At 69.1% G+C, this 56,697-nt stretch carries 53 protein-coding genes (1 of these 53 only partly in view); 35 read left to right on the forward strand and 18 right to left on the reverse strand.

The window, feature by feature from the left end; genetic code table 11:
- Both ACQFZP_RS14600 and ACQFZP_RS14605 read left to right on the forward strand, forming a co-directional pair.
- Positions 1 to 1,894 (forward strand): DEAD/DEAH box helicase (locus ACQFZP_RS14600; RefSeq protein WP_249312586.1); only part of this gene is annotated, 1,894 nt, incomplete at its 5' end.
- Positions 1,895 to 2,014: 120 nt separating this feature from the next.
- Positions 2,015 to 2,350: a hypothetical protein gene (locus ACQFZP_RS14605; protein WP_211891824.1), complete on the forward strand. Its 336-nt coding sequence runs from the start codon at positions 2,015 to 2,017 to the stop codon at positions 2,348 to 2,350.
- Between the two features lie 113 nt (positions 2,351 to 2,463).
- On the opposite strand, the gene ACQFZP_RS14610 is transcribed toward ACQFZP_RS14605, so the two are convergent.
- From ACQFZP_RS14610 to ACQFZP_RS14620, 3 genes are read right to left on the reverse strand one after another with little or no spacing between them, the layout of a single operon-like run.
- Positions 2,464 to 3,330 carry an energy-coupling factor transporter transmembrane component T family protein gene (locus ACQFZP_RS14610; protein WP_211891825.1) on the reverse strand — a complete coding sequence of 289 codons (867 nt, stop codon included), beginning with the start codon at positions 3,328 to 3,330 and terminating at the stop codon, positions 2,464 to 2,466.
- On the reverse strand, positions 3,327 to 5,186 hold the full coding sequence (locus ACQFZP_RS14615) for an ABC transporter ATP-binding protein (RefSeq protein WP_211891826.1): 1,860 nt from the start codon (positions 5,184 to 5,186) through the stop codon (positions 3,327 to 3,329). Before ACQFZP_RS14615 ends, ACQFZP_RS14610 begins: the two co-directional genes overlap by 4 nt.
- The gene (locus ACQFZP_RS14620) at positions 5,183 to 5,746 is read right to left on the reverse strand and encodes an ECF transporter S component (protein WP_211891827.1); all 564 of its coding nucleotides are present in this window, start codon (positions 5,744 to 5,746) and stop codon (positions 5,183 to 5,185) included. Before ACQFZP_RS14620 ends, ACQFZP_RS14615 begins: the two co-directional genes overlap by 4 nt.
- A 177-nt stretch (positions 5,747 to 5,923) precedes the next feature.
- Between ACQFZP_RS14620 and ACQFZP_RS14625 the strand changes: the two genes are divergently transcribed.
- From ACQFZP_RS14625 to ACQFZP_RS14670, 10 genes are all read left to right on the forward strand, one after another.
- Entirely contained in the window at positions 5,924 to 6,322 is a 399-nt protein-coding gene (locus ACQFZP_RS14625; protein WP_104310426.1) for a BlaI/MecI/CopY family transcriptional regulator, read from the forward strand.
- Between the two features lie 74 nt (positions 6,323 to 6,396).
- Positions 6,397 to 7,221: a M48 family metalloprotease gene (locus tag ACQFZP_RS14630; RefSeq protein WP_104310427.1), complete on the forward strand. Its 825-nt coding sequence runs from the start codon at positions 6,397 to 6,399 to the stop codon at positions 7,219 to 7,221.
- 3 nt (positions 7,222 to 7,224) lie between these two features.
- Positions 7,225 to 7,707, forward strand: coding sequence for a hypothetical protein (locus tag ACQFZP_RS14635; protein ID WP_146080691.1), 483 nt, complete (start codon positions 7,225 to 7,227; stop codon positions 7,705 to 7,707).
- Between the two features lie 64 nt (positions 7,708 to 7,771).
- A complete protein-coding gene (locus tag ACQFZP_RS14640; RefSeq protein WP_181026853.1) occupies positions 7,772 to 9,214 on the forward strand; it encodes a sensor histidine kinase in 1,443 nt (480 codons plus the stop codon).
- 104 nt (positions 9,215 to 9,318) lie between these two features.
- Positions 9,319 to 10,050 (forward strand): response regulator, encoded by a 732-nt coding sequence (locus ACQFZP_RS14645; protein WP_179556004.1) that lies wholly within the window; start codon positions 9,319 to 9,321, stop codon positions 10,048 to 10,050.
- 160 nt (positions 10,051 to 10,210) lie between these two features.
- Positions 10,211 to 11,095, forward strand: coding sequence for an ABC transporter ATP-binding protein (locus ACQFZP_RS14650; protein ID WP_104310431.1), 885 nt, complete (start codon positions 10,211 to 10,213; stop codon positions 11,093 to 11,095).
- Entirely contained in the window at positions 11,092 to 12,291 is a 1,200-nt protein-coding gene (locus ACQFZP_RS14655; protein WP_104310432.1) for an ABC transporter permease, read from the forward strand. The genes ACQFZP_RS14650 and ACQFZP_RS14655 overlap by 4 nt, the downstream gene beginning before the upstream one ends.
- Before the next feature lie 193 nt (positions 12,292 to 12,484).
- Positions 12,485 to 14,578, forward strand: coding sequence for an acyl-CoA dehydrogenase (locus ACQFZP_RS14660; RefSeq protein WP_179556007.1), 2,094 nt, complete (start codon positions 12,485 to 12,487; stop codon positions 14,576 to 14,578).
- Between the two features lie 114 nt (positions 14,579 to 14,692).
- A complete protein-coding gene (locus ACQFZP_RS14665) occupies positions 14,693 to 16,048 on the forward strand; it encodes an FAD-dependent oxidoreductase (protein ID WP_104310434.1) in 1,356 nt (451 codons plus the stop codon).
- 9 nt (positions 16,049 to 16,057) lie between these two features.
- The gene (locus ACQFZP_RS14670; RefSeq protein WP_104310435.1) at positions 16,058 to 16,519 is read left to right on the forward strand and encodes a flavodoxin domain-containing protein; all 462 of its coding nucleotides are present in this window, start codon (positions 16,058 to 16,060) and stop codon (positions 16,517 to 16,519) included.
- A gap of 36 nt (positions 16,520 to 16,555) precedes the next feature.
- Here ACQFZP_RS14670 and ACQFZP_RS14675 read toward each other — a convergent pair whose 3' ends face one another.
- Positions 16,556 to 17,023: an Lrp/AsnC family transcriptional regulator gene (locus tag ACQFZP_RS14675; RefSeq protein WP_211891828.1), complete on the reverse strand. Its 468-nt coding sequence runs from the start codon at positions 17,021 to 17,023 to the stop codon at positions 16,556 to 16,558.
- A 576-nt stretch (positions 17,024 to 17,599) separates the two neighbouring features.
- On the opposite strand from ACQFZP_RS14675, the gene ACQFZP_RS14680 reads away from it, so the two are divergent.
- Entirely contained in the window at positions 17,600 to 18,316 is a 717-nt protein-coding gene (locus ACQFZP_RS14680; RefSeq protein WP_249312612.1) for a cyclase family protein, read from the forward strand.
- 20 nt (positions 18,317 to 18,336) lie between these two features.
- Entirely contained in the window at positions 18,337 to 19,101 is a 765-nt protein-coding gene (locus ACQFZP_RS14685) for an IclR family transcriptional regulator (protein WP_258065797.1), read from the forward strand.
- 3 nt (positions 19,102 to 19,104) lie between these two features.
- On the opposite strand, the gene ACQFZP_RS14690 is transcribed toward ACQFZP_RS14685, so the two are convergent.
- The 3 genes from ACQFZP_RS14690 to ACQFZP_RS14700 form a co-directional block, all read right to left on the reverse strand.
- A complete protein-coding gene (locus tag ACQFZP_RS14690; protein ID WP_104251647.1) occupies positions 19,105 to 19,863 on the reverse strand; it encodes an IclR family transcriptional regulator in 759 nt (252 codons plus the stop codon).
- Positions 19,864 to 19,927: 64 nt separating this feature from the next.
- Positions 19,928 to 21,082 carry an alanine racemase gene (gene alr, locus ACQFZP_RS14695; RefSeq protein WP_104310437.1) on the reverse strand — a complete coding sequence of 385 codons (1,155 nt, stop codon included), beginning with the start codon at positions 21,080 to 21,082 and terminating at the stop codon, positions 19,928 to 19,930.
- An 8-nt stretch (positions 21,083 to 21,090) separates the two neighbouring features.
- The gene (locus ACQFZP_RS14700; protein WP_104251649.1) at positions 21,091 to 22,632 is read right to left on the reverse strand and encodes an amino acid permease; all 1,542 of its coding nucleotides are present in this window, start codon (positions 22,630 to 22,632) and stop codon (positions 21,091 to 21,093) included.
- Between the two features lie 254 nt (positions 22,633 to 22,886).
- On the opposite strand from ACQFZP_RS14700, the gene ACQFZP_RS14705 reads away from it, so the two are divergent.
- The 3 genes from ACQFZP_RS14705 to ypfJ all read left to right on the forward strand — a co-directional run bounded on the left by ACQFZP_RS14705 (position 22,887) and on the right by ypfJ (position 26,447).
- Positions 22,887 to 23,975: a homoserine dehydrogenase gene (locus ACQFZP_RS14705; RefSeq protein WP_104310439.1), complete on the forward strand. Its 1,089-nt coding sequence runs from the start codon at positions 22,887 to 22,889 to the stop codon at positions 23,973 to 23,975.
- Positions 23,972 to 25,396 (forward strand): aldehyde dehydrogenase family protein, encoded by a 1,425-nt coding sequence (locus ACQFZP_RS14710; RefSeq protein ID WP_307852890.1) that lies wholly within the window; start codon positions 23,972 to 23,974, stop codon positions 25,394 to 25,396. The genes ACQFZP_RS14705 and ACQFZP_RS14710 overlap by 4 nt, the downstream gene beginning before the upstream one ends.
- A gap of 154 nt (positions 25,397 to 25,550) precedes the next feature.
- The gene (ypfJ, locus tag ACQFZP_RS14715) at positions 25,551 to 26,447 is read left to right on the forward strand and encodes a KPN_02809 family neutral zinc metallopeptidase (protein WP_211891830.1); all 897 of its coding nucleotides are present in this window, start codon (positions 25,551 to 25,553) and stop codon (positions 26,445 to 26,447) included.
- A 145-nt stretch (positions 26,448 to 26,592) separates the two neighbouring features.
- Here ypfJ and ACQFZP_RS14720 read toward each other — a convergent pair whose 3' ends face one another.
- Both ACQFZP_RS14720 and ACQFZP_RS14725 read right to left on the reverse strand, forming a co-directional pair.
- Positions 26,593 to 27,426: an aldo/keto reductase gene (locus ACQFZP_RS14720; protein ID WP_104310441.1), complete on the reverse strand. Its 834-nt coding sequence runs from the start codon at positions 27,424 to 27,426 to the stop codon at positions 26,593 to 26,595.
- Between the two features lie 103 nt (positions 27,427 to 27,529).
- Positions 27,530 to 28,459, reverse strand: coding sequence for a LysR family transcriptional regulator (locus tag ACQFZP_RS14725; RefSeq protein ID WP_211891831.1), 930 nt, complete (start codon positions 28,457 to 28,459; stop codon positions 27,530 to 27,532).
- Between the two features lie 75 nt (positions 28,460 to 28,534).
- On the opposite strand from ACQFZP_RS14725, the gene ACQFZP_RS14730 reads away from it, so the two are divergent.
- On the forward strand, positions 28,535 to 30,148 hold the full coding sequence (locus ACQFZP_RS14730) for an aminotransferase class I/II-fold pyridoxal phosphate-dependent enzyme (protein WP_249312587.1): 1,614 nt from the start codon (positions 28,535 to 28,537) through the stop codon (positions 30,146 to 30,148).
- Positions 30,149 to 30,281: 133 nt separating this feature from the next.
- Here the strand turns inward: ACQFZP_RS14730 and ACQFZP_RS14735 are convergent, their stop codons facing one another.
- The gene (locus ACQFZP_RS14735) at positions 30,282 to 30,812 is read right to left on the reverse strand and encodes a GNAT family N-acetyltransferase (protein WP_104310443.1); all 531 of its coding nucleotides are present in this window, start codon (positions 30,810 to 30,812) and stop codon (positions 30,282 to 30,284) included.
- Between the two features lie 76 nt (positions 30,813 to 30,888).
- Positions 30,889 to 31,920 (reverse strand): LacI family DNA-binding transcriptional regulator, encoded by a 1,032-nt coding sequence (locus ACQFZP_RS14740; protein WP_211891832.1) that lies wholly within the window; start codon positions 31,918 to 31,920, stop codon positions 30,889 to 30,891.
- A 157-nt stretch (positions 31,921 to 32,077) separates the two neighbouring features.
- Here ACQFZP_RS14740 and ACQFZP_RS14745 point away from each other — a divergent pair, with 157 nt between their 5' ends.
- The 5 genes from ACQFZP_RS14745 to ACQFZP_RS14765 all read left to right on the forward strand — a co-directional run bounded on the left by ACQFZP_RS14745 (position 32,078) and on the right by ACQFZP_RS14765 (position 37,617).
- Positions 32,078 to 33,304, forward strand: a complete 1,227-nt coding sequence (locus ACQFZP_RS14745) for a Gfo/Idh/MocA family protein (RefSeq protein WP_211891833.1) — start codon at positions 32,078 to 32,080, stop codon at positions 33,302 to 33,304.
- A 1-nt stretch (position 33,305) separates the two neighbouring features.
- Positions 33,306 to 34,301 carry a Gfo/Idh/MocA family protein gene (locus ACQFZP_RS14750; RefSeq protein WP_211891834.1) on the forward strand — a complete coding sequence of 332 codons (996 nt, stop codon included), beginning with the start codon at positions 33,306 to 33,308 and terminating at the stop codon, positions 34,299 to 34,301.
- Between the two features lie 290 nt (positions 34,302 to 34,591).
- A complete protein-coding gene (locus ACQFZP_RS14755; RefSeq protein WP_104310606.1) occupies positions 34,592 to 35,569 on the forward strand; it encodes a substrate-binding domain-containing protein in 978 nt (325 codons plus the stop codon).
- 66 nt (positions 35,570 to 35,635) lie between these two features.
- On the forward strand, positions 35,636 to 36,718 hold the full coding sequence (locus tag ACQFZP_RS14760; RefSeq protein WP_104310446.1) for an ABC transporter permease: 1,083 nt from the start codon (positions 35,636 to 35,638) through the stop codon (positions 36,716 to 36,718).
- Positions 36,718 to 37,617, forward strand: a complete 900-nt coding sequence (locus tag ACQFZP_RS14765) for an ATP-binding cassette domain-containing protein (protein ID WP_179556016.1) — start codon at positions 36,718 to 36,720, stop codon at positions 37,615 to 37,617. Before ACQFZP_RS14760 ends, ACQFZP_RS14765 begins: the two co-directional genes overlap by 1 nt.
- Before the next feature lie 84 nt (positions 37,618 to 37,701).
- Here the strand turns inward: ACQFZP_RS14765 and ACQFZP_RS14770 are convergent, their stop codons facing one another.
- On the reverse strand, positions 37,702 to 38,103 hold the full coding sequence (locus tag ACQFZP_RS14770) for a YccF domain-containing protein (protein ID WP_104310448.1): 402 nt from the start codon (positions 38,101 to 38,103) through the stop codon (positions 37,702 to 37,704).
- Positions 38,104 to 38,278: 175 nt separating this feature from the next.
- On the opposite strand from ACQFZP_RS14770, the gene ACQFZP_RS14775 reads away from it, so the two are divergent.
- Positions 38,279 to 38,779, forward strand: coding sequence for a heme-degrading domain-containing protein (locus tag ACQFZP_RS14775; protein ID WP_104310449.1), 501 nt, complete (start codon positions 38,279 to 38,281; stop codon positions 38,777 to 38,779).
- A 25-nt stretch (positions 38,780 to 38,804) separates the two neighbouring features.
- On the opposite strand, the gene recQ is transcribed toward ACQFZP_RS14775, so the two are convergent.
- From recQ to ACQFZP_RS14790, 3 genes are all read right to left on the reverse strand, one after another.
- Complete coding sequence (gene recQ / locus ACQFZP_RS14780; protein ID WP_249312589.1) at positions 38,805 to 40,688, reverse strand: DNA helicase RecQ; 1,884 nt, start codon at positions 40,686 to 40,688, stop codon at positions 38,805 to 38,807.
- A 107-nt stretch (positions 40,689 to 40,795) separates the two neighbouring features.
- On the reverse strand, positions 40,796 to 40,957 hold the full coding sequence (locus ACQFZP_RS14785; RefSeq protein ID WP_181026855.1) for a hypothetical protein: 162 nt from the start codon (positions 40,955 to 40,957) through the stop codon (positions 40,796 to 40,798).
- A gap of 265 nt (positions 40,958 to 41,222) precedes the next feature.
- Positions 41,223 to 41,525, reverse strand: coding sequence for a rhodanese-like domain-containing protein (locus ACQFZP_RS14790; protein ID WP_104310452.1), 303 nt, complete (start codon positions 41,523 to 41,525; stop codon positions 41,223 to 41,225).
- 269 nt (positions 41,526 to 41,794) lie between these two features.
- On the opposite strand from ACQFZP_RS14790, the gene efeU reads away from it, so the two are divergent.
- The 5 genes from efeU (at position 41,795) to ACQFZP_RS14815 (ending at position 47,939) form a co-directional block, all read left to right on the forward strand.
- Positions 41,795 to 42,703 (forward strand): iron uptake transporter permease EfeU, encoded by a 909-nt coding sequence (efeU, locus tag ACQFZP_RS14795; protein WP_104310453.1) that lies wholly within the window; start codon positions 41,795 to 41,797, stop codon positions 42,701 to 42,703.
- Between the two features lie 26 nt (positions 42,704 to 42,729).
- Positions 42,730 to 43,947, forward strand: coding sequence for an iron uptake system protein EfeO (gene efeO / locus ACQFZP_RS14800; RefSeq protein ID WP_104310454.1), 1,218 nt, complete (start codon positions 42,730 to 42,732; stop codon positions 43,945 to 43,947).
- 278 nt (positions 43,948 to 44,225) lie between these two features.
- Entirely contained in the window at positions 44,226 to 45,527 is a 1,302-nt protein-coding gene (efeB, locus tag ACQFZP_RS14805; protein WP_211892090.1) for an iron uptake transporter deferrochelatase/peroxidase subunit, read from the forward strand.
- A 64-nt stretch (positions 45,528 to 45,591) separates the two neighbouring features.
- Positions 45,592 to 46,341 (forward strand): response regulator transcription factor, encoded by a 750-nt coding sequence (locus tag ACQFZP_RS14810; protein ID WP_104310456.1) that lies wholly within the window; start codon positions 45,592 to 45,594, stop codon positions 46,339 to 46,341.
- Positions 46,338 to 47,939 (forward strand): sensor histidine kinase, encoded by a 1,602-nt coding sequence (locus tag ACQFZP_RS14815; protein ID WP_211891835.1) that lies wholly within the window; start codon positions 46,338 to 46,340, stop codon positions 47,937 to 47,939. Before ACQFZP_RS14810 ends, ACQFZP_RS14815 begins: the two co-directional genes overlap by 4 nt.
- A 14-nt stretch (positions 47,940 to 47,953) precedes the next feature.
- Here ACQFZP_RS14815 and ACQFZP_RS14820 read toward each other — a convergent pair whose 3' ends face one another.
- The 3 genes from ACQFZP_RS14820 to ACQFZP_RS14830 form a co-directional block, all read right to left on the reverse strand.
- The gene (locus tag ACQFZP_RS14820; RefSeq protein ID WP_211891836.1) at positions 47,954 to 49,456 is read right to left on the reverse strand and encodes an MFS transporter; all 1,503 of its coding nucleotides are present in this window, start codon (positions 49,454 to 49,456) and stop codon (positions 47,954 to 47,956) included.
- Positions 49,457 to 49,667: 211 nt separating this feature from the next.
- The gene (locus tag ACQFZP_RS14825; protein ID WP_211891837.1) at positions 49,668 to 51,056 is read right to left on the reverse strand and encodes a M20/M25/M40 family metallo-hydrolase; all 1,389 of its coding nucleotides are present in this window, start codon (positions 51,054 to 51,056) and stop codon (positions 49,668 to 49,670) included.
- 4 nt (positions 51,057 to 51,060) lie between these two features.
- Positions 51,061 to 51,606, reverse strand: coding sequence for a MarR family winged helix-turn-helix transcriptional regulator (locus tag ACQFZP_RS14830; RefSeq protein ID WP_211891838.1), 546 nt, complete (start codon positions 51,604 to 51,606; stop codon positions 51,061 to 51,063).
- 39 nt (positions 51,607 to 51,645) lie between these two features.
- On the opposite strand from ACQFZP_RS14830, the gene ACQFZP_RS14835 reads away from it, so the two are divergent.
- The 6 genes from ACQFZP_RS14835 to ACQFZP_RS14860 form a co-directional block, all read left to right on the forward strand.
- A complete protein-coding gene (locus ACQFZP_RS14835; protein WP_211891839.1) occupies positions 51,646 to 52,506 on the forward strand; it encodes a DMT family transporter in 861 nt (286 codons plus the stop codon).
- Positions 52,507 to 52,620: 114 nt separating this feature from the next.
- Positions 52,621 to 53,985: an ABC transporter substrate-binding protein gene (locus ACQFZP_RS14840; RefSeq protein ID WP_211891840.1), complete on the forward strand. Its 1,365-nt coding sequence runs from the start codon at positions 52,621 to 52,623 to the stop codon at positions 53,983 to 53,985.
- Entirely contained in the window at positions 53,982 to 54,971 is a 990-nt protein-coding gene (locus ACQFZP_RS14845; RefSeq protein ID WP_104251674.1) for a carbohydrate ABC transporter permease, read from the forward strand. The genes ACQFZP_RS14840 and ACQFZP_RS14845 overlap by 4 nt, the downstream gene beginning before the upstream one ends.
- Positions 54,964 to 55,911, forward strand: a complete 948-nt coding sequence (locus ACQFZP_RS14850) for a carbohydrate ABC transporter permease (protein WP_244295816.1) — start codon at positions 54,964 to 54,966, stop codon at positions 55,909 to 55,911. The genes ACQFZP_RS14845 and ACQFZP_RS14850 overlap by 8 nt, the downstream gene beginning before the upstream one ends.
- On the forward strand, positions 55,908 to 56,252 hold the full coding sequence (locus tag ACQFZP_RS14855; RefSeq protein WP_211891841.1) for an L-rhamnose mutarotase: 345 nt from the start codon (positions 55,908 to 55,910) through the stop codon (positions 56,250 to 56,252). Before ACQFZP_RS14850 ends, ACQFZP_RS14855 begins: the two co-directional genes overlap by 4 nt.
- Positions 56,237 to 56,697, forward strand: the start of a protein-coding gene (locus ACQFZP_RS14860) for an amidohydrolase family protein (RefSeq protein ID WP_211891842.1). It continues 478 nt past the right edge of the window; 461 of the gene's 939 nt are visible here — the first part of the coding sequence; its start codon is at positions 56,237 to 56,239; its stop codon lies beyond the right edge, outside the window. The genes ACQFZP_RS14855 and ACQFZP_RS14860 overlap by 16 nt, the downstream gene beginning before the upstream one ends.

Consider the following 56,697-nt stretch of genomic DNA (forward strand, 5'->3'; position numbering starts at 1 on the left):
GGGCAGCGGCGAGCGCGGCGCCTTCCGCGGAGACGACCGCCGGTCCGGCGGAACTCGCGCGGGCGGCGACGACCGCCGCGGCAGCTATGCCGGACGCGGCGACGACCGCCGAGGCGGTTCTGCGGGCGGCGACGACCGACGCGGTGGCTATGCCGGCCGCGGCGACGACCGCCGAGGCGGCTACGGCAGCAACACCCGGCCAGGTGACGACCGGCGGAGCGCCGGCCGAGGCTCGGACGACCGTCGTGGCGGCTACAGCGACCGCAGCGACGACCGTCGTGGCGGCTACGACGCGTCCGGCCGCAACGATTCCTTCGACCGCGGCGGCTCGCGCGGCTCCGACCAGAGCCGTCCCCGCGGCGACGACCGCTACAGCACCCGCCGAGGAGCACCCGCGCGCGGAGCAGCATCAGCGCGCGGCGGCGCTCGCGGACGCGACGGGCAGTTCTCCGATCGCAACGAGCGCATCGACCGCCACCACCACGACGCCCTCCGCCAGTCGCATGGGCGTCAGCCGGCGGCCGGCTCGCGCGGCGACCGCAGCGCCAAGCACTTCGACCCCACGGCTCGCGGCGCGAACCAGCCGCAGCGCGGGGCGATCCAGGACTACCGCAGCCACAGCCAGTCCGCCGCGGGCCGCGCCCCCTCTCACGACGAGGACCGCGTGCTCGAGCGTCTCGCCCCGACCGCGGTCGGCGCGAAGAACGCCGACGGCCTGAGCTTCGGCGACCTCGGCCTCGGCGCCAACATCGTCGACGCGCTCGCCGAACTCGGCGCACCGAGCCCGTTCCCCATCCAGGCATCGACGATCCCGGATGCGATCCAGGGGCGTGACGTGCTCGGCCGTGGCCGGACCGGCAGCGGCAAGACGATCGCGTTCGGCGCGGCCCTCGTGCAGCGGCTCAGCGTCGCGCGCGGCCGCGATGCCGACGCCAGCAAGCGCAAGATCGGGCGCGCGCCCCGCGCCCTCATCGTCGCGCCGACACGCGAGCTCGCATTGCAGATCGACCGGACCATCCAGCCGATCGCCCGCAGCGTCGGCCTCTTCACAACCCAGGTGTACGGGGGCGTGCCGCAGCAGCGTCAGGTCACGGCCCTCGGGCGCGGCGTCGACATCGTCATCGGAACCCCCGGCCGCATCGAGGACCTCGAGCGTCAGGGCTTCCTGCGGCTCGACCAGGTCGAGATCACGGTGCTCGACGAAGCCGACCAGATGTGCGACCTCGGGTTCCTCGAGCCCGTGCAGCGCATCCTGCGCATGACCATGCCCGGCGGACAGCGCCTGCTGTTCTCGGCGACGCTCGACGCGGCCGTGCAGCGACTTGTGACGGAGTTCCTCAAGAAGCCGTCCGTGCACGAGGTGGCGGGCGAGGAAGAGCAGCACACCGACATCGACCACAGCGTCCTCGTCGTCGAGCGCGACGACAAGCGCGCCGTCATCGAGCAGCTCGCCGGCTCCGGCGGCCGCGTGCTGATCTTCACGAAGACGCGTATCGCCGCCGAGGGGCTCGCCACCGAGCTGTCGATGGCCGGCGTGCCCGCGGCTGCGCTCCACGGCGACCTCACGCAGGGGCGACGCACGCACAACCTGCGCCTGCTCACGAGTGGCAAGGTCAACGTGCTCGTCGCGACTGACGTCGCCGCGCGCGGTATCCACGTCGATGACATCCGTCTCGTGATCCAGTCGGACATGCCGGAGGAGTACAAGTCGTACCTCCACCGCTCCGGCCGAACGGGTCGCGCGGGACAGCGTGGCACGGTGGTCACGGTCATCCCGAAGCAGCGTCGTCGCCGAATGTCCGAGCTGCTCGAGCGGGCCGAGATCGACGCGCCCATGATCCCGGCGCGCCCTGGCGGTGCCGAGCTCGACGCCTTCATGGCGTACGCAGACTAGGCGCCCCGCGCGAGCTGATCGACCGATGCCCCTCTGGACGAACACACCCTTCGTCCAGAGGGGCATCGTCGTTCGTGCCCGCACCCGAAACGTGGATGATCGCCGCGTAGCGTTGGACACATGAGCGAACAGCAGGCGAACGACCCGCAGGCGCGGGCAGACCAGGCAAGCGCGGGCGAGGACGTCGCGGCGAACGGCGAAGGGCCAGGTGGCGAGAGCGCCGGCCACGAGAGCGCGGCGCGCATCAGCACCGAGCAGCTCGCCAACGAGCGCGCGAACGGCGACGGCCACCTCTTCCCCGACGCGGGCTCGCTCTTCGAGCCGGAGCCCGTCGACACTCCGCAGGAGCTTGAGGCTGAGGTCGAGGAAGCGGAGAAGCACGACAAGCGCTTCGCGACCGGGCCAGATGAGGGGGGCGTGGCGGAGAGCAACTTCGGGCAGAACGCGAGCGAGTAGTCGCTCGGCGCGCCGGTCGCCCCGTTTCTTGATCTCGGGATGGGTTTCGCGCCTCGGGATGGGGTGCACCCCATCCCGAGGCGCGAAACCCATCCCGAGATTGGCGGGATCGTTCAGCCCAGGTGGCTCGACGCGAGCAATGCGGCCGCCGTCGCGGTCCACGCGACGGCCACGAGTGCCCAGTCGGCGGCGTCCGTGCGGAGGATGTGGCGCTCGGTGCGCGTCGGGGCGAAGCCGAACGCGCGCGCATCCATCGAGAGCGCGACCCGGTCAGCGTGCCGCAGCGCGCCCGCGAGCAGAGGGATCGTGACGTCGAGCTGCGAGCGAAGCCAGGCGAGCGGCCCCCGACCTCGATCGACGCCGCGCACGCGCCGGGCGGCTCGGATCACCTCGAGTTCAGACCGGAACCTCGGCACGAACCTGAAGGCGGCCATCGCGGCGTAGCCGAAGCGGTAGGGCACGTGCAGGTGCTGCACCAGGGAGCGCACGAAGTCGTCGCCCGCCGTGGCGATCCCGCCGACGAGCGACAGCAGCACGATCGCGACGAGGCGGAGCGCTGTGCCGAGTCCGGTGGCCCAGGCGGCCACCGTGAAGGGCCGGCCGGCGAGCTCGAAGATGGTCGCCGTACCGTCGAGCGCGAGCGCGGCGAGCAGGGGAGCGGCGCTTGTCGTCTCGCCGGACACCGTCGGGTCGACCCAGACGCCGAGGGTCACCGAGAGGACCACCAGCACGACGGGCACGCCGGCGATCAGCAGCAGGGCGCTTCGGGCAGACAAGCGCGCCCCGCTCAGAATCGCGATGCCGCAGAGAACGATCAGCAGCGCTGGGCTGAAAGCGTCGCGCACCACGAACATCGCGATGATCGCGGGCAACGTCGCGGCGATCTTCACGAGCGGGGTGCGCCGGTGCAGCCAGGGCAGGCGCTCGGCGCGCGAGCGCGCGACACTGGGCCGCGAGGCGAGTGCGTCGCCTGCGCTCACGACGCACCGCGCAGGTTCACCGAGGACTGGCGAGCGAGCTCAGCCTCGAGCCGAGAGATCGACGTGATGCCGCGCAGCCTTGGGTGACTGCGCACGTCCGCGAGTGCGCGCGCAAGCGGCGGCAGGCCAAGGCCCGCGGCCTCGAGCGCACCGGAGGACACGACGTCGCCGACTTCGCCGTGCACGGCGACCACGCCACCCTCGAGAACCAGGAGGTGCGTCGCGAGTTCCGTCACGAGCTGCAGGTCGTGCGTCGCGAGCACCAGCGTGGCCCCGTCTCGGTGGAGCTCACGCAGCAGCGAGACGAGCTCATCGGCGCGCGCCTTGTCCTGCCCGAAGGTCGGCTCGTCGAGCACCAGCACGTCGGCCCCGTCGAGGAGGGCGGCGGCCACCGTGAGCCTCCGCTTCTGACCGCCGGAGAGGAGGAACGGATGCCGGTCGGCGTGCTCGGCGAGCCCGAAGCGCTCGAGCATCTCGTCGACCCGGCTCCGCGCATCCGCCGCCCTTCGTCCGATCTCGAACGCGAGCTCGTCGCGCACGGTGTGCGTGAGGAACTGGTGCTCCGGGTTCTGGAACACGTAGCCGACGCGGGCGCGGAGTTCACCCGCCCGCATCCGGGAGATGTCCTGCCCGTCGAGCAGCACGGTGCCTCGCGGCGCGCGACGCACACCCGCGAGGGCTTGCAGCAGGGTCGATTTGCCTGCCCCGTTGTGCCCGACGACGGCCGTGATCGTGCCGGGCTGGATGCTCAGGGCAACTGGCCCGAGCACTTGTGTGCGGCCGCGGGTGACGGTGAGCTCGCGGACGTCGAGGCGAGGGGAGGCCGGTTGCGTTCCGGACTTCTCGGGGGACGCGACCGACTTCGGTGACAAGCGCTGGGTCGCAGGGGTGTCTGTGGTCGATTCGGCGCGAGCAGTCACCGAAGTTGGCCGCAGACCGATGCGCAGGTCGGTCGCCGTCGGTGAGGCCGCGTGCTCGAGGCGCCGCGCGAGCTCGGTGCCGAGCAGCGGCAGCGGTGCCGCGCCCAGATTCCAGCCGGCCTCGGTGAAGACCGCCGCAGCCTCGTGTGCGACGGGGAACCAGACGCCGAGCTCGCGGAGCCTGTCCGAGTGCTGCCCGAAGATCTCGCGGGGCGGGCCGTCGAGCACGAGACGCCCGTCGGAGTCGAGCACGATGACGCGGGTCGCTATCGTCAGGGCCTCGTCGAGGTCGTGCTCGATGAGCAGGAGGCCGTGCGTTCCCGCTCGCACGAGCTCGCCGAGCGCCAAATAGATGGCGTGCTTCGCCGCCTGGTCGAGGTTCGCCGTCGGCTCGTCGAGCACCAGGAGCCGCGAGCCCAAGGCGAGCGCGCTTGCGATGGCGAGCCGCTGCCTGCCCCCGCCGGAGAGCACGTCCGGAGAGTCCTCGCGCCGCGACCACAGACCGAGCTGGGCGAGCGACGCCTCGACCCTCGTCTCGATCTCCTGGACCGGAAGACGGAGGTTCTCTGGGCCGAAGGCGACCTCATCGAAGACCTGGCCGGTCACGATCTGCGCGTCCGCGTCCTGGAACACCATGGCGACGTACTGGCTTGCGGCGGCGACGCCGAGATCCGCGACATCACCCCAGACAGTGTCGGACTCCGACCCTCCTCTGCCGTCCGCGAGCAGCACCCTCCCGGTCACGTCTGCCCCGAGCGACTGCGGGATGAGCCCGTTCAGTGCGCGGGCGAGCGTCGATTTGCCGCACCCGGACGGGCCGAGGAGCAGCACCGCCTCGCCGCGGGAGATTGAGAACGAGACGCCGTCGGGGCGCGGAGCCGCAGCGTCGAAGTGGGTGACGGAGAGACGTTCGACCCGCAGGAGCGGGGACGTCACCTGGGTGCTCTGCGGTCTTTCGCGAGCCGCAGGTCACGGCCGATGCCTGCACGCTCGAGCTGCTTCGCGAGCCAGACCGCGAGCATCGTGCAGAGCGGAGGCGACACGAGGAAGCTGCCGATGAGGAGCGCCGTGCCGAGCGCGTCGTACCCGCCGCCGTCGAGGATGCGGAACGCGGCGGCGGTCATGACGAGGCCCGCGAACAGCGACCCGGCGAGGAACAGCCACGCCGACCAGCGTCGGTAGCGTGTGACCAGGAACGGCAGCTCCTGGAGCACCCCGATGCCGACGCCGATGAGGAACGCGCCGAATGCGATCGGCTGGAACGGGCTCGCGACGAGTCCGGCGAGGGCCGAGGTGATGAGGCCGACCCACGGGCGGCGGAACAGCGCCTGCGCGAGTGCCCCCGGAATGAAGTACAGGCCGATCGTGAGCCCGTACACGAGTGGGAGGAGATTCGAGACGGCGCCGCCGATGTAGGCGTTGACGGTGAACACGACTCCGCCCGCGACTCCGATCGCGGCACAGCTCATGAGCAGACGAGTGCTGACGTTTCTCATTGGGCTCCACGCCTTCCCTCAGCGGGACACGATCCCGCTGGGGTCACGGGCTGGTGCAAGTCTACAAACTGTAGAGCGACGCGCGCGACAGGCCGTGGAGCTTGATAGCCTGAAGGCTCGCGGAGATCTGGGTGACGTTCCCCACGGCAGATCCGCGTCAAGAATTGGAGCAGCACAATGCCAGGAACTCGCACTCGAGCACGGGGTGAGCTCGAACTCGTCGTGCTGCGGCTCCTGTGGACCGCCGACGAGCCGCTCACGGCCCGTGAGATCCAGGACCGGTTCCCGGGCCGGGTTCCCGCGTCCACGACCATCCTCACCGCCCTCGACCGCCTGCGGGCGAAGGGTGATGTGACGCGCGTCGGCCACGAGCAGCGCGGCATCCGCTTCGCTGCGACGCAGACCGAAGCCGAGCACGCCTCCAGGGCGATGCTGAATGCGCTCAAGACGATCGACGGCCGCGAGGCCGCGCTCCTGAAGTTCGCAGGCAACCTCGACGCCCGTGACGCAGACCTCCTTCGCGCGGCTCTGCAGCACTCGCCTGTCTCGGCTTCCGAGCCCGCATCGGCCAGCTAGCCGGAGCCGGACCGGGTTCCACCATGGCTCCAAGCGGGCGTCCGGGGTTCCTGCCCGGACGCGAGTGATCCGAAGTGTGGATCATCCCTGCGCTCGCGTGTCTCGCGTTCGCGGTCTTCACGATGCTCGCGGCACCGTCGCTCCTCACCCGGGGCACCTGGCAGGTGCAGCATCCGCAGCTGGCTCTCGGACTGTGGCACGGCGCCGTCGTCGGCGGCTCGCTCGCGCTGCTGGCGGCCGTCGCGCTGTCGGTCGTCGCTGTGCTCACCTGGGAGCATGACGAGGGCAGCTGGCTCAGCGGCTTCGAGATCGCGCTCGCCTCGGTCGTCGCGAGCGTCGGCCTGATCGCCATGTTCGGCTGGGGGTTCATCGTCACGCGTCGTTCCGGGCGGGCTCTGGCTGACGGCAGGCGCGCGAACGACGAGCTGCGGGATGCTGCGCGCGTGCTGTCCTACAGGGATGAGCGCATCGGCGGGGCCCTCGTGCGCTTCGTCGAGTCTCCGGCACCGCACGCGCTCGCGGCGGCCGGGCCCGCTCCGGTGGTCATCGTGTCGAGCGGACTCGAGCAGCTGCTGACGCGCGAGCAGCTGGAAGCGGTCGTCGCGCATGAGCGCTGTCACCTGGTCAGGTTCCACGCCCTCGCCCAGCGGCTCGCCGAGGTCAACGAGGCGTGCCTCCCGCGGTACACGGGCGCGAAGAACCTGTCGCGCGCGACGGCGCTGCTCATCGAGCTGATCGCGGATGACGCGGGTGCGAAGGCGGTGGGCGCGGATGCGCTTGCCGGCGCGCTCCAGGCGCTTGCGGGTGCGGGTGCCGGATCGGACGATGACGTGCTGCGCCAGCGGGCGAGAAGACTCCACGCTCGTCCGGGAGGCATCAGCTCGACGTGGCAGGCTTGAGGCATGCCTGATTCCCCTTCGTACGAAGAACCTCGCCCGGGCTACGACGTGCCACGTGCAGCAGAGCCTGAGCGGTCGCTCACCCCGGCGCGCGTGTCGAGGCTCCGGCGGCTCACGATCCTCCTCGCGGTCATGGTCGCGGCCGGTGCGCTCGCGAACTGGCAGCAGGAATCCGAGTTCCGGTCGGCGAGCATCCTGAGTGTCGTGGTCTCGATCGTGGTCATCGTCGTCGGCTACGGCGCGATCTGGAAGATCCTCGGCTCACCCAAGCGGAAGCGGGCGGAGGGCGCTCGGACTGCGGGCAGCATCCTCTCCGTGCTCGCGGTCACGGGTCTTCTGCTGACGGGTGTGCTCGCGATCACGGGTGCGAGCGCGAACGGCGCGGTGCAGCTGGTCGTCGGGCTCGGCTCGGCGATCGTCGGAGCCATCTGGCTGCACGCCGCCTGGCGCCGTCTCCCCGCCGAGCCGACCGGCCTGCTCGACTGACACGTTCGCGTGCCCCGCGACGCGCGCGCGTGGAATGTCGGGGGCTGCGCCTAGCCTTGAGCCCATGATCTCGTCACCGCGCGGCAGCGATCTCTGGCAGCGACTCCAGGGCCTCGATGCCGAGCATCCGTCCGACTGGCAGCGACCCGGCCCATCTCGGCGTGCGCTGCGCACCGACATCATCGTGGCGCTCATCGCGGTCGGCCTCATGGTGTTCTCGAACTGGGCGGTGCTCGAGCTGCGCAAGGGGGCCGACCCCTCTGAAGTCGGCGCCCTGCTCCACGACGAAGATCCGGCTGCAGCGCTGGTCGGCATGGTCCTCGTGCCCGCGATGTACGGCGTCGCCATCGCGTTGCGCCGCCGATTCCCGTTGTGGATGCTCGTGCTCAGCACGGTCGCGTTCGTGTCGGCGTTCGCCTTCACGTACCTCGACACCGTCGTCACGCAGATCGGGTACTTCCTGCTCATCTTCACGGCGGGTGCCTGGAGCAACCAGCGGGTGATGGTGACGCTGCTGCGCATCGCCATCACGGTCGGCATGACCGTGTGGGCCGTCGTCGACGCCTTCACTCGTGCGACGCTCCTCTTCGCGTTCTCGGAGTCGAGCGACAGCGAGAACTGGATCTCGAGCGTCTTCACGGCCTACACGCTGCTCATCAACGTGCTCTACTTCATCGGCGCCTTCTGGTTCGGCAACTCCGACTACCGGCGGGCGGGGCAGCGCGCCGCGCTCGAGGAGCGCACGCGTGAGCTGGAGGAGTACGCGGAGGCGCTGGCTGACGAGCGCAAGCGCGTGGGAGAGCAGGCGATCCGCCTCGATCGTGTCCGTATCGCGAGAGAACTCCACGACGTGGTCGCGCATCACGTCTCGCTCATGGGCCTGCAGGCGGCCGCGGCTCGGCGCACCGCAGAGACCTCACCAGAGAAATCGCAGCAGGCTCTGCTCGGTGTCGAGCAGAGCGCACGCGTCGCGATCGAGGAGCTCCATTCGCTCCTCACGACGCTGCGCAGCGCGGATGCGGACGACGCCGACGGTGCGCCGGCGCCCGACGACGGCGCACCGGGAGTGCAAGCAGGAGCATCCGCGCCTTCGACGCACACCGTCGAGCAGGTGCCGGCGCTCATCGAGGAGCTGCGCGGGGCCGGCATGCGGGTTGAATTCAGCACATTCGGGGAGCCGCGGCCGGTGTCGCCGCTGACCGGCATCGCGGTGTACCGCGTGCTGCAGGAGGCGCTGACCAACACGCGGAAGCATGCCGGCCCCGAGGCTCCCGCCGACGTCCGGCTGCGCTATCTGGAACGCGGAATCGAACTCGATGTGACCGACGACGGGCCAGCATCCTTCGCCCACGCCGCTGCCGCGAAGCACACGAACAGCGCCGGCGGGCTCGGGCTCGTGGGCATGCGGGAACGAGCCCGCGCGGCGGGAGGCGAGGTCACCACCAGCAAGCGCGGTGGCGGAGGTTTCCGGGTTCTCCTCCGGGTGCCCTATGACCGGCAGGTGTGACGACGTGCCCCTGGACTCCAGCGCCACTCGGACAACTCCCGGTAACCTCGCCCGCATACGGTCACGAGAACGACACCGCTGCTGCGGGTGCCAAAGGAGGCCAAGTGTCTGAACAGATCCGCGTGGTGCTGGTCGACGATCACCAGCTCGTGCGCATGGGCTTCAAGCTGATCCTCGAGTCCGAGGCCGATATCGTCGTCGTCGGCGAGGCGACAGACGGGCGCGAAGCCGTCGCCGTCGTCGAGCGGCTCAAGCCAGACCTCGTGTGCATGGACGTGCAGATGCCCGTGCTCGACGGCATCGCAGCGACCCGCGAGATCATGCAGCTCGGCGACGCCGCCCCGCGTGTGCTCATGCTGACGACCTTCCGCGACGAGGCCGCCGTCCGCGACTCGCTGCGCGCTGGAGCGAGCGGATTCGTGCTGAAGAACTCGCCGCCGGAGACGCTCGTCGAGGCCGTGCGGGTCGTCCACTCAGGCGATGCCCTGCTCGATCCTCAGGTCACACGTGGCGTCATCGCCGGCATGCTCCACGACGCCCCGGAGTCGGCCCCGACGCAGGTCGCGGATGCGCTGCAGGCCGGCGTGCACGACGAGGGCACGTCGCTGGCACCCACCCAGCATCCTGCGCTCGCGAGCCTCACCGAGCGCGAGAGCGAAGTGCTGGCCCTCATCGCGGAGGGTCTCAGCAACGCGGACATCGCGGCGCGTCTGTTCGTGTCCGAAGCCACCGTGAAGACGCATGTCTCGAACCTGCTCGCGAAGATCGGGGTGCGCGACCGCATCCACGCGGTCATCTTCGCCTACAACGTGGGCGTCGTCGCGCCCGTCGAATAGCGCCCCTCAGGCCGAGCGACCACCACCTCACCCGAGCGGATGAAGCGGCAGAGCTCGAGTTCCGTCGCGCGGCCGATCCCTCGACCCGCCGTTGTCCGTAGCGTCTTCTGCATACCCAGAGACGGTGCGGCGTCGGACGTCGCGCGAGACAGGAGGGGTGATGCTCGAGATCCAGAACATCTCCAAGACCTACGGCGACCGCAAGGTGCTCGACGATGTGAGCTTCTCCGTGGAGCCGGGCAAGCTCACGGGCTTCGTCGGCGGCAACGGCGCGGGCAAGACCACGACGATGCGCACGATCCTCGGCGTCGTGAAGCCGGATGCCGGAGTCGTCACGATCGACGGCCGTCCCGTCGTCGTGACCGACCGGGCCCGCTTCGGGTACATGCCGGAAGAGCGTGGCCTCTACCCGAAGATGAAGGTGAAGGAGCAGGTCACCTACTTCGCCGAGCTGCACGGACTCAGCGCCAAGGAGGCGGCCAAGAACGCCGACCGCTTCCTCGATGACCTGGGGCTCACAGAGCGGGCAGACGACAACGTGGAGGACCTCTCGCTCGGCAACCAGCAGCGGGCGCAGATCGCCGCGTCGCTGGCGCACGAGCCCGAGATGCTCATCCTGGACGAGCCGTTCTCCGGACTCGACCCGCTCGCCGTCGAGGTCGTCCTCGAGACGCTGCAGGGCTTCGCGGCCCGCGGCGTCCCCGTGCTCTTCTCCAGCCACCAGCTGGACGTCGTCGAGCGGCTCAGCGACAACCTCGTCATCATCTCCGGGGGAGCCATCAGAGCGAGCGGCGACCGACACGAGCTGCAGGAGCGCCACTCCGAGGGCATGCACCGCATCTCCGTCGCCGGAGACGCCGGCTGGCTCCGAGACGAGCCGGGCATCAAGGTCCTCGAATTCGACCGAGGGGATGCGATCTTCGTCGCCGACTCGGGGGAGACGGCGCAGCGCATCCTCCGCACGGCCCTCGACCGGGGCCCGGTCTTCGGCTTCGGTCGCCACATCGTGAAGCTCTCCGACATCTACCGGGAGGTCGTCGCATGACGAACACACAGGAAACCACGTCTCCCCAGCGGGCCGCAGCCGCGGCGCCGCGGCCTCGTCAATTCGGCCTCAGCTCGGCGAAGGGCATCCAGCTCATCGCCAAGCGAGAGATCCTCGTGCAGGCTCGCTCGCGCGCCCAGCAGATCTCGTTCCTCATCACCCTGCTGCTCGTCGCGGGCGGCATCGTGGCGGTCGCGCTGTTCGGTGACGCCATCGGGGGCGGATCGACGAAGGTGGCGACGGTGTCCGACACGACGTCGATCGCTTCCACGGCTGGCCTCGAGGCGACCGAGGTCGCATCCGCTGAGGCCGCTGCCCAGCTCGTGCGAGACGGCGAGGTCGAGTACGCGGTGCTGACACCGGCCGATGCTCGAGGCCTTGAGCTCTTCACGGGCGACGGGCAGCCGGCGAGCGACCTCGGTGACGGTGCGTTTGTGCTCGTCGGGCTCGACGGGGTGCCGACCGAGGACTCCATGGCCCTCGCCCAGGTGCCCCCGTCGTTCTCGCTCGAGGCTCCCGAGGTGAACCCGGCCCTCGGGTACATCATGGCCGTCGCGTTCGGCGTGCTCTACTTCATGGCCGCGATGGGCTATGCGTACACGATCGCGCAGAGCGTCGTCGAGGAGAAGCAGTCGCGCATCGTCGAGATCCTGCTCTCCACGGTCACGCCCCGCGTCATCATGGCGGGCAAGGTCATCGGCAACAGCATCCTGGCGCTCATCCAGGTGGCGGCGATCCTCGCCGCCGCAGCCATAGCGCTCGCCGCGACGGGCCAGGGGGCGCTGTTCTCGCTCATCGGGCCGGGCTTCGTCTGGTTCCTGGTGCTGTTCGTGTTCGGCTTCGTGCTGATCGCCACGCTGTACGCGGGCGCATCCGCGATGGTGTCGAGGCAAGAGGAGGTGGGCAGCGTCACGACGCCCCTCATGATGCTCATGCTCATCCCGTACATGCTCGTGATCCTCTTCAACAGCAACGCGCTGCTCATGACGATCCTCAGCTACATCCCGTTCTCGGCGACCATCGCGATGCCGCTGCGCGTCGTGCTCGGGCAGGCCGAATGGTGGGAGCCGATCCTGGCGCTGGTGATCCTCATCGTGACGAGTGCGGTGTCGATCATGATCGGGGCCCGTATCTACGAGAACTCCATCCTCCGCATCGGCGGACGTGTGAAGCTCAGCGACGCCCTCAAGGGGTAGGCGCAGGCCGCAACAGCCGGCATCACCGCACATCTCTAGCGGGTCAAGCTAACGCTTGGCCCGCTGAGTTGTATGAAGTGTGCAATTCGGGGGGTTCTGGCGCGCAGAATCCTCGTGCCCTCCCACCGGGAAATGGCGAGTGTCGGTGGCCCGTCCTAGCGTGGAGGCATCCCAACGTTGCAAAGGAGCATCCGTGTCTGACATCAGCATCAACGATCCGGAACTCGACGAGCCTGTTGCTCTCGAGCAGAGCCGCATCGATGTCGGCTGGCTGTCGCAGCAGCTGCTCGGCACCTGGCCGGAGGAGCGCCTGCGCGCACGAGCGAACTCGGCTCGGCCCGAACTGTGGCACGACCCGGCCCTTGCCATGCCGGAACATCGCGACCGTGTGATGGGCCAGTTGCACATCCTCGTCGAGGAAGGCGCCGTCAACCTGGCGTTCCCGAAGCGCCTCGGCGGTGAGGCGAACCACGGTGGGAACATCGCCGCCTTCGAGGAGCTCGTGGTCGCCGACCCAAGCCTCCAGATCAAGGCCGGCGTGCAGTGGGGACTCTTCGGCTCTGCCGTCATGCACCTCGGCACCGACTACCACCACGACACGTTCCTCCCGGGCATCATGAGCCTCGAGGTGCCCGGCGTCTACGCCATGACGGAGACGGGCCACGGCTCCGACGTGGCGTCGATCGGCACGACGGCGACGTACGACGAAGCCACGCAGGAGTGGGTCATCAACACCCCGTTCCGCGGGGCGTGGAAGGACTACCTCGGCAACGCGGCGCTGCACGGCAAGGCGGCGGTCGTGTTCGCGCAGCTCATCACGAAGAACGTGAAGCATGGCGTGCACGCGTTCTACGTCCCCATCCGCGACGACAGCGGCCACTTCCTGCCGGGCATCGGCGGTGAAGACGACGGCGTCAAGGGTGGCCTCAACGGCATCGACAACGGGCGCCTGCACTTCACCCAGGTGCGCGTGCCTCGACGCAACCTCCTCAATCGCTACGGCGACGTCTCGGAAGACGGCACGTACACCTCGCCCATCAAGAGCCCGGGGCGACGCTTCTTCACCATGCTCGGCACCCTGGTCCAGGGGCGAGTCTCGCTCGACGGCGCCTCGGTGGCCGCATCGAAGGTTGCGCTCAAGATCGCCATCACCTACGCCAACGAGCGGCGGCAGTTCGCGGGCGGTGACGGCGAAGAAACGGTGCTGCTCGACTACGGGATGCACCAGAAGCGGCTCATCCCGCGTCTCGCGACGACCTACGCGCTGAGCTTCGCGCACGAGAACCTGCTGAAGCAGTTCCACGGCGTCTTCTCCGGCGACCTCGACACCCCGGAGAACAGGGAAGACCTCGAGACGCTCGCGGCCGCCCTCAAGTCCCTCTCCACCTGGCACAGCCTCGACACGCTGCAGGAGGCACGAGAGGCGTGCGGCGGGGCCGGGTTCCTCGCCGAGAACCGCATCACGCAACTGCGTCACGACCTCGACATCTACACGACCTTCGAAGGCGACAACCACGTGCTGCTGCAGCTCGTCGGCAAGCGACTCCTCAGCGACTACGCCGAGCAGTTCAAGGGTGCCGACCGGGGCGAGGTCACGCGCATCGTCGCCGAGCAGACGGCCGAACGCATCTACTCGGGGTCCGGCCTTCGCGGCATCGGCCAGATCGTCCTCGACCGGGGCAGCCGAGCCCGGTCGGTCGGCTGGCTGCGACAGCCCGCCACGCAGCACGAACTCCTCACCGCGCGGGTCGAGACCCTCGTCTCCGAGATCGCCGCGAAGCTGCGCAACGCCAAGAAGCTGTCCAAGTCCGAAGCGGCCGCGCTCTTCAACCGCCACCAGCCGACCCTCATCGAGGCGGCGCGGGCACACGGGCAGCTGCTGCAATGGGAGGCGTTCACCGACGCGATCGCGGCTATGCCTGAAGGCAAGACGCGCCAGGTGCTCACGTGGCTGCGCGACCTCTTCGGTCTCGGCCTCATCGAGGAGAACCTCGCCTGGTACCTCATGTCGGGTCGCCTCTCCGTGCCTCGCGCGCAGGCCGTCTCCGCATACCGAGAGCGGCTCATCGCACGACTGCGCCCGCACGCTGGCGACCTGGTCGACGCGTTCGGCTACGGGCCCGAGCACATTCGAGCGGCCATCGCCTCCGGTGCGGAACGCGAACGTCAGGACGAGGCACGCGCCTACGTGCGAGCGCAGCGTGAGTCGGGTACTGCTCCCGTCGAGGAGAAGGCCATGCAGGCAGAGGAGAAGCTGAAGCAGCAGAAAGCGGGCGCCAACGCCTGACGATCGCCACCTGACCGGCGGCCGGCCTCCAACCTGAAGCAGCGGCTCGGGCCGAGGTGCGATACTCGGCGGAGCGTTTCCCGCGCCCCCGCAAGTCGAGGAGAGCACCACTGCATGACCGTTGAACCCCGCCGTGCCGTCGCGATCATCGGCAGCGGCCCCTCGGCTTGCTATACGGCGCAGGCGCTGCTCAAGCTGAGGCGCGACGTCGATATCACCATGTTCGAGCGCCTGCCCGTGCCGTACGGCCTCATCCGCTACGGCGTCGCACCGGACCACGTCGGGACCAAGGCGGTCACCCGCCAGTTCGATCGACTCTTCACCCGTTCGGGTGTGCGCTTCCTCGGCAACGTCGAGGTGGGGCGCGACGTCGACCTCGAGTCGGTGCGAGGCGCGTTCGACGCAACCGTCGTCGCGACGGGGCTGCACGCCGACGCGCACCTGCCGCTCCCGGGGTTCGACGACGCGCGAGTCGTCGGCGCTGGACGATTCATGCGCATCCTGAACCAGCACCCCGGCGACGAGGTGTCCCTTCCCTCGCTCGGCGCTCGCGTCGCGGTCGTCGGGAACGGCAACGTGGCGATCGACATCGTGCGGCTGCTCGCGAAGCACGAGACGGACTTCGAGGGGTCTGACGTGCACTCGCCGCTGCTCGAGCAGGCCTCGGGTGAGCTGCGGACCATCGAGGTGCTCGGACGATCCCTCGTCGACCAGGCGAAGTTCACCCCCTCGCTGCTGGCCGAGCTCGGACGCATCGACGATGTCCGCTACGAGGTTGTCGGCGTCGAGGCCTCGTCGCTCGAAGATTCTGCGGAGAGATCGGGGCAGGCGGCTGCGCTGGCGGCGCTGCTCGCCCGCGACCAGCCGACCACGCCTCGCATCACGGTGCGCCTCCGGTTCGGCGTCGCGCCCGTCGCGCTGGCCGCTGAGTCCGAGGGAGGCTCGCCCCTCCGGCTCTCGGTCGCCGGCCCCGGCTCCTTCGAGCCCCAGGGTGCTTCGACGGTCGCCGAGCCCGCGTCTCTCGACGTCGACTCGGTCGTTACCGCCGTCGGCTTCCACCGCGGTGACGCGCACCTGCTGCATGCGCTGCTCGGTCACGAGCGGGATGTCTTCGCGGCAGGCTGGGCGAGGCGCGGCCCGCAGGGCACCATCGCCGAGAGCCGCGCCGAAGGGCAGACGGTCGCGCGCGAGGTCGAGGAGTGGCTTGCATCGGCGGATGTGAAGCCCGAGGGTGAGCGGGCGGCCCTGCTCGCACGCCTCGACGAGGTCTCGGTGAGCTTCGCCGAGTGGAACGTCATCGACGAGCACGAGCAGCGTCAGGCTGGCCCCGGCCGCGTGCGGGCGAAGGAGCAGGACACCGAGAGTCTCCTGCGCATTGCTCGAAGCTCATCCGGGTCCTCGGCCGCGGTTGCTCCGCTAAGCTCCCACCCGTCCGTGCCAGAAGCCCCAACCCCCGACAGTGACAACTAGGAGCAGTTCATGAGCATCGTCATCCTCTACGGAACGGAGTCCGGAAACGCGGAGATGGTCGCCGGTGACCTTGCGGACGCCATGCCCGACCGTGAGGTCACGGTCGAGGACATGTCCGTCTTCGAGCCGGAGGAGCTCGAGGAAGGCACGTTCTACCTCTTCGTGTGCTCGACCCACGGTGACGGTGAGCTGCCGAGCGGGGCTCTGCCCTTCTGGGAGGAGCTCGACGCCATCCGCCCGGCACTCGACGGCTACCGCTACGGCATGTTCGGAATGGGTGACACCACCTACTCGGACACGTACAGCCAGGGCAGCGAGCACATCGACCGGCTCATGACCGAGCTCGGGGCGCAGCGGGTCGGTGAGTACGGGCGGCACGACGCCAGCTCGCGGCAGACCGCGAGCGACGCGGCACTGGCCTGGCTCCCAGGCCTGCTCGCAGCGCTCGAGGCCGCCGGCATCGACGCGTAGCGCAGGGAGCTGTGCCCTCGGTCGTGGTGGCCAGGGTCAGTCGCCTGCGGGCGGCGAGTGTCGGATGGCCGTGGACAGGGAGAGTGAGGTCACGGTGTTCTTGACGCCCGGGATGGCGGCGATGCTCTCCCAGACCTCCTTGATGCGCTCGACCGAGCGGGCCTCGAGGAGCACGAACAGGTCGTAGTCGCCGGTCAGGATGTCGCATCTGATCACCTCGGGGACCCCCGCGAGCGTTGCGAGGACATCGGCCCCGCGCATCCGGTCGGCGCGGTAGACGAAGAGCACGGCGGAGATCGGGTGGTCGTGGGTGTCGGCGTCGCTGCCCCGCACGAGGGTGTAGCCCTCGATGACCCCGTCTCGTTCGAGGCGCTCGATGCGCTGCTTCACCGCGTTGCGTGAGAGTCGGACCCGGTTCCCAAGTGCGACGAGCGGGATGCGCGCGTTCTTGGTCAGCTCTCGCAGGATCTGCGCGTCGATCTCGTCTCGTGGCCGCATCGTCATTGCTGCACCCCCTCCATGCGTGTGACATTAGCACTATGACATGGTTATATTGCATAGGGCGTGGAACGACGACGACGCGATGACGCGTCACAGGAGAGGAACACGATGGTTCTCAGGACAACGGTTCGAAGCAGGATCCGGGTGTACTGGCCAGTGCAGCCGGCCACGTTCGCCGAGGTCGTCGCCGGCAACGTCTCGGTCTTCAGGGAGAGTCCCGACGTGCGCCCACTGCGCGACGTGCTCGCGTCGTTCTCGGAGGTCGGTGACTTCGGTGACTACAAGACGGTGACCGAGGTGTCGATCGGCTTCGAGGGCTTCACCGTGGGGTCAGGAGCTCAGCCGACGCTCGGGTCCGCTGGCGAGCGGACGATTTCGCCCACGCTCGCGGTGACGACGCACGTCGACGACGCACTCGGCTCTGCTCGGCTCACCGAGATTCTCGAGCGCATCGTCGAGGTGCATCCATGGGAGGTGCCCGTGATCGAGGTGACCGAGGGGGTGACGCTCGTCTCGCGGGGGAAGGGGACGAGCGCGCTGGCCTCGAGCGGCGCCAGCTCGAGTGATGCCTGGTCGCAGCTGAGCGCTGCGCTCGAGGGGCGCGTCTACACGGATCTCACGCACGCCTTCCACGCCGGGCAACCCCATTTCCCGGCGTTCCCGGACGAGGAGCGTGAAGAGCTCTTCTCCCTGGAGCGTGGAGACGGATTCACGGCGCACCGGTACTCGCTCATCGGACAGTGGGGCACGCACGTGGACCCGCCATCGCACTTCGCCGCCGGAGGGCGGGCTGTCGACGAGCTGCCAGTCTCCGAGATGATCCTCCCGCTGGTCGTCCTCGACATCAGCGAACGCGCGGCGAGCGACGAGGATGCGACGCCGGTGCTCCGGGATGTCGAGCGCTGGGAGGCGGAGCACGGACGGATCCCCGCTCGCGCCTTCGTGGCGCTCCGCACCGATTGGAGCCACCGCTGGCCCGACGCCGCAGCCATGGCCAACACGGACTCGGACGGTGTGAGCCACACGCCCGGATGGTCGCGCGAGGTGCTCACCTTTCTGATCGAGGAGCGTGACATCGCGGGTGTCGGTCATGAGCAGACCGACACGGATCCGGGTGTCGCGACCTCCGCTGGCGACTTCAGCCTCGAGCGATTCCTGCTCGAGCGGGATCGGTGGCAGGTTGAGCTGCTCGCGAGTCTTGATCGCGTGCCGGCGGCCGGCGCAGCGGTCGTCGCGACCTGGCCGAAACCGCAGGGCGGAAGCGGATTCCCCGCTCGAGTCTTCGCGATCCACTGACCCTCGCTAGGCTGGCGAGCGTGGAGTCGAATTCGAGCATGGGGCGTGCCCTCGACGTGCTCACCACGCTCGCCCAGCTGACGCGGACACCTCCGCACCGTGCGACGGTGGCTCAGGTCGCGGGTGCGCTCGACCGTGATCGCTCGCAGGTCTCGCGAACGCTGAAGCACCTTGCCGAGGATGGCTCGGTCCTGAGGCGCGATGACCGGAGCTACGAGCTCGGATGGCGCGGCTACGCGACCGCTCAGGAGCTCACGGAGCGACGCCTGAGGATCGATGGCCTCACGCTGCTCGAGGGGCTCGCGCGGGACACCGGCGAGGCCTGCTTCATCGGCGTCCTGAGCGGTGACAGCACGGTGACGATCGTGGAGGCACTGCCGAGGGACGCTCGCATGATCGGCTCCTGGCTGGGCCGCCCGTATCCGGCGTTCTGCTCGGACGCAGGGCAGGGGACGCTCTGGGATGCCGACGACGACGAGGTGGCCGCCGTTCTCGCGGCAGCGGACTTCCGGGCGTCAGGGCCGAATGCTCCGGTCGATGTCGGCGACTTCCTCGAGCGCCTGGAGCGCGCGCGTCGGCGCGGGTACTCGATCGTGGATGAGGAAGCAGAACCGGGGCTCTACTCGGTCGGCGCTCCGATCTGGGACTTCCGCGGCGAGGTGATCGCCGCCGTGCAGATCGTCGGCGCCCGTGCGGAGATGGTGCCGAAGAGCGATGAGCTCGGGGCTGCGGTGGCCCGGACCGCCGCGCGCCTCTCCGAGGTGCTGGCCGCTCCCGCCTGCTGACGCTCAGCTGCCGGAGGTGGCGAGTGCCGTGATGCGCGCGGCCGCGGCCTTCATCGCCGCGATCAGGCCGGGGGTCTCGGCTTCCGGGAGGGCTTGGGAGACGCAGCTGAGCGAGGCCACGATGACCTCGCCCTCGCCTCGGAGGGGGACAGCGAGATCGCTCGACTCATGTTCGAACTCCTCGAAGGCGTCGACGTGACCGCTTGACCGATCACGGTCGATTCTGGCGGCCAGCTCGGCGATCGAGTAGGCGGCGCGGGGTCCGCCGACGCCGACGAACTGCGCGTTGCCGAGGAGCTGCTCTAGCGTGCCGAGCGACGAGTCCCAGAGGAGCGCACGCCCGGCCCCCGTGCACCAGATCGGGGTGACCATGCCGGGGCGCAGCGACGCGGTCGTCCCCGACGTCGGCGACTCGAATCGAAGGAGCAGTGCGCGGTCGCCGAGTGACGCCGAGATGCGCGCATCCACGGGGAACCGGGCGACCAGGGAGCGCAGTTCGCTTCGTGCCGCTCGCAGCCACGGGGTGTGGCGGGCGGCGGCTACCTGGAAATGGCGAGGTCCTGGCCGGAAGACCAGCTCCTCGTTCTTTTCCAGCATCCGCAGCTGGACGAGTTCTTGCGTGAGGCGCGACACCCGGCTGCGTTCGATCCCGGTGTGGTCGGCGAGCCTCGACACCGTGAAGGCGGAGCGGCCGGTGGCCTCCCTCTGCGTCGCTGCGGTCAGGAGCGACAGGCCCTGCGCCAGCGAGGACTGCTGCTGCATGGTGCGATCTCCTCGGAGTCGAGCTCTCTGCGTGTCACCTCGGATGTCGGCGACGGTGGGGGCTTCAGCGTACTGCGAGCGCGGGCCGACGGGCGGCGCTGCCGACAGCGAATCGGGGGAGGATACGCCCCCAGGCGGTGTAGAGGTCTGCGGCGATCTGCGTGTTGGCGAGTTCGAGGTCGTGGCTCGTCACCTCGCCTCCGCCCTGCCTGCCGTAGAGCACGACATCGTCCCCCGGGAAGACGCCGTGGACCTCCGTGACGTCGATGATCAGGCAGTTCATGCCGGGCAGGTCGATGACGGGCGCGCGCTTGCCGCGGATGAGCACCTGCGCGCGACCGCCCAGGCTCCGATGGAAGCCGTCCCCGTAGCCGACCGGGACCGAGGCGAGCACGGAGTCGCGTTCGAGCACGTGGGTGCGTTCGTAGCCGACGGTCTCGCCGGCGGAGTATCCGTTGACGGCGGCGACGCGGGATCTGACGGTCATCGCCCTGCGGAAGCGCTTCGGGTCGGCCGCGGTGTCGCCGTAGAGGGCGGCCCCGATGCGGACGAGGTCGAGTCGGGACTCGGGCACGGTCAGGCCCGCGTACGAGGTGGCGCAATGGCGGTCGATCCGCGAGGTGGCACCCTGCTCTCGCAGCACGCTCGTGGCGGTCTCGGCCTCGTCGACGAACCGGGCCGTGCCGGCTCTGATGTCCTGCTGATCCTCGAGGGGGAAGTGCGTCGCGATGCCGCGCACATCGAGTCCGGGGAGGGATGCGAGCGCCCGAAGCTCTGCGAGGCCTGCGGGGCGTGACACGTCGATGCCCTCCCGCGTGATGCCGGTCGAGTTCACGGACAGGTGAACGGGAATCGATCGACCGGAGGCGGTGGCGATGGCCGAGGCGGTTGTGGCGTGCGGGAAGCCGCCGATCCACTCCTCGATGTTCCAGTGGACCCCCGCCTGCATCTCCTGCGGCTGCGCAGAACGCAGCCGCAGGAGACGCCCCGTGAAGCCAAGGGCGCGGAGTTGGGCGGCTTCACGGTTACTCGAGATGCCGAGCATCTCGATGTTCTTGGCGATGACGACGGGGCCGAGCAGGTCGATGCCGTGCCCGTAGGCGTCCGCCTTGAGGACGATGCAGAGCGTGCTGCGTCCGGCGAACTCCCGCTGGATCTCCTGGAGATTGTGCTCGATGGCGTCGAGATCCACCTCGACCCAGACGGGTTCCGTCGTCATCCGCGTGCTCAATGCTCTGCGCTTCTCTCCGGTGAGCGCCCACGCCCGGTCTCGGTCGCGGTCCCATCCGGGGCGGCGACGGGTGCCTCCTCGTCGATGAGGAGCCTCGGCTTCGCGCCACGGCGGGTGTAGCGCCACCAGAAGATCACGTAGCAGGCGATGACGAACGGCACCCCGAAGTAGAGGGCTGCGATCTGGTTCGGGTCGAAGGCGATCGCCACGATCGAGACGCTCAGCAGCACGAACGCCAGGATGGGCACGAACGGGTACAGCGGCGTGCGGTAGGCCAGCGTGCGCACGTCGCCACCGCTGCGCACGAACTTCCGGCGGTGGAAGAACTGCGAGGCGACGATCGACATCCACACCGCGACCACGGCGAAGCCCGCGACGGAGACCAGCACGAGGTAGACCGTCTCCGGTGCCATGACGCTCGAGATGAGCGACGCGAGCCCGCCGAGCATGCTGACGCTGAGGGCCACAAGGGGGATGCCGCGGCGGGTGAGCTTCGTGAAGACCTGGGGCGCGTGGCCTTCCTCGGCCAGCGAGAAGAGCATCCGAGCGCAGGAGAACAGTCCGCTGTTGCCCGCGGAGAGCAGCGCCGTGATGATCACGAAGTTCATGATGTCGGCGGCGAACGGGATGCCGATGTACTCGAAGACCGTCACGAACGGGCTGTCGGTGACGCCGGTCTCCTCGTACGGGACGATCGCTGCGATCACCGTGATCGCGCCGATGAAGAAGATCACGAGGCGCAGGACCGTCGACTTGAGCGCCTTGGGGATGTTCTTCGCAGGGTCCTTGGTCTCGCCGGCGGCGACACCGATGAGCTCGGAGCCGCTGAACGCGTAGAACACGGCGAGGGCGGTGACGAGGACACCGGAGATGCCGGTGGGGAAGAGCCCGTCAGGCGTGTCGAAGTTGCTGAACAGCACGGGGCCGCTTTCCGCCGCCTGCCCGCCGAACGGGGCGAAGCCGAAGATCGCCGCACCGCCGAGGATGATCAGCACGATGATCGCCGTCACCTTGATCAGGGAGAACCAGAACTCCGACTCTCCGAACACTCGCGCCGAGATGGCGTTCATGCCGAAGAGCGCCGCGGCGAAGACGAGGCACCAGATCCAGACGTCGACGCCGGGGAACCAGCGCTGCATGAGGATGCCGGCGGCGGTGAACTCGGAGCCGAGCGCGACCGCCCAGCACAGCCAGTAGAGCCAGGCCGTCGTGAAGCCGGTGGCGGGGTTGATGCTTCGCGCGGCGTAGATGTGGAAGGCCCCGGACACTGGGTACGCGATGGCGAGCTCGCCGAGGCAGGTCATCACGAGGTAGACCACGACCGCGCCGATGCCGTAGGCGAGGACGGCGCCGAGCGGTCCCGCCTGCGAGATCGTGTATCCGGAGCTCAGGAAGAGGCCGGAGCCGATGACCCCGCCGAGGGCGATCATCACCAGGTGGCGTGCACCCATCGATCGCTGCAGCTTGCGCAATGGCACCTGCGTGGAGGTGGTGTGGGGGAGCGAGTTGTGCAGCTCGGTATGCGTTGAAGGGGACATGGCTCACCTTTGAGTTCTGTGTCGTGACCAGGATGCTGCGAGTGCTACATAGTCACGTGGTGGTGTCTATATTGCATCTCTCTGGGATATTTCCCAAGTATGCATCCGCCACCGGGTTCCACAAGCCCCTACGACGAGGGCAGGCGAAACGGCAGTCGCACCGCCGAAACGTCAGGCGACAGCGGCGAAAAGACAGCATCGGCCTGACGCAGGTGCCGCCCAAGCTGAGGTCACCTCGACCAGAAGGAGACACCGTGAGAACGTACGACCTGGCCCTCATCGGATTCGGCGGCGTCAGCCGCGCACTCGCAGAGCTCATCAGCAGTGACGCTGAACGACTCACCCGACAGCTCGGCTTCAGCCTCAGGGTCGTCGCCATCACCGACCTCGCCTTCGGATCGCTTGTGCAACCGGACGGCATCGACCTCGCCGCAGTGCTGGCCATGCCGCGCGGGGCGGACTTCAGTGCGCTCCCAGGAGGAAGCGCCGACCCACGCAACCACGACGTCATCCAGGACTGCCCTGCCGACATCGTCGTCGAGGCGACCTTCACCAACCCCGTCGACGGTCAGCCCGCCGCCTCACACGTCCGGTGGGCGCTGGAATCCGGCAAGCACGTCACCACGACCAACAAGGGCCCGGTGGCGCTGCACGCCCGAGCGCTGACGGCGCTCGCCGAGGAACGCGGCCTGTCCTTCGAGTTCGAGGGGGCCGTGCTCAGCGGCACGCCGATCCTCCGGTTCGCGCAGCAGATGCTGCCAGGGCTCACGACGACGTCCGTCGAGGGCATCCTCAACGGGACCAGCAACTACGTGCTCGGGCGACGCGAAGCAGGCGCGACACTGGAGGCGGCCATCCGCGAGGCGCAGGAGCTCGGGTACGCGGAGGCGGACCCGACCGCCGACATCGAGGGCTCGGATGTGCGGCTCAAGGTCGCGATCCTCGCCCAGCAGGTGCTGGGCGTCGACGTGTCCCTCGCCAGCATCGACACGCAGGGCATCTCCGGCATCAGCGACGCCGACATCCGCGAGGCCAGCGAGCAGGGGCTTCGATGGAAGCTCATCGGATCGGCGACGAGAACGGATGACGGGGGCGTGACAGCTGCGGTGAGGCCGGTCGCGCTGGGCGAAGAGCACCCGCTCGCCGGCATCGCGGGGGCCACGAACGCTGTGACGTTCACGACCGACCTCCTCGGACAGGTCACCGTCTCGGGCCCAGGAGCTGGTCGTGTCGAGACGGCGTACGCGTTGCTCTCCGACATCATCGCCATCGACGCCGCCACGCGCACGAGCGAACGAGCCGCGGCTGCAGAGCTCGTCGACCTCGTCGGGGTCACGCTGTGACCGCCCGGCTGTCCGTCGTCGGACATGCGCCGGGTCTGGTCGCCACCGGGGAGGAGCTGGTCGTCACGAATCCCGCAGACGGAGCGGTCGTCGGGCACGTGCGCCAGCATTCCGCGGAAGACCTCCCCGAGATCATCGAGCGAGCCCGATCAGGGAGCCTCGTCGCCCGCGCGCTGTCACGCCACGCTCGCGCGACTGTCCTGGAGAACGCCGCCGCCCTCCTCGGCCAGCGGTCGGACGAGGTCGCTCGACTGATCGTCGCCGAAGCGGGCAAGACCATCGTGCAGGCGCGAAAGGAAGTCGCGCGCTGCCAGAACACCCTCAAGCTGTCCGCGGTGCAAGCACGAAGCAACGCAGGCGAAGTCGTTCCATTCGACGCGTTCGAAGGATCGGAGACGCGAACCGGGTGGTTCACGCGCGAACCGCTCGGCATCATCCTCGCGATCACGCCGTACAACGACGCGCTGAACCTGGTCGCGCACAAGATCGGTCCGGCGATCGCCGGCGGCAACTCCGTCATCCTCAAGCCCTCGCAGCTCACCCCGCTCACGGCGAGGCTCCTCGTCGACCTGCTGGTCGAGAGCGGCCTGCCCGCCGAGGTCATCACCACGGTGCACGGCAACCGACTGCTCTCGCAGGCACTCGTCTCCGCGCGCGAGATCCGGATGGTGTCCTTCACCGGCGGCTTCCGCACTGGTGAGGCGATCGCAGCGGCCGCGGGCATCAAGAAGGTATCGATGGAACTCGGCGGCAACGCCCCGGTCCTCGTCTTCGGCGACGCGGATCTGACCACGGCAGTCGCGCGCTGCATGTCCGGATCCTTCTGGGCCGCAGGCCAGAACTGCATCGGCACGCAGCGCATCATCGTCCATGAGTCGGTCGCGGATCGGTTCCGGAACGAGTTCGTCGCGGCCACGTCGAGGCTGACGACCGGGGACCCCTCGAAGGAGTCGACGGATGTCGGCCCCATGATCAGCGAGGCCGCCGCGGACTCGGCACAGCAGTCGGTCGAGGCCGCCGTGGCCGCCGGCGCGCGGCTCCTCGAAGGCGGGCGCGCCGACGGCGCGTTCTTCCCGCCGACGGTGCTCGCCGACGTGCCGCGCAGCCAGTGCGTGTGGGCCGATGAGGCGTTCGCTCCCATCGTCGTCATCGAGACGTTCTCCTCGTTCGAGGAAGCCGTCGACCTGGCCAACGAGCCCGAGTACGCCCTCCATGCGGCGGTCTTCACGAGCAGCCTGAGCACCGCGATGCGAGCGACGCGTGAGCTCGAGGCCGGGGCGGTCATGGTCAACGACTCCTCCGACTACCGCTTCGACGCCATGCCGTTCGGCGGCGCCAAGTACGGCAGCATGGGTCGCGAAGGGGTCCGGTTCGCGTACGAGGACATGACGCAGACGAAGGTCGTCGGCATCCTCGAGTGACGAGGGCGAACCGGACGGCCCGGTGCCGTGTGGTGAGAAGCGGATGCGGCGAGCGGATGCGGCGCGAGCTGCGTCCGCTCCCCGCCCGGCCTCATTTTGGGCACGCTCTCGCGTCGAGGCCCACGCCCGCCGTGCAGCGGAGTAGATTTCGCGCATGACTTTCAACGAGAACGCGAAGCTCGACACGAGCGGCGTGCAGAAGCGCGGCCGGGGGGCCAAGACGGCCGCGATCGGTGGCGGATCGATCGGGCTGCTCATCGTGGCGTTCCTCGCCTCGCAGTTCCTCGGCGTCGACCTGACGGGACTCGTCAGCGGCGTCGACCAGGGCCAGCAGACGCAGCAGGAGGTCGAAGGCGGGGGACTCGCCGAGGAGTGCCAGACCGGTGCCGACGCGAACGCGCAGATCGACTGCCGCATGGTCGGCGTCCAGAACTCGCTCGCCGACTTCTGGGAGACGGAGAGCGCGGCCGTCGGCGTCACGTACGAGCAGCCCGGGTTCATCCTGTACGAGGGCCAGACGAGCTCGGCGTGCGGGACCGCATCCAACGCGGTCGGCCCGTTCTACTGCCCAGGCGACTCCTCGATGTACGTCGACACGTCGTTCTTCCAGCTGCTCACCTCGCAGCTCGGCGCGCAGGACGGCCCGCTCGCCGAGATGTACGTCGTCGCACACGAGTGGGGCCACCACATCCAGCATCAGATGGGCGTCTTCGACACCACGAACCGCACCGACACCGGGCCCACGTCTGACGGCGTCCGCATCGAGCTGCAGGCCGACTGCTTCGCCGGTGCCTGGCTCGGCGAGGCCGCGACGACCGAGACCGCCGAAGGTGTGACGCTCCTCGAACCGCCCACGCGCGATCAGGTGGACGTGGCGCTCTCGGCCGCGTCCGCGGTCGGCGACGACCACATCCAGGGCCAGCAGGGCCAGGTGAACCCGGAATCGTTCACGCACGGCACCAGCGAGCAGCGCGTGAACTGGTTCGTGACCGGCTACGAGCAGGGCACGGGCGCCTGCGACACGTTCGCCGTGAGCGGCAACGAGCTGTAGCGCTGAAGCGGTCCCCGCCGCCGCCGCGAGCACAAGATTGTGGTCCGGTGCTGTGCATCCGTCGATGAGCAGCACCGGGCCACAACTCTCTGCCGTCGCTGCGCTGAGGGCCGGAACGGGCAGGCCCGAGCGCGAGGCCTGGGGGCTAGAACTCCTCGTGGGTGTCCGGGTCCTGGTCCCAGATGCGTCCGCGCTCGAGGCCGGAGAGCGCATCCACCTCTGCCTGGTCGAGCTGGAAGCCGAAGATGTCGAGGTTCTTCGCCTGGCGCTCGGTGGAACGCGACTTCGGGATCGGCACCGAGCCGAGCTCGACGTGCCAGCGGAGGATGGCCTGCGCGGGCGAGACGCCGTGCGCGGCAGCAACCTCGACGACGACGGGATGCTCGAGCAGCTCGCCGCGACCAAGCGGGCTCCAGGCCTCGGTCACGATGCCGTGCTCCGCGTGGAACTCGCGCAGCGCGGCCTGCGGGAAGAACGGGTGCAGCTCGACCTGGTTGACGGCGGGTGTGACACCGGTCGCGTCAACGATCTTCGTCAGGTGCTCCGGGGTGAAGTTCGAGACGCCGATCGACCGCACCCGGCCGTCCTTCTGCAGCTGCACCAGTGCGCGCCAGGTGTCGACGTACTTCTCGAGGCGCGGCAGCGGCCAGTGGATGAGCAGCAGGTCGAGCTGCTCGAGGCCGAGGCGCGCGATCGACTCGTCGAAGCCGGTGAGCGTCTCGTCGTAGCCGTGGAAACGGCCGGGGATCTTGCTCGTGACGACGATCTCGGAGCGCGGTACGTCGGACGCACGGATGCCCCTGCCGACGGCTTCCTCGTTGTCGTAGCTGATGGCGGTGTCGAGGAGTCGGTAGCCGAGCGAGAGCGCCTCGCGTGTGGGTCCGGCGGAGTCCTCGCCGGCGTGCGGGAAGGTGCCGAAGCCGATCGCGGGGATCGTGGTGCCGTCGTTGAGTCCGAGTTCAGGAACGTTGCTGGTCACTGTTCGCCTTCCGTCATTTGTTAGAACAACACGACCCTAGGGCCTGTCACCGGGAGGTTTCCGACCGTGACGCAATCGGCTGGCAAGGCGGGAGACGGCCGCCTCAGCGAGTCCTGAGTTCCGACAGTGCCCCCGCGATCGCGTCTCTCAGCGCGGCCGGAGGCTCCTCCCGTGTGGCGAGCACGACCTCGCGGGTGAGCGTCGCAGTATCGATGGGCAGGAACGCGACTGCATCGTCGTGCCAGGTCGCGACTGAAGCGGGGACGACGGCGACGAGCTGCCCCGCCGCGATCATCCCGAGGATCGCGGGGTAGTCGTCGGAGTGCATGCCCGTGCTCGCTTCGAAACCGGCCCGCCGGCACAGCTCGCGCGTGGCCTCGTCGAGCGTGTCGCCGCCCGATGCGCCGAACGCCCACCGGTCCTGCCGCAGCTCGGTGAACTCTCGAATGGGCTCGCTCGGCTCCGTGGTGGCGAGGGGATGCGAGCGGTGCACCGCCAGAACGAGGGGCTCAGCGAAGAGCAGCTCGGTCGTGACCTCGGCTGAGAGGGACGTCGGCAGCCCTGGGGCCTGGAAGAGAACAGCCGCGTCCAGCTGGCCCTGCTCCAGCTGTCTGGCGAGCCGTTCGCACTCGTCAAGTGTCAGCTCAAGGCTGAGACGCGCGAGTTCCGCTCGGCGCAGGATGCCGGGGACGACGAGCGCGCCGAGGGTGGGGAAGATGCCGAAGCGCACGAGTCGCCGCTCGTCGTCGAGCCAGGCGTCGAGTTCGGTGAACGCCCTGCGGCCGGCCTCGAGCAGCTGCCTCGCGCGGACTGCGAAGACGCGGCCCGCTGCGGTCGGGGTGCTGCCACGGGGGCCGCGCTCCAGCAGCTTGACGCCTGCCTGCTGCTCGAGTCGCCGGAGATGGTGATCGACGGTCGGATGGCTCCATCCGAGCCTGTTCGCCGCCGCGGCGACGGAGCCCTCCGCGAGAACGGCGTCGAACGCTGCCAGCCCCCTGAAGTCGGGAAGATTCGGCGCCTGGCGGTGTGACATGGCTTCAGTCTACGACTGAAGCCATACCGTCAAGTTGCCATTCTCTCTTGCAAGCGACCCTGGCACGATGGGGGCATGACGCACGCACCCGAGGTTCCGACGTTCGCCTACGACGACGCCGAAGGCGACTTCGGTGGGGTGTCTGCGAACCCACCTCAGAGCGCGATGCCCCTCGAGAACTCGACCGGCGCGAGTCGAGACACCGCAGGGGCGCCATACGCCGCCGCGCTCGCCGTGCACGCCGCCCGCGACTCCACTGCCTTCCTCGTGCCGGGCCACGGCGCCGACGCCACCGGTCTCGGCCTGGGTCAGGCGGAGTACTTCGGCGAGCGGGTCCTCGAACTCGACGTGACGCCACTGCTCGACGGCATCGACCTCGGCGACGGGTCGCCTCGCGAGCAGGCCGAACGTCTCGCCGCGGACGCGTGGGGTGCATCCCGAACCTGGTTCCTCACCGGCGGTTCCTCGATGGGCAACCGCATGGCTGCGCTCGCCGCGCGCGGGCTCGGCGAGGGCGTGCTCATGCAGCGCAGCGCCCACTCGAGCTTCGTCGACGGCATCATCCTGGGCGGGTCGTCGCCGAGCTTCGTGCTGCCCGAAGTCGACCTCGAGCACGGCATCGCCCACGGGGTCACCCCCGCCGCGGTCGCGGATGCGCTGGCCGAGCGACGCGCATCCGGCGGCGGCGCCGTCGCGGCCGTCTACATCGTCTCGCCCAGCTACTTCGGCGCCGTCGCCGACGTCGCAGGCATCGCCGAGGTGGTGCATGAGGCCGGTGCCGCCCTCATCGTCGACGCCGCCTGGGGCGCTCACTTCGGGTTCCTTCCCGAGCTTCCCGATTCTCCCGTGCGCCTCGGCGCTGATCTCGTCGTCACGAGCACCCACAAGCTCACCTCGTCGCTCTCGCAGAGTGCGCTGGTGCACCTCGGGCACGGTCCCATCGCTCGGGCGCTCGAACCGCACGTCGAGCGAGCCCACCGCATGACCGCGTCGACAAGCGAGAGCTCGCTGCTGCTCGCGTCGCTGGACCTCGACCGCCGCGACCTCGTCGAGCGCCGCGACCTGCTCGAGGCGTCCTACGCCGCCGTGCTCGCCGCCCGCGACATGTTCCGCGCCGACGGTCGCTTCCCGGTCGTCTCAGACGCGTTCGACGCGTACCCGTCGACGGTCGCGATCGACCCGTTCCGCATCCCCGTCGACATCCGCGCGACGGGCCTCGACGGGCACACCGTGCGGCTGCGCCTCGCCCGCGAGTTCGGCGTCATGGTCGAGATGGCCACCGTGAGCTGCGTCGTCGCGGTCGTCGGCATCGGCAAGACGCCGGATGCGCGTGTCCTGCTGGACGCGCTCGCCGCAATCGCGGCCGATGCCACCGCGGCGCCGCCCGCCACCGAGGTGCCAGGCGACGCTGCTGTCACGATCCCGCCGATGCCTGGACCGGGGGAGATGCGCATCCGCCCCCGCGCCGCCTACCTCGCCGACGCCGAGACAGTTCCGTGGACGGATGCGATCGGGCGCATCTCCGCCGACTCGCTCGCCGCGTACCCGCCGGGAATCCCGAACGTGCTGCCTGGCGAGGAGATCACGGTCGAAGTCGTCGAGTTCCTGCGGGCGTCGGCCGCCGCGGGCAGTCATGTGCGCGGTGCCGTCGACAGCCCGGTTTCGGCGTTCCGAGTCGTCGTCGAGTAGCAGCTCAGCTCGTTGGTGCTGTGGCGCATACTGCTTGGCGCCTTCGTGACCAACATCAGTGCAGAATCGCCGCCTGGAGTCTGCACCGAGCTCGACGGCCCGATTTTTGCACTGATGTTGGTCGGGAGTCTTGCTAGCTTCGCCCGGCGTCGCCCGGGCCGCCGGCGTCGAGGATGAGCTGCAGGAAGATCACGTCGAGCCAGCGGCCGAACTTCGTGCCGACCTGGTCGAGGCGACCCGCGTGCGTGAAGCCGAGGCGCTCGTGCAGGCTGATCGATGCCGAGTTGTCTGCGTCGATGGCGGCGACCATGACGTGTTTGCCTGCCCTCCGGGCGCGGTCGATGAGCGCGAGTGTCAGTGCCTTGCCGAGCCCTCGTCCGCGGGCTTCGCCTCGCACGTACACCGAGTGCTCGACGGTGTGCCGGTAGCCCGAGAAGGTGCGGAAGTCGGCGTATGTCGCGTAGCCGAGCACGGCGCCGAGTTCGTCGACAGCGACGAGGACCGGAAGTCCGGCGGTTGCTCGGCCGGCGAACCAGGCGCGGCGGTCGTCCTCGTCGACGGTGGCGGCGTTCCAGTTGACGGTTGTCGTCAGCACGTCCTCGTTGTAGATCTCGGTGATCGCGGGGATGTCGTCGACGGTGGCGTCGCGGATGTTCGGGGTCACCCGGTCAGTATCGCGCAGGGTTCAGGCCATCATGCGGCGGTGAGGCAGAAGCGCTGCGATCGAGCCGCCGCGAAAGTCAGGCCGGTGCGCTGCCGGTCGAGCCGCGCACGGCGAGACTCGTTGCAACGCGCTGCACGCGCTGGAGCTGCACGGGGTGCTGCATCCGCTCGAGGAGGAGCGTGCCGGCCTGCACTCCGATGGCGAAGTTGCCGGTGTCGACGGAGGTGAGCGACACCACCTGGAACTTCGCGAGCGGGGAGTTGTCGTAGCCCGCAACGGACAGGTCGGCGGGCACCCGCAGTCCGAGGGTGTTGGCGACCGAGAGCACGCCGATGGCGGACGCGTCGTTGAAGGCGAAGATCGCGGTGACCCGCTCGCCTTCCGGGGCCCCGAGGAGCCGTCCGGCGGCCGCCTGCGCGCTCTCCTCGCTCATGCCGCCAGCCTCGACGACGGCGTGAGCGGCGAGTCCGGCTTCGGTCATGGCTCGCAGGAAGCCCTGCTCCCGCAGTTCGCTGATTCGACCGGGCCCACGGAGGTAGGCGATGCGAGTGTGGCCGAGCTCGAGCAGGTGGCGGGTGACCTGGCGGGCGCCGGCCTCGTCGTCGTTCGTGACGATGTCGACCGCGGGAAGGTCGGGGTCAAGGGTGCCGGCGAGCACGACGGGCACGTCGTCGGCGATGCGGGCGACGGCGTCACCTTCTGAGGTGGTGCCGATGACGACGATGCCGTCGACGCCCTGCTGGATGAGGGCATCCAGCGAGCTGCGCCCGATGCGCTGGTCGGTGCGGCTGTCAGTCAGGAGCGTCGCGTAGCCGGAGGCGTGGAGCGTCGCGGAGGCCCCTTCGAGGAGCTCCACGAACCAGGGGTTGCGAAGGTCGTTGACGACGAGCCCGACGGTTCGGGTCTTGGCGCGGGAGAGTCCGCGTGCGTGCGCGTTGGGGCGGTAGCCGAGTTCCGCGATCGCGGTGAGGACGGCCGCGCGGCGGGTGTCGCTCACGTGCGGGGCATCGCGCAGCACCAGCGAGACCAGCGACTTGGAGACACCGGCCCGCTCGGCCACGTCGCGGATGGTGACGGGGGTCGAGGCTGACTTCTGGGTCTCCTCCACGGTGTCACCTCCTGACTGCGCTTCGGTCGAGTCACCAGCGTATGGCCTTTTCCGTCGCAGTGTGGAACTATTTGCACCGATCTATATTTGTCCAAGACACGCGAGCAAGCAGCAGCAAGCACTGCCGGGCACGCATCCGATGAGCAACGAGGGTGGCATGAGCACACAGAACGCGCGCCGGCTGAGCGCAGGAATGGTCGGGGGCGGCATCGGCGCCGACATCGGCAAGACGCATCGCTTCGGGATGCGGATGGATGACCGGTACTCGCTCGACGCGGGGGTCTTCGGGCGCGACCGTGAGCAGTCGGCCGGAGTGGCCGCATCCCTCGGGGTCGCGCCTGAGCGCACCTACGACACGTACCAGCAGATGGCGGAGGCTGAGGCCGCACGCGAGGACGGCATCGACATCGCCGTCGTCGCGACGCCGAATGACAGCCACTTCGAGGTGGCCAAGGCGTTCCTCGAGCGCGGTATCAACGTCGTGTGCGAGAAGCCGCTCACGCGGGACTCCGCGACAGCTCGCGAGCTCGTCGACCTCGCGGCGGCCAACGACGTGATCCTCGCCGTGCCGCACTGCTACTCGGCGTATCCGATGGTCAGAGAGGCGGCACGCATGGTGAGCGACGGTCGCCTCGGCCGGCTCACGTTCGTGGACGTGGAACACGCCTCCGGCTGGGCCGCGACGCCGCTCGAGCTGACCGGCCACAAGCAGGCGAGCTGGCGCACGGACCCCGACGTGGCGGGGTTCCCGAGCGTCGTCGGCGATCTCGGCACGCATGGCTACCACCTCGCTCGCTACATCACCGGCCTCGAGGCCGATCGCGTCTCGGCGCAGCTCCACACTCTCGTGCCTGGTCGGAAGGTCTTCGACAATGCGACGGTCGCACTCGAGTTCAGTGACGAGGTCCCGGGTCGGCTCTGGGCGAGCATGGCCGCGACGGGCCACAATCACGGGCTGCGCATCCGCGTCTTCGGCGACGAGGGAAGTCTCGAGTGGCAGCACGAGGACCCGCACCACCTGACCTTCCAGGACCTCGAGGGCACGACCACGGTCTTCACGCACGGCCTCGCCTCGCTCTCCGAGGACTCAGCCAGGCTCACGAGGGTCGGCCTCGGGCACCCGGAGGGCTTCCTCGAGGCGTTCGGCAACTTCTACCGCGACCTCGCCGACGAGCTCGAGGCGCGACGGGATGCGCGCCCGTCGACCATCCGCGAGCTGTCGTTCCCGACGGGCATCGACGGTCTCATCGGCGTGCAGTTCGTGGAGGCCGTCGCTGCCTCGCACGCCGCCGATGGGGCGTGGGTCGTGCCGGCGAGCGTTGTCGACCACGAAGCCGAGGTGGCGGCCGCCGACGCTGAACTCCGTGTGGCAGGGGGCAACTGAGATGCAGAGATTCGCGCTCATCGGCGCCGGGTTCATCGGCGCCGTCCATGCTCAGAGCCTCGCGGCCAACCCCGATGTCGACTTCCGCTACGTGTACGACGTCGACCTCGCGAGGGCAGAGAGGCTGGCCGTCTCGCACGGCGCAGCGGCCGTGCCCTCGCTCGCGCAGGTCTTCGATGCCGCGCAGGTCGACGCCGTGCTCATCGCGTCCTCCACCAACAAGCACTCCGAGCATCTTCGGCTCGCGGCCGACGCGGGCATCGCAGCGCTCTGCGAGAAGCCCATCGACCTCGATCTCGAGCGCGCCCGGGAGACGGTGGCGTACGTCGAGACGTCCGGCATCACCGCGATGGTCGATTTCAATCGTCGTTTCGACCGCGACTACGCCGAGGTGAAGCGAATCGTGGACGCGGGCGAGGTCGGCGACGTCGAGCTGGTGCAGCTCTCGAGTCGCGGGCCATCCATGCCGCCGCTCGAGTACATCGCGGTCTCCGGCGGGCAGATGCGCGACCAGACGGTGCACTTCTTCGACCTCGCGACCTGGATCACCGGCCTCGATGCGGTCGCCGTGTCCGCGACGGGCAGTGCCTTGGCTGAACCCAGGGTCGCCGAGTACGGCGACGTCGACACGTCGATCGCCACCGTGCGCCTCGCGAACGGTGCCCTCGTGCAGGTCGACAGCATCCGTCGCTCCGGCTACGGCTACGACGAGCGCATCGAGGTGTTCGGCTCGGAGGGGCTGGTCGAAGCCAAGCGGCACAGGTCGGGCCAGGTGGCCAGGTATGGGAGCGGAACGGTGACGGAGTCGGGGATGCACGCTGGCTGGTTCGAGCGTGTGCAGCCCACGTACGCCGCGGCTCTCGCGGAGTTCGTCGGTGCGCTCGAGGATGCGCGTTCGCCGTCGCCGTCACTGCGCGAGGCGCTTCGCGCGCAGGCTGTCGCCGAGGCGGCGACGCGCTCGCTCGCGAGTGGCCGGGAGGAGCCGGTGCTCTCCTGAGCGCGCGTCGAAACGTACCGTCGGACGGCGGGTGATCGAGTCTCGGTCGCCCGCCGTTCCGGGGTTGAGACCGATCCGTGATGCGGTCTTCACAAGAAAAGGTTTGCTTAATACACCTGTTGAGCTATTGTCATGACAAGTCAGTGACGTGCTCGTTGCTCTCGGACAAGGATGACCGAGCGAGCACACGTGGGCTTCTCAAGACGCCGTCCCCCAGCGGCTGTCTCGTCGAGCGCACAACTGACGCCATCACGGCATTCAAAGGAGTTTTCGTGAAGAAGAAACGTCTCATGTTCGGCCTGGCCGCACTCGCCATGGTGCCAGTCTTCGCACTCACCGCCTGCTCCTCCGCAGGTGGACGCGACACCGGAACGGCGGAGGACCCCGCAGTCGCCGGCGTCGCAGATACGCCCTCCATCAAGATCGCGATGATCACTCACGCCGCCCCCGGCGACACCTTCTGGGACATCGTCCGCAAGGGCGCCGAGACGGCGGCGGCCAAGGACAACGTCGAACTGCTCTACTCGTCTGACCCGCAGGCTCCGAACCAGGCTCAGCTGATCCAGCAGGCCATCGACCAGGGCGTCGACGGCATCGCCGTCACCATCGCCAAGGGCGACGCACTCGAGGACTCCATCAAGGCCGCCGTCGACGCCGGCATCCCCGTCGTCGCCTTCAACGGCGGCAGCAAGGAAGCCTTCGAGTTCGGCGCCTTCACCTACATCGGCCAGGACGAGGTCGTCGCGGGCCAGGCCGCCGGTGACAAGATCACCGAGCTCGGCTACACCAAGCCCCTCTGCATCATCCAGGAGCAGGGCCACGTCGGCCTCGAAGCGCGGTGCGCGGGCATCAAGGAGAAGGTGCCAGCCACCGAGATCCTCTACGTGACCGGCACCGACATGACCCAGGTCAAGTCGACGATCTCCGCCAAGCTGCAGTCGACGCCCGACACCGACGTCGTCATCGGACTCGGAGCTCCCTTCACCCTCACGGCCATCGACTCGGTCTCCGAGACCGGCTCGAGCGCCAAGGTAGCGTCGTTCGACCTCAACGCGGACCTCGCGCAGGCCATCGTCGACGGTGACGTCGCCTTCACGGTCGACCAGCAGCCCTACCTCCAGGGGTACATGGCCGTCGACTCGCTCTGGCTGCAGAACAACGGCGAGTTCGCACTCGGCGGTGGCAAGCCCGTGCTCACCGGCCCGACGATCATCGACGAGAGCAACGCGGCCGTCGTCCTCGAAGAGGCCAAAAAGGGCATCCGCTAACCAGCGAACCACGGTCGGGGTGGCCGCCAGCGCGGCCATCCCGACCCCTCACAAGGAAGTGCAGTCATGGTTCAAACCTCAACACCAACCGCAGCATCCCCCCGGTCGCCCAACACCGGCTCGGCCCCCGTCACCACCGACGAGCGCGTCGGCAAGCGCTCGCCGCTCTCCGTCATCCTCGGCCGGCCCGAGATGGGCGCCGTCGTCGGCGCCATCGTCGTCTTCGTGTTCTTCGCGGTCGCCGCCCCAGTCTTCACGCAGGTCACGTCGCTCGCGACCGTGCTCTACGGCGCCTCCACGATCGGCATCATGGCCGTCGGCGTCTCGCTGCTCATGATCGGCGGCGAGTTCGACCTCTCCGCCGGCGTCGCCGTCATCTCGTCGGCACTCACCGCATCCCTCTTCAGCTGGTACTTCGCCACCAACGTGTGGGTCGGCGTGCTCATGGGGCTCGTCTTCGCCCTCGTCGTCGGCTTCATCAACGGCTGGCTGCTCATCAAGACGAAGCTGCCGTCGTTCATCGTCACGCTCGCGTCGTTCCTCATGCTCACGGGGCTGAACCTCGGCATCACCCGCCTCGTCGGCGGCGGCGTCTCCAGCCCCGCGATCGCTGACATGGACGGCTTCGCATCGGCGAAGGCCATCTTCGCGAGCGAGATCCCGGTCCTCGGCGTCAACGTCAACGTCACCGTCTTCATCTGGATCGCCCTGGTGCTCGTCGCCACGTTCATCCTCATGCGCACGAAGATCGGCAACTGGATCTTCGCGGTCGGCGGCGACGAGAACGCGGCCCGCGCCGTCGGCGTCCCCGTCACGGCGACGAAGATCGGCCTCTTCATGGGCGTCGGCTTCTGCGCCTGGATCCTCGGCATGCACAACCTGTTCGCCTTCAACGTCGTGCAGTCGGGCGAGGGAATCGGCAACGAGTTCCTCTACATCATCGCGGCCGTCATCGGCGGCTGCCTCCTCACCGGCGGCTACGGCTCGGCGATCGGCGGCGCCATCGGCGCCCTCATCTTCGGCATGGCCAACAAGGGCATCGTCTACGCCCAGTGGAACCCGGACTGGTTCAAGTTCTTCCTCGGCCTCATGCTGCTGATGGCCACGATCGTGAACCTCGTCGTCAAGAAGAGGGCGGAGCAGAAGTAATGGCAACGAATCAGGCAACAGTGACGGATGCGCAGCAGTCGGCGTCGGCAGACCAGGGCGCGCACCTGATCTCGCTCCGGGATGCTGGCAAACGGTACGGCAACATCCTCGCCCTGCAGGGCGTCGACATGGACGTCGACCCGGGGCGCGTCACGTGCGTGCTCGGCGACAACGGTGCCGGCAAGTCGACGCTCATCAAGATCATCGCAGGACGCCACGAGCACACCGACGGCGAGTTCCTCATCGAGGGCGAGTCGGTGCACCTCAAGTCGCCTCGCGAGGCCCTCGAGCGGGGCATCGCGGCGGTCTACCAGGACCTCGCGGTCGTGCCGCTCATGCCGATCTGGCGCAACTTCTTCCTCGGCTCCGAGCTCACGAAGGGCTTCGGCCCGTTCAAGAGCCTCGACGTCGAGCAGATGAAGGACATCACGAAGAAGGAGCTGCTCGACATGGGCATCGACCTTCGCGACGTCGACCAGCCCATCGGCCAGCTCTCAGGCGGCGAACGGCAGTGCGTCGCGATCGCCCGCGCCGTGTACTTCGGGGCGAAGGCGCTCATCCTCGACGAGCCGACCGCCGCCCTCGGCGTCAAGCAGTCTGGTGTGGTGCTGCGCTACATCCTCGCGGCGCGCGACCGCGGACTCGGCGTGATCTTCATCACCCACAACCCGCACCACGCGTTCCCCGTCGGCGACAGCTTCCTGCTCCTGAAGCGCGGCAAGTCGATCGGCTACTACGACAAGGCCGACATCACCCTCGACGAGCTCACCGCGCAGATGGCCGGAGGCGCCGAACTCGAGGAGCTCGCCCACGAGCTCGAGCAGCTCGGCGGCTACACGCAGGACATCGCCGTCATCCGCGAAGTGGAGGACGACATCCCGGACGTGCCCGCCAAGTAGGCGCAGCGTCCGCTGCGTGGATCATGCGAGAACGGCCGGCACCCGCTGCGGGGTGCCGGCCGTTTCGCGCGCTCAGGAGGCTGGTCAGCGGCGGGCGGCCGCAAACGGACCGTTGTCGCGGTCGACGACCTCCTTGCCGAGCGGCGAGAGGGAGATCGGGATCATCTTGAAATCGGCGATGCCCATGGGGATGCCGATGATGGTGACGCACAGCGCGATACCGGAGACGATGTGACCGATCGCAAGCCACCAGCCAGCGAGCACGAACCAGATGACGTTGCCGATGAACGAGAAGGCGCCGGCGTTCGGCCGTGAGACGACATCGCGGCCGAAGGGCCAGAGCGCGTACAGGCCGATGCGGAACGAGGCGATGGCCCACGGGATCGTGATGATCGGGATGCAGAGCAGCACGCCGGCCAGCATGTAGCCGCAGAAGAGCCAGAAGCCCGAGAGCAGGAGCCAGATGATGTTGAGGAGAGTGCGCATGCGTCAAGCCTGCCGCAACTCGCGATGTATCGCGTCATCCTGGAGGCTGAACTCGGCATGTGCATATGTCATGACAAACAGGCGCAGGAGGGCTATGCTCGCAGCAGGTACATCGTCGTGCCGAAACCCCCAGTCCATCCGCAGTCCGAGACTGCCGTGCACACCGAGGTCACCCATGAGCTCCACCACCCCACCCCCGTACGCCGGCCTGCCCGCCGGCGAGATCCTGAGCATCCTGCACGCCGAGGAGCAGGAGCTCGACTTCCCGAGCTTCACGCTCGAGGATGCGTGGCAGGTGGGCACCTGGCTGCGCCACGAGTCGATCATGCGCGGCCACAGCGTCGCCGTCTCGGTCGTGCTCGGCGGACAGCGTGCGTTCCACGCCGCGACGCCAGGCTCCTCCGCGTTGAATGACGCCTGGCTCGCCCGCAAGTTCCGGGTGGTCGAGCACTTCGGTCACTCGACCCTCGCGGTCCGATACACGTACGAGGCGGACGGCGAGGACTTCGCCGCAGACTCCCTCCTGGACCCGCGCGAGTACGCCGCCGCGGGCGGCGCCTTCCCGATCCGCATCGGCGGCACCCTCGCCGGCGCGGTCGGCGTCAGCGGCCTCGAGATGCACGAGGACCACGCGCTGGTCGTCGAAGCGCTGCGCGTCCACCGAGTCCTGTCGTAGCCGCGCGACGGCCAGGGCTGCGGCGCTACTGGTCGGCGACGGCGTCGAGAACGTCGTCGGCGTAGCGCTCGAGCTTCGCCGCACCGACGCCGGAGATGGCGGCGAGCTGCGCGTGCTGGCGCGGCTTGACCTCGGCGATGGCGGCGAGGGTCGCATCCGTGAACACGATGTAGGCGGGCACGCCCTGCTCCTTCGCGGTCTCGGCGCGCCAGGTGCGCAGCCGCTCGAAGACCTCGCGCTGCGACTCCGTGAGGGCTGCCGCTGCCGCGCTCCCGCCACCGGAGCGACCCGAGTACTCCCCGCGCGAGCGGCGCCCGCTCGAGCCGGCCGGCTTCGGGGGCTCCTTGCGGAACATGAGCTGCCGCTCGCCGCGGAGCACCGGGGCGGCCTCGCTCGTCAGCGCCAGCACCCCGTACTCGCCGCGCACAGCGAGCACGCCGGCGGCCAGCAGCTGGCGGATGACGCCGCGCCACTCCGTGTCGCCGAGATCCTTGCCGATGCCGAACGTCGAGAGCTCGTCGTGCTTCCACTGCGTGATCTTGTCGGTCGTCTTGCCGGTGAGGATGTCGATGAGCTGGCCGGCGCCGAACGCCTGGCCGTTGCGCTCGCGGTCGAGTCGCAGCACGGTTGAGAGCAGCTTCTGCGCCGCGATCGTGCCGTCCCACGAGTCGGGCGGCGAGATGCACGTGTCGCAGTTGCCGCACGGCTCGCTGAGCTGCCCGAAGTAGGCGAGCAGCTGCACGCGGCGGCACGTGACGGTCTCGCAGAGCGCGAGCATCGCGTCGAGGTGCTGGCTCTGCGCTCGCTTGCGCTGCGCGTCTCCTTCGCCTTCCGCGATCATGCGGCGCTGCTGCACCACGTCGTTCAGGCCGTAGGCCAGCCAGGCGGTGGACGGCAGGCCGTCTCGGCCCGCGCGACCAGTCTCCTGGTAGTAGCCTTCGATGCTCTTGGGTAGGTCGAGGTGCGCCACGAAGCGCACATCCGGCTTGTCGATGCCCATGCCGAAGGCGATCGTCGCCACCATGACGACCCCGTCTTCGCGGAGGAACTTCGCCTGGTGTCGCGCACGCGTCTCGGCAGGCATCCCCGCGTGGTAGCCGAGCGCGTTCACGCCCTGTCCCCGCAGCCACTCGGAGACGTTCTCGACCGACTTGCGGCTCAGGCAGTACACGACGCCGGCGTCGCCCGAGTGCTCCTCGTGGATGAGGCGCAGCAGCTGCGCCTTCGGGGTGGCCTTCGGGGAGACGCGGTACTGGATGTTCGGGCGGTCGAAGCTGGCCACGAACACCTTCGCGTCGCCGAGCACGAGCCGGTCGACGATCTCCTGCCGGGTCTCGCTCGTCGCGGTGGCCGTCAGGGCGATGCGGGGGACGCCTGGCCAGCGCTCCGCGATCATCGACAGGTTCAGGTAGTCGGGGCGGAAGTCGTGCCCCCACTGCGCGACGCAGTGGGCCTCGTCGATCGCGAACAGCGAGATGTTGGTGCGACTCAGGAGGTCGGCCGCGACAGGCAGGCGCTCGGGGGCCAGGTAGATGAGGTCAAGCTCGCCCGCGAGGAGTTGCCGCTCGACGTCTCTCCGCTCGTCGATCGACTGCGTGGAGTTCAGGAACGCGGCGCGCACGCCGAGCTGCTCGAGCGCGCCGACCTGGTCGTGCATGAGCGCGATGAGGGGCGAGATGACCACTCCGGTGCCCTCTCGCACGAGCGCGGGCACCTGGTAGCAGAGGCTCTTGCCTCCACCGGTCGGCATGAGCACGACAGCGTCGTCGCCAGCGCAGAGGCGCTCGATGATCTGGGCCTGGTCGCCGCGGAAGTCGTCGTAGCCGAAGACCTCGCGCAGCACCCGCTGCGCTCGCTCGAGCAGGGTCCCTGACCTGGCGGGGGCTTCTGTCTCGTGCGTTGCGACCATGCAAGCAACCCTAGGCGCGACGACCGACATCCGCTTGGTCATCCACAGGCCCGGCCGCATGCATCCGCGCACCGACGCGACCGGAAAGCGGGGGCCTCAGCGTGCCGCTATCGGGCGGCGCCGAGGCGCGAGACCGGCGGGTAGTAGCGGAACCCGGGGATGAACAGAGGCGCAGACGCCGCCCGTATCGCGCGCCGCGGGAGGGTGCGGTCGAACGGGTCCAGCTGAGCTGCGCGGTGCTGCTGCTCGAGCTGCAGCCGGGGGTCCACGCTCGGCTGCGATGCCAGGCGGGTCGAGGCATCACGGGCGCGCGCAAGATGCCGTGGGCTGTTCACACTCAGCTCCCATCGCCGGTGACTCGTCGCGCCGCAGGGCTCGCGATCTTGGGGGCTTCAACGCTAGCGAGAATCGACACACGGCACACCCGAGATCCAGGGGAGAACTCCCCACCCGACAGGATGGCTGGGGAGGTCTGCCTCGGGTCGATCGGCGAAGGAATGGCGAGGATACGGCGGGCAGCCGACCGTGGGTCGTTCAGTCGCGTTCGACCGTGAACCCCGACCCCGCCCATTCGGACATGCCGCCGAGCACATTCACGACCGGCTTGCCCTGCTGCTCGAGGTACGCGGCGGCGCGTTCGCTGCGGACCCCCGCGGCGCAGATCAGGTACACGGGGCCGTCCTCCGGCACCTCGTCGACACGATCCGTGAGCTCGCTCAGCGGCACGTTGCTGGCCCACGGGATGCGCACGGCAGAGAACTCATCGCGTTCGCGAACGTCGATGACGGTGGCCTGCTCGCCGAGTTCTGCGAGCTGCTTGGTGTCGATGGTCTGCACGGGTGATCCTCCTGGTTGAGTCTCTGCACCGCGGGACCGCGGGCCGCGCACCACGGTACTTCAGCGCACTTCGAGAGCGCTGGCGCACTGGCCTCGGGAGGAGTTGGGACGCCGGACGGGCTCTGACCTGAACGGAACTTGGCAAATCCCCGAAGGCAGGTGTACCTTCACAAAAGGTAAGCCTTACCTGGCCTACCGCGTATGGACGCCTGGGCTCTGGCTGGCCCTCACGCCCGCCGGCCCGTTCTCTTCACGCCCAGGAATCCAGCATGCTCGGCTCTCTCCTCATCGGCCTCCGCGAAGGCCTCGAAGCGGCGCTCGTCGTCGGCATCCTCATCGCCTACGCTCGGCGAATCCGACGACCGGACATCGTGCGTCGCATCTGGCTCGGCGTCGCGTTCGCGGTCGTCGCCTCCCTCATCCTCGGCGCGGTGCTCACGTTCGGCGCCTACGGGCTCTCCTTCCAAGCCCAGGAGATCATCGGCGGCACGCTGTCGCTCGTCGCCGTCGCCATGGTGACGTGGATGGTGTTCTGGATGCTCCGCGTCTCGAAGACGCTCAAGCACGACCTCGAGGGGCAGGTCGATCGCCACCTCGGGGGCAGCGGCTGGGGCATCGTCGCGGTCGCCTTCGTCTCCGTCGCGCGAGAGGGCCTCGAGACCGCGCTCTTCGTCTGGTCGACGACGCGCTCCGGTGACGGCTGGGTGCTCGGCTTCCTCGGCGCCATCCTCGGCCTCCTCATCGCGGTCGGGCTCGCCTGGGGCCTCTTCCGTGGTGTCGTTCGCATCGACCTCTCCACGTTCTTCACCTGGACCGGCGCCCTCCTCATCGTCTTCGCCGCGGGCATCGTGGCCTACGCGATCCACGACCTCCAGGAGGCCGCGGTGCTGCCTGGACCCTTCATCGCCGCCCCCGAGACCGCACCGGCCGCACTGCAGGCCTGGTTCGGGGAGAACGCGTGGGCGTTCCGCATCCCCGAGATCATCCCGCCGGACGGGCTCCTCGGTGCGCTCCTCAAGGGCACGCTCGGCTTCACTCCCGAGATGACGAAGCTCGAGATCCTTGCCTACTTCGCGTACCTCATCCCGACCGCCACGCTCTTCGCCATCCGCACCCGCTCCGGCAGGCGGCACGCGACCACAACCTCACCCCAGCCTGCGGCGACCGCCGCGCTCTAGACACGCGCCCTCGAAGAAGGACACCCATGCACCTTAAGCCACTTGCCGCCGGACTGCTGTCGGCCGCGGCCCTCGTCTCCCTCACCGGCTGCGTGCCGAACGCGCCGGCTGACTCAGCGTCGTCGCTCGCCGTCTCGAGCACAGATTCGGACTGCACGGTCTCCGGCGCAGCCGCCGCCAGCGGCCCCATCACCTTCGACGTCACCAACGACGGCGAGCGCGTCACCGAGTTCTACCTGCTCGCCGACGACGGCCTCCGTATCGTTGGCGAGGTCGAGAACATCGCCCCTGGCACGAGCCGCCAGCTCTCCGTCGTCGCGCAACCGGGCAGCTACTTCACGGTCTGCAAGCCGGGCATGATCGGCGAGGGCATCGGGCAGACGGCCTTCGAGGTCTCCGGCGAGGCGGTCGAGGTCGCGGCAGACGACCAGGCCGCCTACGACGAGGCCGTCACGAGCTACACCGCCTACCTGCGCAACCAGGTCTCCGAGCTCGTGCCGCTCGTCGAGCAGTTCACCACCGCCTACAAGTCGGGCGACGACGCGAAGGCCCGCGAGCTGTTCGCCGCGGCGCGCGTGCCCTACGAGCGCATCGAGCCGACCGCCGAGGCGTTCGGCGACCTCGACCCGAAGATCGACTACCGCGAGGTCGACGCCGTCGCCGAGGGCCTCGACTGGACCGGCTTCCACCGCATCGAGAAGGACCTCTGGCAGCCGCAGCCGGGCGACAAGAACTCCGACGACACCGACGCGTTCCTCGACTGGGCGCCCTCCACGCCCGAGGAACGCACCGCCTACGCGGACCAGCTCGTCGCCGACATCCAGGAGCTCGCCGACCTCGTGAACGGCGAGGAATTCGAGATCTCCATCGAGGACATCACGAACGGCGCGATCGGCCTGCTCGACGAGGTCGCGACGGGCAAGATCTCCGGCGAGGAGGACTGGTGGTCCGGCACCGACCTCAGCGACTTCAAGGCGAACGTCGAGGGCGCAGAAGTCGCCTTCGGCATCGTCGAGGACGTCGCCCGGTCGAAGGGGGAGGACGGCACAGCGATCGCCGACTCCATCAGCACGGAGTTCACGGCGCTGAACGACCTCCTCGGCAGCTACGGCAGCTACGAGGAGGGCTTCACCAACTACCGCGACCTCACGCCAGACCAGGTCAAGGAGCTCTCCACGCAGGTGGATGCGCTCGCCGAGCCGCTCTCGCAGCTCACGACCACGGTGCTCGGCCTGCAGGCGTAGCCTCTCCGAGACGCACGCCGCCAGTCAGGGTGACGTGGCGTCGCTGAGTGCCCTTCATCACGGCGATGCGACCCCTCGTCACCCTGACTGACGGGACTCCGGTCCGTGCTCGGATTTCCGCTGGAATCTCCCGGGACGGCACCACGTGAACCATCAGCAGAAGGAGCGCCGTGAGCGCAGGTGAAACCGGGCGCGAACCCGACGGCGCGGATGCGCGAGCGAGGAACGTGAGGTCCGGATCGACGGCGGCACGTCGGCCAGCGGCGAGCTCCGACCCGGTGGCGGACCCTGCCGTGGCGGCACCCGCACATGGTGGCCTCTCGCGACGCGGGCTGCTCGGGCTGCTCGGTGCGGGCGCCGCGGGCATCGCCGCCGGCGGTGCCGGTGGCTTCGGTATCGCGGCCGCGACCGGGGCCGGTGCCAGCACCCACGCGGGCAGCGGCACCCAGTATCCGTTCTCCGGCGACCACCAGGCCGGCATCGTCACGCCAGCCCAGGACCGGCTCCACTTCGCGGCCTTCGACGTGCGCGAGGGCACAACCCGTGAGGAGCTCATCGAGCTGCTGCAGGACTGGAGCTACGCGTCGTCGCGGCTCGTGCAGGGCCTCGACGTCTCAGCGTCGGGCGCCGTCGGCGGCTCCCCGCTCGCCCCGCCGGACGACACGGGCGAGGCCATGGGACTGCCTCCGTCGGCGCTCACCATCACGTTCGGCTTCGGGCCGACGCTCTTCGTCGACGGCGACGGCGTCGACCGCTTCGGGCTCGCGAGCAGGCAGCCCGCGAAGCTCACGCAGCTCCCGCGGTTCTCGGGCGACGCCCTCCAGAGCGAGCTGTCCGGCGGTGACCTGTGCATCCAGGCCTGCGCTGACGATCCCCAGGTCGCGGTGCACGCCATCCGCAACCTCACGCGCATCGGCTTCGGCCGCGTCATCCTGCGCTGGTCGCAGCTGGGCTTCGGGCGCACCTCGTCGACGTCGACGAGCCAGGCCACGCCGCGCAACCTCTTCGGCTTCAAGGACGGCACGGCGAACGTCAAGGCAGAAGAGACGAGCGCCACCGCCGAGCACGTCTGGGTCGCCCCGGGAGACGGCCCCGACTGGCTGGCCGGGGGCTCCTACCTGGTGGCGAGGCGCATCCGCATGATGATCGAGTCGTGGGACCGGGTGCGCCTCGAGGAGCAGGAGCAGATCATCGGCCGCGACAAGCGAGCCGGCGCCCCGCTCAGCGGCGGCGAGGAGTTCACCGAGCCCGACTTCGTGGTCGAGAGCGACACGACCTTCGGGCAGCCCGCCATCGACGCGAACTCGCACGTCGCCCTCGCCCACCCCGCGAAGAACGCCGGAGCCCGGCTCCTGCGCCGCGGCTACAACTTCGTCGACGGCAACGACGAGCTCGGCCGGCTCAACGCAGGGCTCTTCTTCCTGTCCTACCAGCGCGATCCGGAGCAGTTCATCCGCGTGCAGCAGTCGCTCAGCACCGACCTCCTGAACGAGTACCTCAAGCACACCGGCAGCGGCATCTGGGCGATCCCGCCCGGCGCGCGCGACGGCGGCTACGTGGGGGAGACGCTCTTCTCCTGACCGCGCATACTCCACGCCCAGGCGGCTCATAGATGCTCCATAGATGAAAGAGGAGACTGGAGCCATGCCTGCAACCGATCAGTCGAGCTCGCGGCTCGGCCCGAAGCTCACGGCGGCCGACGGATCCGCCATCCGAGTGCTCGTAGTCGACGACGAGCCCTCGCTCACCGACCTGCTCCGGATGGCGCTGCGCTACGAGGGCTGGGAAGTCCGCACCGCCGCGGATGGCGCCTCCGCGATCAAGGTCGCCCGAGAGTTCAAACCCCACGCCGCAGTCCTCGACATCATGCTCCCCGACACCGACGGGCTCAGCCTGCTGCACCGCATCCGCGCCGACGACGAAACGCTGCCCGTGCTCTTCCTCACCGCGAAGGATGCACTCGCCGACCGTCTCGCCGGACTCACTGCGGGCGGGGACGACTACGTCACCAAGCCCTTCAGCCTCGAGGAGGTCATCGCGCGCGTCCGCGGTCTCGTGCGCCGGTCCATGCTCACGCAGGGCACCGCGAACGACCCAGTACTCCGCGTCGGCGACCTCAGCCTCGACGAGGAGAGCTACGAGGTTCGCCGAGGCGACGACCTCATCGAGCTCACGGCCACCGAGTTCGAGCTGCTCCGCTTCCTCATGCGCAACCCCCGCCGCGTGCTCTCGAAGGCACAGATCCTCGACCACGTCTGGAGCTACGACTTCGGCGGGCGAGAGACCGTCGTCGAGCTGTACATCTCCTACCTGCGCAAGAAGGTCGACGCCGGCCGGGAGCCTATGATCAGCACGGTGCGCGGTGTGGGGTACATGCTCAAGGCCACGGAATGACCTCGCGAGGGGGCGCGTCCGAGGCCCCCGCAGCTTCCACAGGGGTCCCCGTCGCGCCCTCGCCCCTCGCCGGGCAGGGAGGATATGCCGAAGCGGCCGCCCCGCAGGGCCGCGCACCGATGACGCTTCGCCGGAGGCTCGTCCTCGGCCTCGTCGCGACGCTCGTCACCGTCACCGCCGTCATCGGCGCCGTGAGCGTCTCGCTGCTGCACAACGTGCTCGTCGACCGGCTCGACCAGCAGCTGCTCTCTGCCAGCGACCGTGGACGCGAGGGCGCATCCGGTCCCGGCGACACGGGCGGGCCGCTGTCGCTCACGCCGAACGCGACCTTCGTGCTGAAGCTGCCCGGCCAGGCCGAGGGCACGGTCGGGGCGGTCATCGACGGCGGCGAGGTCATCTCCGCCGGCGCCCTCGACAGCCTCGGCGAGGTCGTCATCATCTCGCCGAGCACGGCGGAGTCGCTCGCGAGCGTGCCCCTGGACGGGCGGGCGCACACGGTCACCGTCGACGGCATCGGCGAGGTCAGGGCGCAGGCGAGCGAAGGGCCCGCCGGGTACGGGGTCGTCATCGCCCTCCCGCTCGGCGACGTCAACGCGACGACCACCACGCTGAGTCTCATGATCGGCCTCATCGGGCTGCTCGGCATCGCGCTCGCCGCCCTCTTCACGTCTCGCTGGATCCGCGCATCCATGGCCCCGCTCGAACGGGTCGAGCACCTCGCGACCAGCATCTCGAAACTGCCGCTCACCTCGGGCGACGCCGCGCTCGACGTGCGCGTCGACCCCCGTGACGCCGACCCTCGAACCGAGGTCGGGCGCATGGGGCAGGCGTTCAACACGATGCTCGGGCACATCTCCCGCGCCTTCACGGCGAGGGAGGCGAGCGAAGCGAAGATGCGGCAGTTCGTCGCGGATGCGAGTCACGAGCTGCGCACGCCCCTAGCGTCGATCCGCGGCTACTCCGAACTGACACGTCGCAGCCGCGCCGACCTGCCGGAGGACACGGCGCGCGCGCTCGAGCGCATCGACTCGGAGTCCGTCCGCATGACCGCGCTCGTCGAGGAGCTCCTCCTGCTCGCTCGACTCGACGAGGGCGTGGAGGCCACTCGCGGCAGGGTCGACCTGTCCCTCATCGCCCTGGAGACGGTCGGCGACGCGGATGCCGCCTGGCCCGATCACCGGTGGAACCTCGATATCCCCGGCGAGCCCATCGAGGTGGTGGGGGTCGAGGGTCAGCTGCGCCGCGTCGTCTCGAACCTGCTGGCCAACGCCGACGCGCACACGCCGGCCGGCACCAACGTCACGCTGACGCTCGGCGTCGATGGCCGGTTCGCGATGCTCAGCGTCCTCGACGACGGCCCGGGCATCGACCCCGCCGTGCTCGGCCACCTCTTCGAGCGTTTCGTGCGCGGCGACACGTCGCGCGCCCGCGGCGAGACCGAGGCCGGTGACATTCCGGTGACCAGGGGAACAGGTCTCGGCCTCTCCATCGTGAAGAGCGTCGTGGATGCGCACGGCGGCACGATCGCCGTCGACAGCCGACCCGGCGCCACGCGCTTCACGGTGCGCCTGCCGCTCGCTGCCCCAGCCCAGGGCTGAGGGATGCGCGGGCGCTACACGGCGACGGGCGGCTGGCCGGCCCGCTCGGGCGCATCCTGGAAAGCCGTCCTCGGCACGAAGCAGAGCGCAGCTGCGGCGGCCACGGCCGTCAGCCCACACACGGTCCACACCGTGAAGTAACCCGTGAGGGAGCCTGCCGTGCCGTCGCCCGCGGCGGGGGCATTCGCCAGCGTGCCGAGCAGGGCGATGCCGAACACGCACGACGCCATGGCCCCGCCCAGCGTCTTCACCGAGTTGGTCAGCCCGGTCGCGACGCCCGTCTGGGTTGCGGGGGCTGCGGCCGCCGCGGCAGAAGGAAGCGCCGCGACGAGCGCGCCGGACCCGATGCCCGCGATGACCATGTTGGTGACCGCCTGCACATACCCGTCGTGGAAGGGCAGGAACAGCAGGTACCCGGTTGCGACGAGACCGCTCGCGCCGATCAGCGCGACGCGCGGTGCGAGCAGTTTCGTGACCTGTGCGTAGAGCAGCGCGCCGGCGACCATGGAGAGCACGTACGAGCCGATGAGGATCGACGTCTGGCCAGCGGATGCGCCCAGCCCGTACCCGTAGACGCTCGGGTCGGTGCGTGCGAACGTCGAGAGGGGCGCTTGCGCGCCGAGCACACTGACTCCGAAGAGGCCGGCCGTCAGGAACACGGGCCAGAGCACCGGCGACTGGAAGAGGCGCACGTCGATGAGGGGATCCGGTCGGCCGAGCTCGACGCGCGCGAAGACGGCGAGCAGGGCGAGGCCGAGCAGCACGATGCTCCACGAGAACAGGTCCGCCGGACCGTTGACGCGCAGCAGGCTGAGCCCGCCGGTGAAGGAGATCAGCGCGAAGCTCAGGAGCAGGAGGCCCGGGTAGTCGAGCCTGCCGCCGACCGGGTTCGGGGCTTCCTTCACGCCGAACAGGATCACGAAGAAGCAGAGAGCAACCGCGACGGCCGGGATCAGCAGGAGCACCGGCACGGGAAGGGTTTCGGCGAGCGCGCCAGCGCTGAGCGCGCCGGCGACGGCCCCGAGTTGCAGCGCCGCGACGAGCACACCGGCCGAGGCGCGGGTGAGGCGCGCGGAGTTCGGGCGCTCGCGCGTGCGCGACCAGATGAGCGCGATCTCGATCGGCAGCCAGATGACGTAGAAGCCCTGCAGCGCCCAGGCGACGAGGAACATCCAGAACTCCTGCGCGAACACGAGACCGAACGACGCCAGCGCAGTGACGGCCGTCGAGACGAGCAGCACCTTGCGCTGCCCGAGCATGTCGCCCAGCTTCGCGAGTACCGGCACGACCAGTGCCGACAGCATGAGCTGCGCCCCCTCCAGCCAGTTGACGTCGGCGTCGTGGATGCCCAGGTGCCGCGCGATGTCGGTGAGCAGCGGGGTGTAGTAGCCCTGCAGGATCCCGCTCGTGAACTCGACGAACGCGAGGAAGCCGACGATGCCGGCGATCGAGGCGAAGCCGGCGGGGCGGAGACGGTGCACGTTGGTGCCTTCCTCGAGGGGAGCTGGGCGGAGCATCGGGCGCCCGAGCTCCGGCCTCTGCGCTGGCAGGGGTGGAGCCCGGGGGTGGTGCGTCGTGCCGGACGGCTGCGGTGTCGTCCGTCGTTCTGGGTGGAATCACTGTACTGCCGCCGTCGCTCGCCACCTACCGACCGGTCTGTGCAATCTGGCCCCACTTCGGGGAACTGCGGGGGCGGAGGCGCTCAGGCGCGGCCGACGAGCACGGGAATCAGAGCGAGCGCAGCAGGGACTCGTGGAAGAGCTTGCCCGCGCGGAGGCTGGCGATCGAGACGCGCTCGTCGACACCGTGGATCGACGCGCGCTGCCTGGCATCCATGGCGAGCGGCGCGAAGCGGTAGGTTGCGGGCGCGAAGCGCTGGAAGTGCTTCGCGTCGGTGGCGGCGAGCGTGATGTAGGGCGCGGCGACGGCCTCCGGGTAGGCGCGGCGTGCGGCATCGCGCAGCAGAGCGAACTGCGCATTGTCGGTCGGGGCGAGCGCCGTCGGCTCGTTCGGATCAGTGCAGTGGATGCGCACCTGCCGGTCGCGGACCGCCCGCCGCACGTGCCGAAGCGTGGAGGCGACACTCTCGCCCGGCGCGATGCGGCAGTTGAGGGTCGCGCTCGCGCTCGCGGGGAGCACGTTGTCGGCGGTGCCACCGCTGAGGCGCGTCGTCGCGAGGGTCGTCCGCACGAGTGCGGCCGCATCACCGCCGAGGCGGGACAGCGTCTGCGCGGCGAGCAACGGGGCCCGCGTGAACGATTCGAGGATGACCCTGCCGCGGCCCTGGGCATGCGGGATGAACGTCGCGAACATCTCGCGGGCCGCCGGAGTCAGCCGAGCGGGGAACGGACTGCGTTCCACCCTCGTCACGGCCCTCGCGATGCGCGCCGTGGGCGTCAGTCCGGAAGGCGCCGATGCGTGCCCCGCGTCGCCGCTCGCCTCGAGGACGATGTTCACCGACCCCTTCTCGCCGACCCCGATCATGGCCGCTGGCACATCGATGAACGGCAGGGGAGCATCCACGACGGCACCGCCTTCGTCGAGCACCAGCCACGGCGTGAGGCCGCGCTCGCGGAACAGCGCCGCGGCGGCCGTCGCCGCTTCGGAACCCGTCTCCTCATCGCCACCGAACCACAGGTACACGTCGCGCGCCGGCGCGAACCCCTCGCCGAGCAGCGCTTCGACGGCTTCCAGGATCACGCACAGCGGCCCCTTGTCGTCGAGCGTGCCGCGGCCCCACACGGAGCCGTCGGCGACGGTGCCCTCGAAGGGCGGATGCGTCCATCCCTCCGATTCGAACGCCGGGACGACGTCGAAGTGCGCCATGAGCACCACGGGTTCACTCGAGCTGCCGGGCCCGGTTCGACCGCCGGTCTCGGCCATCGGCCAGCGGTACAGCACGCCCCGGTCGGTGACGGGTTCCCGTTCAAGTCGCTGGTGGGCCAGCGGGTACAGCTCCTCGATCAGGGAGAGGAAGTCACGGAGCGGGGCAGCGTCCCGCTCCGTCATGTCCGCCGAGACGGTCTTCACCCGCACCATGCGTGACAGGCGCTCGGCGATGCCGGTCGCCTCGTCCGGGAGCTCGGAGCCGCGGCCCGACGCCTGGGGAGCAGTCATGACGTCAGTCTAGGGAGGCGCCCCTGCCGGTGCCCTCGACGGTGTCCTCGACGGTGCCCTCGACGTCGGCGAGCCAGGGGCCGAGGATGCGGGCGAGCGCGGCCCGGTCGTCGGCGCTCACGCCGGAGAGGAGCCGCTCCTCGTTCTCGAGGTGTCGCGTGTAGGCCTTGTCGATGAGGTCGAGCCCGCGCGGCGTGAGCTGCACGACCCGGCCTCGCCCATCCGCTTCGCTGACCCGTCTGGAGACGAGGCCAGCGCCCTCGAGCCGGTCGACCCTCTTGGTCATGGCCCCGGTCGTGACCATGGTCGACGCGGCGAGCTCGCTTGGCGTGCGCTCGAACGGTGCGCCGGCCCGGCGCAGGGTGGCGAGCACGTCGAAGTCGCCCTCGCCGAGGCCGAACTCGCGGTAGACGCGGGTGAGCTCGTCGGTGAGGTGCAGGCCGATGCGGTGGATGCGCCCGATCACGCCCATCGGGGATGCGTCGAGGTCCGGACGCTCGCGCGCCCACTCGGCGAGGATCTGGCTGACGCGGTCGTCGGGGGCGATCATGGTGCCATCATAGCTTCCGTGGAAGCTAGGATGGCTTCCATGGAAACTACATGGCGTTGGATGCTCATCACGGCGATCGCACCGATCGCCTGGGGCAGCAACTACTACGTCATGGGGTCATTCCTCCCGGCGGATGCGCCGCTCTGGGGTGCCGTGCTTCGCGCGCTGCCGGCCGGGCTTGTCCTCCTCCTCTTCGCCCGGAAGCTGCCGAAGGGCGCGTGGTGGTGGCGCGCCCTCGTGCTCGGCACCATCAACATGAGCGCCTTCTTCGCCCTCGTCTACGTCGCGTCGCAGCTGCTCCCGTCGAGCATCGCGTCGATGATCATGGCCGCGTCGCCCATCGTTATGATGGTCTTCGCCGTCTCCATGCTCGGCGAACGGCTGCGCGTCCTGCCCGTCGTGGGAGCGGCCGCCGGCCTCGCCGGGGTCGTGCTCATGCTCGCGACGGGAACGGGTGCCGTCGACTGGATGGGAGTCGCCGCATCCGTCGCAGCCATGGCGCTGGCGTCCTTCGGCTTCGTCCTGGTGAAGCGGTGGGGGAGCGGCGTCGAGCTGCTGCCGCTCACGGCCTGGCAGCTCGTGGGCGGCGGGGTCGTGCTGCTCCCCGTCGCGCTGCTCGTCGAGGGGCCGATGCCGAACTACGACGGGCCCGCGATCGCCGCGCTCGCCTACGTCGGCCTCATCTCGACGGCGCTCGCCTACCTCGCCTGGTTCGGGGGACTCAAGAACCTCACGGCGGGGACGACCGGCCTGATCGGGCTCCTCAATCCCGTCACGGGTGTCCTGCTCGGAACGCTTGTCGCCGGCGAGGTGCTCAGCTGGCAGCAGGGCGCGGGCATGGCACTGGTGCTGCTCGGCATCCTGCTGGGGCAGTCTGCTCGCCGTCCTCGATCGGAGTAACGTTCTGGCAGCGCTATCACGAGCCTTGATCTAACGTCAGACGTATGATGTAATCGCATCACCCCGAGATGCGGGCAGCAGTCGTCAACGACGTCGACCAGAGAAGGACGCACAATGTTGCAAGATTCGTCCCAGAAGCGCCGAAGCAGGCGCATCGCCACCATCGCGGCAGCTGCTGCATCAGCCCTGCTGCTCGCCGGATGCGCCGGAGGAGCCAGCGGAGAGGTCAACAGCGAGTACGGGTTCCCAACGGCAGAGCAGGAAGCCGACAGCCCCATCATGGTGTGGGTCGACGCGGCCCGCGAACCGGCGATCGCCGCCTTCCAGGAAGCCAACCCCGACGTGCCCATAGAATATGAGGTCTACGACGGCAACGCCGGTGGCAGCGGCACCTTCCAGACGCGCATCGCGCTCATGGACCAGGCGGGCGAAGGATGGCCGGACGTCGTCTTCTCGACGCAGCAGAACGACGCCTCGTGGGCGTCCCAGCCGGCACCGGGTGGCGGGCAGGGCTTCGCAGCTCCCCTCAACAAGGGCTTCTTCGACCAGGAGTTCCTCGACGGCTTCTCCACCGGTGCCCTCGACCCGTCCACGATCGACGACACCGTGTACGGCCTCCGCAATGACCTCGCGCAGGTCGTCACCTACTACAACCAGTCGCTGCTCGACCAGTTCGGCTACGAAGTGCCGACGACGTGGGAGGAATACGGGCAGCTCGGCGACAAGCTCGCAGCCGAGCACCCGGGCTACATCCTCGGCAGCGTCGGCGACGCCTTCATGCCATACGTCTACTACCAGGGCTCGCAGTCGCCGGTCTTCCAGACCGAGGGCGACACCTTCGTCGCCGACATGGAGTCGGAGAACTCGGTGGAGATCACCAAGATCCTCGACAAGATGATCGCGAACGGCACGATCGTGCAGGACAGCGTGTTCAGCGCCGAGTTCACGTCGAAGTACGCCGACAAGGTCGTCGTCATGCCCGGGCCGGTCTGGTACACGGGCGCCGTCTTCCAGAGCGGACTCCAGGTGCCGGAAGGGCAGCTGGGCGTCGCGGCCCCGCTCGCCTGGGAGGGCGAGGAGATCGCCACAGGCAACGTCGGCGGCGGCATCTGGTACGCCTCCAGCCACACCAAGAACCTCGAAGCAGTCAAGACGTTCCTCGAGTTCGCGGTCAGCGCCCCCGAATTCCAGGTCGAGCTCTCGAGCGGCTACCCGGCGTACTCGTCGGCCGCTGAGGGGTGGCTCGGCAAGCTCGCCGACACCGGCTACTTCATCGACGGCTTCGAGCAGCAGATGATCGACGCGGGCGGCAGCATCTGGAGCGGCTGGGCATCGGCGCGCTTCAGCCCCGAGACCGGATGGGCGACGACCGTGATGCCGGCCATCGCCGAGGGCAAGACCATCGAGTCGGTGCTCCCCGCCTGGCAGACCGAAGTGCTCAACGAGGCACAGGTGAACGGGTACACGGTCGCCGAATGACCTCCACCCCGCTCGAATCTGAGACGCGGTCTGCACCCGCGGTCGGCGCCGCTCCCCAGAGCGACGCCGACCCGGCAGGACCGAGGAAGCCACGCAAGGCGGGGCGACAGCGCGCCGCCAACCCGCTCGCGAACGAGACCCGCTTCGGGTACATCTTCGTCAGCGGCTACGTGCTGCTGCTCCTCGCCTTCGGCATCGTCCCGACGCTCTACGCGGTCTTCCTCTCGATCACCGAGAACGGCGTCTTCGTCGGCATCGACAACTTCGTCCGCGTCTTCGGCGACTACCGCTTCCTGCCTGCCGTCGGCCACGTCACGCTGTACATCGTCTTCTGGCTGATCAGCCTCATCGTGCTGGTCGTGTTCCTGGCCATCATCGTGCATTCGATCCGCGCGAAGTGGCTGAGCGTCAGCATCCGCTTCCTCTACTACATCCCGGGCGCCATCGCGGGGGCATCGAGCGTCATGCTCTGGCTGTTCCTGCTCGACCCCACCGTCAGCCCCGTCGCCGGCCTCCTGCGTGCGATGGGCTACGACTCGCTCATCCGCACCGTCTCCATCGACAACCTGCCGATCGTCTTCACCGTCATCGCGTTCTGGACCGGCGCCGGCAGCTGGATCGTCATCATGTACGGCGCGCTCAACAACATCAGCAACGAGGTCATCGAAGCGGCGAAGGTCGACGGCGCCAACCCCCTGCAGGTGGCTCTCCACATCCAGCTGCCCATGATGACCAAGTGGATCTCCTACATGGGCATCATGTCGCTCGCCGCGGGGACGCAGCTCTTCGTCGAGCCGCGCGTGCTCTCGCAGGCCAGCCGCGGCGTCGTGCCGGAGGACTACTCGCTCAACCAGCTCGCCTACCTCTACGCGTTCAAGCAGGGCGACTTCTCGGGCTCCGCAGCCATCTCCATCACGCTCCTCGTCGTCGCCCTCGCGCTCTCGACGATCTTCATCCTCAAGGGAAAGCTGTTCGAACGTGACTGACACCGTGATCTCAAGGAACGTCGAGCACCAGGACACCGCGCATCCGCCGACGAAGGCGCTCGCCCGGAAGCTGACACCGGGCGAGTGGATCATGCGCATCGTGCTCGGCGCAGTCATCGCCTCGTTCGTCGTGTTCTTCCTGCTCCCGATCGTGTGGCTCCTCCTCGCCGGCACGAAGGATGCCCGCTCGCTGCTGCTCGAGAACCCCATGTCGTTCGGCTCGTTGGAGCAGCTGGCCGCCAACTGGGAGCAGCTGTTCAGCTTCCAGAACGGCATCTTCCTCACCTGGATCGGGAACTCGGCGCTCTACTCGTTCGGCGCCCTCGTCATCACGCTCATCGTGAGCGTCCCCGCCGGCTACGCCCTCGCGCTCGGCAACTTCAAGGGCCGCAAGGCGCTGCTGCTCGTGACGCTCATCGTCATGCTCATCCCGAACACCGCCCTCGTGCTGCCGATCTTCCTCGAGCTGAGCGCAGTCAAGCTCATCGGATCTCCACTTGCCGTGATCCTGCCGTTCTCGTTCTTCCCGTTCGGCGTGTACCTGACCTACATCTACTTCTCCACGGCGGTGTCCCGAGACCTGCTCGACGCCGCGCGCATCGACGGCGCCAGCGAGCTCCGAGTCTTCGCGCAGGTCGCGATGCCACTCGCCGCACCCGTCATCGCGCTGGTCGGGTTCTTCAGCTTCACCGGCAACTGGAACAACTACTTCCTGCCCTTCCTCATGGTGGGCGGCAAGAACGTGCCGGTACAGGTCGGCCTCGCGAATCTGCTCTCCAACGTGCCGCAGTTCAACCCGACGACCGCGACGAGCATCGTCATCGAGCTGCCGACGCTCGCCCTCGCGACACTGCTGTCGGTCGCGCCGATCGTCATCATCTTCCTGTTCTCGCAGCGCTTCCTCGTCGACGGCATGACCGCGGGCGGCACGAAGGGATGAGCACGGGAAGGAGCGCGGTCACGCGGCACGGATTCGTCGTCGACGTGCGGCCGGAGAAACGCGAGGAGTACCTGGAGCTGCACCGGGCCGTCTGGCCACGCGTCGAAGCGGCGATGCGCGAGCAGGGCATCCGCAACTACTCCATCTTCATCATCGACACCACGCTCTTCGGCACCTACGAGTACGTCGGCGACGACTACGAGGCAGACATGGCGCGCGTCCAGCTCGACGAGGAGAGCCAGCGCTGGTGGCGGCTCACGAACCCCTGCCAGACACCGTTCGGTGAGGCGCGCGACGGTGAGCTGTGGCGGGAGATGGAGCTGGCATGGCACATGGACTGACCCGCGCAGAAGCGCCAGAGAGCGCTCGGCTGAACCGCGACACGGCCAGTGACGCACGCATCCCGATCGACACGCATGTGCACCTCTGGGACCGGTCTGTGGTGCCGCAGACCTGGATCGACCCGGACTCCATGCCGGCCATCGACCGCGAGTTCTCCGGCACGGACCTGACCGCGCAGCTGCGCGAGGTCGGCGTGACCCGCGCCGTGGTCGTGCAGTCCGACCGCACGCTCCTCGAGAACGACTTCCTCCTCGACGAGGCGCTGGAGGCGCACGAGGTGGTCGGCGTCGTCGGCTGGGTGGACCTGCGCGGTGGCGCGGACGGCGTGCGCCTGCAGCTGGATGACCTCGCCAGGCACCCGGGCGCGTCGAAGCTCGTCGGCATCAGACATCCGGTGCACATCGACGAGGACGAGCGGTGGCTCTCCCGCGACGACGTCGCCGC

Source organism: Pseudoclavibacter sp. Marseille-Q434, from assembly GCF_050315415.1.
In the GTDB taxonomy this organism is placed as follows: Bacteria; Actinomycetota; Actinomycetes; order Actinomycetales; family Microbacteriaceae; genus Pseudoclavibacter.

Coding starts and splice junctions, on each gene's coding strand:
- ACQFZP_RS14605 (WP_211891824.1), top strand. CDS start 2,015: ATGAGCGAACAGCAGGCGAACGACCCGCAGGCGCGGGCAGACCAGGCA.
- ACQFZP_RS14620 (WP_211891827.1), bottom strand. CDS start 5,746: ATGAGAAACGTCAGCACTCGTCTGCTCATGAGCTGTGCCGCGATCGGA.
- ACQFZP_RS14625 (WP_104310426.1), top strand. CDS start 5,924: ATGCCAGGAACTCGCACTCGAGCACGGGGTGAGCTCGAACTCGTCGTG.
- ACQFZP_RS14635 (WP_146080691.1), top strand. CDS start 7,225: ATGCCTGATTCCCCTTCGTACGAAGAACCTCGCCCGGGCTACGACGTG.
- ACQFZP_RS14640 (WP_181026853.1), top strand. CDS start 7,772: ATGATCTCGTCACCGCGCGGCAGCGATCTCTGGCAGCGACTCCAGGGC.
- ACQFZP_RS14650 (WP_104310431.1), top strand. CDS start 10,211: ATGCTCGAGATCCAGAACATCTCCAAGACCTACGGCGACCGCAAGGTG.
- ACQFZP_RS14655 (WP_104310432.1), top strand. CDS start 11,092: ATGACGAACACACAGGAAACCACGTCTCCCCAGCGGGCCGCAGCCGCG.
- ACQFZP_RS14665 (WP_104310434.1), top strand. CDS start 14,693: ATGACCGTTGAACCCCGCCGTGCCGTCGCGATCATCGGCAGCGGCCCC.
- ACQFZP_RS14670 (WP_104310435.1), top strand. CDS start 16,058: ATGAGCATCGTCATCCTCTACGGAACGGAGTCCGGAAACGCGGAGATG.
- ACQFZP_RS14675 (WP_211891828.1), bottom strand. CDS start 17,023: ATGACGATGCGGCCACGAGACGAGATCGACGCGCAGATCCTGCGAGAG.
- ACQFZP_RS14690 (WP_104251647.1), bottom strand. CDS start 19,863: ATGCAGCAGCAGTCCTCGCTGGCGCAGGGCCTGTCGCTCCTGACCGCA.
- alr (WP_104310437.1), bottom strand. CDS start 21,082: ATGACGACGGAACCCGTCTGGGTCGAGGTGGATCTCGACGCCATCGAG.
- ACQFZP_RS14700 (WP_104251649.1), bottom strand. CDS start 22,632: ATGTCCCCTTCAACGCATACCGAGCTGCACAACTCGCTCCCCCACACC.
- ypfJ (WP_211891830.1), top strand. CDS start 25,551: ATGACTTTCAACGAGAACGCGAAGCTCGACACGAGCGGCGTGCAGAAG.
- ACQFZP_RS14725 (WP_211891831.1), bottom strand. CDS start 28,459: ATGTCACACCGCCAGGCGCCGAATCTTCCCGACTTCAGGGGGCTGGCA.
- ACQFZP_RS14730 (WP_249312587.1), top strand. CDS start 28,535: ATGACGCACGCACCCGAGGTTCCGACGTTCGCCTACGACGACGCCGAA.
- ACQFZP_RS14745 (WP_211891833.1), top strand. CDS start 32,078: ATGAGCACACAGAACGCGCGCCGGCTGAGCGCAGGAATGGTCGGGGGC.
- ACQFZP_RS14750 (WP_211891834.1), top strand. CDS start 33,306: ATGCAGAGATTCGCGCTCATCGGCGCCGGGTTCATCGGCGCCGTCCAT.
- ACQFZP_RS14755 (WP_104310606.1), top strand. CDS start 34,592: ATGTTCGGCCTGGCCGCACTCGCCATGGTGCCAGTCTTCGCACTCACC.
- ACQFZP_RS14760 (WP_104310446.1), top strand. CDS start 35,636: ATGGTTCAAACCTCAACACCAACCGCAGCATCCCCCCGGTCGCCCAAC.
- ACQFZP_RS14765 (WP_179556016.1), top strand. CDS start 36,718: ATGGCAACGAATCAGGCAACAGTGACGGATGCGCAGCAGTCGGCGTCG.
- ACQFZP_RS14770 (WP_104310448.1), bottom strand. CDS start 38,103: ATGCGCACTCTCCTCAACATCATCTGGCTCCTGCTCTCGGGCTTCTGG.
- ACQFZP_RS14775 (WP_104310449.1), top strand. CDS start 38,279: ATGAGCTCCACCACCCCACCCCCGTACGCCGGCCTGCCCGCCGGCGAG.
- recQ (WP_249312589.1), bottom strand. CDS start 40,688: ATGGTCGCAACGCACGAGACAGAAGCCCCCGCCAGGTCAGGGACCCTG.
- efeU (WP_104310453.1), top strand. CDS start 41,795: ATGCTCGGCTCTCTCCTCATCGGCCTCCGCGAAGGCCTCGAAGCGGCG.
- efeO (WP_104310454.1), top strand. CDS start 42,730: ATGCACCTTAAGCCACTTGCCGCCGGACTGCTGTCGGCCGCGGCCCTC.
- ACQFZP_RS14810 (WP_104310456.1), top strand. CDS start 45,592: ATGCCTGCAACCGATCAGTCGAGCTCGCGGCTCGGCCCGAAGCTCACG.
- ACQFZP_RS14815 (WP_211891835.1), top strand. CDS start 46,338: ATGACCTCGCGAGGGGGCGCGTCCGAGGCCCCCGCAGCTTCCACAGGG.
- ACQFZP_RS14820 (WP_211891836.1), bottom strand. CDS start 49,456: ATGCTCCGCCCAGCTCCCCTCGAGGAAGGCACCAACGTGCACCGTCTC.
- ACQFZP_RS14825 (WP_211891837.1), bottom strand. CDS start 51,056: ATGACTGCTCCCCAGGCGTCGGGCCGCGGCTCCGAGCTCCCGGACGAG.
- ACQFZP_RS14830 (WP_211891838.1), bottom strand. CDS start 51,606: ATGATCGCCCCCGACGACCGCGTCAGCCAGATCCTCGCCGAGTGGGCG.
- ACQFZP_RS14835 (WP_211891839.1), top strand. CDS start 51,646: ATGGAAACTACATGGCGTTGGATGCTCATCACGGCGATCGCACCGATC.
- ACQFZP_RS14840 (WP_211891840.1), top strand. CDS start 52,621: ATGTTGCAAGATTCGTCCCAGAAGCGCCGAAGCAGGCGCATCGCCACC.
- ACQFZP_RS14845 (WP_104251674.1), top strand. CDS start 53,982: ATGACCTCCACCCCGCTCGAATCTGAGACGCGGTCTGCACCCGCGGTC.
- ACQFZP_RS14855 (WP_211891841.1), top strand. CDS start 55,908: ATGAGCACGGGAAGGAGCGCGGTCACGCGGCACGGATTCGTCGTCGAC.